At 48.9% G+C, this 57,671-nt stretch carries 39 protein-coding genes, 1 pseudogene and 1 CRISPR repeat array; of the genes and pseudogenes, 28 read left to right on the top strand and 12 right to left on the bottom strand.

The features are described 5' to 3' along the window. Window positions 1-107: 107 nt before the first annotated feature. Window positions 108-1,327: a CRISPR direct-repeat array (repeat unit 37 nt; unit sequence ATTACAGTATCCTCTTTCGGATCGATTCCTCTGCAAC). Between the two features lie 967 nt (window positions 1,328-2,294). Then, window positions 2,295-3,395 carry a DUF3626 domain-containing protein gene (locus EL628_RS10555; protein ID WP_126579910.1) on the top strand — a complete coding sequence of 367 codons (1,101 nt, stop codon included), beginning with the start codon at window positions 2,295-2,297 and terminating at the stop codon, window positions 3,393-3,395. Between the two features lie 19 nt (window positions 3,396-3,414). On the opposite strand, the gene EL628_RS10550 is transcribed toward EL628_RS10555, so the two are convergent. The 3 genes from EL628_RS10550 to EL628_RS10540 all read right to left on the bottom strand — a co-directional run bounded on the left by EL628_RS10550 (window position 3,415) and on the right by EL628_RS10540 (window position 6,290). Continuing rightward, window positions 3,415-4,938 carry a glycoside hydrolase family 43 protein gene (locus EL628_RS10550; protein ID WP_126579909.1) on the bottom strand — a complete coding sequence of 508 codons (1,524 nt, stop codon included), beginning with the start codon at window positions 4,936-4,938 and terminating at the stop codon, window positions 3,415-3,417. 245 nt (window positions 4,939-5,183) lie between these two features. After that, on the bottom strand, window positions 5,184-5,963 hold the full coding sequence (locus EL628_RS10545) for an alpha/beta fold hydrolase (RefSeq protein WP_126579908.1): 780 nt from the start codon (window positions 5,961-5,963) through the stop codon (window positions 5,184-5,186). A gap of 9 nt (window positions 5,964-5,972) precedes the next feature. Next, on the bottom strand, window positions 5,973-6,290 hold the full coding sequence (locus EL628_RS10540) for an antibiotic biosynthesis monooxygenase family protein (protein WP_126579907.1): 318 nt from the start codon (window positions 6,288-6,290) through the stop codon (window positions 5,973-5,975). A gap of 425 nt (window positions 6,291-6,715) precedes the next feature. Between EL628_RS10540 and EL628_RS10535 the strand changes: the two genes are divergently transcribed. Continuing rightward, the gene (locus tag EL628_RS10535; protein ID WP_126579906.1) at window positions 6,716-7,927 is read left to right on the top strand and encodes a glycoside hydrolase family 130 protein; all 1,212 of its coding nucleotides are present in this window, start codon (window positions 6,716-6,718) and stop codon (window positions 7,925-7,927) included. 342 nt (window positions 7,928-8,269) lie between these two features. On the opposite strand, the gene EL628_RS10530 is transcribed toward EL628_RS10535, so the two are convergent. Continuing rightward, entirely contained in the window at window positions 8,270-10,063 is a 1,794-nt protein-coding gene (locus EL628_RS10530; protein ID WP_161975403.1) for an ABC transporter ATP-binding protein, read from the bottom strand. Window positions 10,064-10,067: 4 nt separating this feature from the next. Continuing rightward, window positions 10,068-11,849, bottom strand: a complete 1,782-nt coding sequence (locus tag EL628_RS10525; RefSeq protein WP_126579904.1) for an ABC transporter ATP-binding protein — start codon at window positions 11,847-11,849, stop codon at window positions 10,068-10,070. Window positions 11,850-11,993: 144 nt separating this feature from the next. On the opposite strand from EL628_RS10525, the gene EL628_RS10520 reads away from it, so the two are divergent. The 4 genes from EL628_RS10520 to EL628_RS10505 all read left to right on the top strand — a co-directional run bounded on the left by EL628_RS10520 (window position 11,994) and on the right by EL628_RS10505 (window position 17,520). Next, complete coding sequence (locus EL628_RS10520) at window positions 11,994-13,109, top strand: ArsR/SmtB family transcription factor (RefSeq protein WP_126579903.1); 1,116 nt, start codon at window positions 11,994-11,996, stop codon at window positions 13,107-13,109. Between the two features lie 204 nt (window positions 13,110-13,313). Beyond that, window positions 13,314-13,763, top strand: coding sequence for a hypothetical protein (locus EL628_RS10515; protein WP_126579902.1), 450 nt, complete (start codon window positions 13,314-13,316; stop codon window positions 13,761-13,763). A 16-nt stretch (window positions 13,764-13,779) separates the two neighbouring features. Further along, window positions 13,780-15,948 carry a HEAT repeat domain-containing protein gene (locus tag EL628_RS10510; protein ID WP_126579901.1) on the top strand — a complete coding sequence of 723 codons (2,169 nt, stop codon included), beginning with the start codon at window positions 13,780-13,782 and terminating at the stop codon, window positions 15,946-15,948. Window positions 15,949-16,287: 339 nt separating this feature from the next. Then, window positions 16,288-17,520: an MDR family MFS transporter gene (locus EL628_RS10505; protein ID WP_126579900.1), complete on the top strand. Its 1,233-nt coding sequence runs from the start codon at window positions 16,288-16,290 to the stop codon at window positions 17,518-17,520. 119 nt (window positions 17,521-17,639) lie between these two features. Here EL628_RS10505 and EL628_RS10500 read toward each other — a convergent pair whose 3' ends face one another. Next, complete coding sequence (locus tag EL628_RS10500; RefSeq protein WP_126579899.1) at window positions 17,640-18,470, bottom strand: class I SAM-dependent methyltransferase; 831 nt, start codon at window positions 18,468-18,470, stop codon at window positions 17,640-17,642. A gap of 738 nt (window positions 18,471-19,208) precedes the next feature. Between EL628_RS10500 and EL628_RS10495 the strand changes: the two genes are divergently transcribed. The 4 genes from EL628_RS10495 (at window position 19,209) to EL628_RS10480 (ending at window position 30,031) form a co-directional block, all read left to right on the top strand. Further along, window positions 19,209-22,370, top strand: coding sequence for a hypothetical protein (locus EL628_RS10495; RefSeq protein ID WP_126579898.1), 3,162 nt, complete (start codon window positions 19,209-19,211; stop codon window positions 22,368-22,370). Window positions 22,371-22,513: 143 nt separating this feature from the next. After that, window positions 22,514-25,711: a sugar-binding protein gene (locus EL628_RS10490; RefSeq protein WP_126579897.1), complete on the top strand. Its 3,198-nt coding sequence runs from the start codon at window positions 22,514-22,516 to the stop codon at window positions 25,709-25,711. Window positions 25,712-26,056: 345 nt separating this feature from the next. Then, the gene (locus EL628_RS10485) at window positions 26,057-26,941 is read left to right on the top strand and encodes an alkaline phosphatase family protein (protein WP_126579896.1); all 885 of its coding nucleotides are present in this window, start codon (window positions 26,057-26,059) and stop codon (window positions 26,939-26,941) included. 348 nt (window positions 26,942-27,289) lie between these two features. Then, a complete protein-coding gene (locus tag EL628_RS10480) occupies window positions 27,290-30,031 on the top strand; it encodes a DUF4012 domain-containing protein (RefSeq protein WP_126579895.1) in 2,742 nt (913 codons plus the stop codon). Between the two features lie 116 nt (window positions 30,032-30,147). Here EL628_RS10480 and EL628_RS10475 read toward each other — a convergent pair whose 3' ends face one another. Continuing rightward, window positions 30,148-30,900, bottom strand: a complete 753-nt coding sequence (locus EL628_RS10475; RefSeq protein ID WP_126579894.1) for an HAD family hydrolase — start codon at window positions 30,898-30,900, stop codon at window positions 30,148-30,150. A 318-nt stretch (window positions 30,901-31,218) separates the two neighbouring features. On the opposite strand from EL628_RS10475, the gene purU reads away from it, so the two are divergent. The 3 genes from purU to EL628_RS10460 all read left to right on the top strand — a co-directional run bounded on the left by purU (window position 31,219) and on the right by EL628_RS10460 (window position 34,026). Then, the gene (gene purU, locus EL628_RS10470) at window positions 31,219-32,079 is read left to right on the top strand and encodes a formyltetrahydrofolate deformylase (protein ID WP_126579893.1); all 861 of its coding nucleotides are present in this window, start codon (window positions 31,219-31,221) and stop codon (window positions 32,077-32,079) included. Window positions 32,080-32,503: 424 nt separating this feature from the next. Further along, window positions 32,504-32,911: a hypothetical protein gene (locus tag EL628_RS10465; protein ID WP_126579892.1), complete on the top strand. Its 408-nt coding sequence runs from the start codon at window positions 32,504-32,506 to the stop codon at window positions 32,909-32,911. A gap of 386 nt (window positions 32,912-33,297) precedes the next feature. Beyond that, window positions 33,298-34,026 carry a PadR family transcriptional regulator gene (locus EL628_RS10460; RefSeq protein WP_218028897.1) on the top strand — a complete coding sequence of 243 codons (729 nt, stop codon included), beginning with the start codon at window positions 33,298-33,300 and terminating at the stop codon, window positions 34,024-34,026. 126 nt (window positions 34,027-34,152) lie between these two features. On the opposite strand, the gene EL628_RS10455 is transcribed toward EL628_RS10460, so the two are convergent. From EL628_RS10455 to EL628_RS10445, 3 genes are all read right to left on the bottom strand, one after another. Beyond that, window positions 34,153-34,470: a DUF3307 domain-containing protein gene (locus EL628_RS10455; RefSeq protein ID WP_126579891.1), complete on the bottom strand. Its 318-nt coding sequence runs from the start codon at window positions 34,468-34,470 to the stop codon at window positions 34,153-34,155. 111 nt (window positions 34,471-34,581) lie between these two features. Continuing rightward, window positions 34,582-36,318, bottom strand: coding sequence for an O-antigen ligase family protein (locus EL628_RS10450; protein WP_161975402.1), 1,737 nt, complete (start codon window positions 36,316-36,318; stop codon window positions 34,582-34,584). Between the two features lie 337 nt (window positions 36,319-36,655). Beyond that, window positions 36,656-37,366 carry a metal-dependent transcriptional regulator gene (locus EL628_RS10445; protein ID WP_126579889.1) on the bottom strand — a complete coding sequence of 237 codons (711 nt, stop codon included), beginning with the start codon at window positions 37,364-37,366 and terminating at the stop codon, window positions 36,656-36,658. 261 nt (window positions 37,367-37,627) lie between these two features. On the opposite strand from EL628_RS10445, the gene EL628_RS10440 reads away from it, so the two are divergent. The 11 genes from EL628_RS10440 (at window position 37,628) to aroF (ending at window position 49,551) form a co-directional block, all read left to right on the top strand. Beyond that, window positions 37,628-38,461 (top strand): LysM peptidoglycan-binding domain-containing protein, encoded by an 834-nt coding sequence (locus EL628_RS10440; RefSeq protein ID WP_126579888.1) that lies wholly within the window; start codon window positions 37,628-37,630, stop codon window positions 38,459-38,461. 484 nt (window positions 38,462-38,945) lie between these two features. Next, the gene (gene trpS / locus EL628_RS10435; protein ID WP_126579887.1) at window positions 38,946-39,992 is read left to right on the top strand and encodes a tryptophan--tRNA ligase; all 1,047 of its coding nucleotides are present in this window, start codon (window positions 38,946-38,948) and stop codon (window positions 39,990-39,992) included. Window positions 39,993-40,104: 112 nt separating this feature from the next. After that, entirely contained in the window at window positions 40,105-41,691 is a 1,587-nt protein-coding gene (gene trpE / locus EL628_RS10430) for an anthranilate synthase component I (RefSeq protein WP_126579886.1), read from the top strand. Window positions 41,692-41,693: 2 nt separating this feature from the next. Next, the gene (locus EL628_RS10425) at window positions 41,694-42,275 is read left to right on the top strand and encodes an anthranilate synthase component II (protein ID WP_126579885.1); all 582 of its coding nucleotides are present in this window, start codon (window positions 41,694-41,696) and stop codon (window positions 42,273-42,275) included. Between the two features lie 39 nt (window positions 42,276-42,314). Next, on the top strand, window positions 42,315-43,358 hold the full coding sequence (trpD, locus tag EL628_RS10420; RefSeq protein WP_126579884.1) for an anthranilate phosphoribosyltransferase: 1,044 nt from the start codon (window positions 42,315-42,317) through the stop codon (window positions 43,356-43,358). Window positions 43,359-43,405: 47 nt separating this feature from the next. Continuing rightward, the gene (trpCF, locus tag EL628_RS10415) at window positions 43,406-44,854 is read left to right on the top strand and encodes a bifunctional indole-3-glycerol-phosphate synthase TrpC/phosphoribosylanthranilate isomerase TrpF (protein WP_126579883.1); all 1,449 of its coding nucleotides are present in this window, start codon (window positions 43,406-43,408) and stop codon (window positions 44,852-44,854) included. Window positions 44,855-44,876: 22 nt separating this feature from the next. After that, window positions 44,877-46,127 carry a tryptophan synthase subunit beta gene (gene trpB, locus EL628_RS10410; protein ID WP_126579882.1) on the top strand — a complete coding sequence of 417 codons (1,251 nt, stop codon included), beginning with the start codon at window positions 44,877-44,879 and terminating at the stop codon, window positions 46,125-46,127. Window positions 46,128-46,224: 97 nt separating this feature from the next. Further along, complete coding sequence (locus EL628_RS10405; RefSeq protein WP_161975401.1) at window positions 46,225-46,941, top strand: B3/B4 domain-containing protein; 717 nt, start codon at window positions 46,225-46,227, stop codon at window positions 46,939-46,941. Between the two features lie 6 nt (window positions 46,942-46,947). Then, window positions 46,948-47,811 carry a tryptophan synthase subunit alpha gene (gene trpA / locus EL628_RS10400; protein WP_126579880.1) on the top strand — a complete coding sequence of 288 codons (864 nt, stop codon included), beginning with the start codon at window positions 46,948-46,950 and terminating at the stop codon, window positions 47,809-47,811. A 160-nt stretch (window positions 47,812-47,971) separates the two neighbouring features. After that, on the top strand, window positions 47,972-48,340 hold the full coding sequence (aroH, locus tag EL628_RS10395; RefSeq protein ID WP_126579879.1) for a chorismate mutase: 369 nt from the start codon (window positions 47,972-47,974) through the stop codon (window positions 48,338-48,340). Window positions 48,341-48,471: 131 nt separating this feature from the next. Continuing rightward, window positions 48,472-49,551, top strand: coding sequence for a 3-deoxy-7-phosphoheptulonate synthase (aroF, locus tag EL628_RS10390; protein ID WP_126579878.1), 1,080 nt, complete (start codon window positions 48,472-48,474; stop codon window positions 49,549-49,551). 64 nt (window positions 49,552-49,615) lie between these two features. Here aroF and EL628_RS10385 read toward each other — a convergent pair whose 3' ends face one another. Further along, window positions 49,616-50,113 (bottom strand): 6-pyruvoyl trahydropterin synthase family protein, encoded by a 498-nt coding sequence (locus EL628_RS10385; RefSeq protein ID WP_126579877.1) that lies wholly within the window; start codon window positions 50,111-50,113, stop codon window positions 49,616-49,618. Window positions 50,114-50,400: 287 nt separating this feature from the next. On the opposite strand from EL628_RS10385, the gene EL628_RS10380 reads away from it, so the two are divergent. Continuing rightward, window positions 50,401-50,721 (top strand): SCP2 sterol-binding domain-containing protein, encoded by a 321-nt coding sequence (locus EL628_RS10380; protein WP_218028896.1) that lies wholly within the window; start codon window positions 50,401-50,403, stop codon window positions 50,719-50,721. Window positions 50,722-50,917: 196 nt separating this feature from the next. Beyond that, a complete protein-coding gene (locus EL628_RS10375; RefSeq protein ID WP_126579875.1) occupies window positions 50,918-51,397 on the top strand; it encodes a helix-turn-helix domain-containing protein in 480 nt (159 codons plus the stop codon). Window positions 51,398-51,511: 114 nt separating this feature from the next. Here EL628_RS10375 and EL628_RS10370 read toward each other — a convergent pair whose 3' ends face one another. Further along, window positions 51,512-53,413 carry a hypothetical protein gene (locus tag EL628_RS10370; protein WP_126579874.1) on the bottom strand — a complete coding sequence of 634 codons (1,902 nt, stop codon included), beginning with the start codon at window positions 53,411-53,413 and terminating at the stop codon, window positions 51,512-51,514. 317 nt (window positions 53,414-53,730) lie between these two features. Here EL628_RS10370 and EL628_RS10365 point away from each other — a divergent pair, with 317 nt between their 5' ends. Further along, window positions 53,731-55,587 carry a glycoside hydrolase family 15 protein gene (locus EL628_RS10365; RefSeq protein ID WP_126579873.1) on the top strand — a complete coding sequence of 619 codons (1,857 nt, stop codon included), beginning with the start codon at window positions 53,731-53,733 and terminating at the stop codon, window positions 55,585-55,587. A 228-nt stretch (window positions 55,588-55,815) separates the two neighbouring features. Beyond that, window positions 55,816-57,246, top strand: a pseudogene (locus EL628_RS10360) (zinc ribbon domain-containing protein); the annotation flags it as partial. Between the last annotated feature and the right edge of the window lie 425 nt (window positions 57,247-57,671).

Here is a 57,671-nt window from a genome sequence, read left to right as displayed (position 1 = left end):
TGCACGTTGATGAACCCAAATACTCATTTCAAACTTATAGCATCCTCACTCGGATCGAATCACCTAGAACTAGATGCCACGTTGGCATATCACTCATCTGATCACGTCTTATAGTATCCTCGCTCGGATCGATTCCTCTGCAACGAAGTGGAAATGCGTATGATTTCGCAGAATGGCTTATATTACAGTATCCTCTTTCGGATCGATTCCTTTGCAACCTGGAGATGAGTTATCGCTTCTGTTTGCGAGTGGCACATTACAGCATCCTCTTTCGGATCGATTCCTCTGCAACACTCGTAATCGCGCAAAAGAACCATCTCAGCGGTCAGTATTACAGTATCCTCTTTCGGATCGATTCCTCTGCAACTCTGGCCGGCGAATGCGTGGTGTTACACCCGGACGAAGCATTACAGTATCCTCTTTCGGATCGACCCCTCTGCAACACCGCCGCACAGCTTTCGGTCCTGGTTCAAAGACGGAATTACAGTATCCTCTTTCGGATCGACCCCTCTGCAACTTCTCTACTGGCTTTATGTACGTATTCTGCACATATTATTACAGTTTCCTCATTCGGATCGATTCCTCTGCAACTCTTCTCATCAGACCGCAGGATGTTGACGCATCGCTGATTACAGTTTCCTCATTCGGATCGATTCCTCTGCAACTGCTCCAGCATATGCAGCAGATCAATGATGCCATTATTACAGTTTCCTCATTCGGATCGATTCCTCTGCAACTCATCATGAATGCTCCATCATTGATTCATACGGTAATTACAGTATCCTCTTTCGGATCGATTCCTCTGCAACACCGCAAGGCTCGCCTGAACGCCATTTACGACAAATTACAGTATCCTCTTTCGGATCGATTCCTCTGCAACCTGTTCCCTGCTCCCGTTGAGGTGGAAGATTCGCGTATTACAGTATCCTCTTTCGGATCGATTCCTCTGCAACAGGAAGCATGATTATGCCTCAATCCAGTGCCAACTATTATTACAGTATCCTCTTTCGGATCGATTCCTCTGCAACACCCTACAAGACGTGCTATTTCCGCTTGTCCGGGTTCGTATTACAGTATCCTCTTTCGGATCGATTCCTCTGCAACTAGGTTTATAAACCGTATGGTGTTGATGATCGACAAAATTACAGTATCCTCTTTCGGATCGATTCCTCTGCAACCACTATTGGTTTCCACCCGCTATCTGTGTTCCCCATGATTACAGTATCCTCACCCGGATCGATTCCTCTGCAACTTGTTCATTAGAGCCATATGCATCTACAAGCAATGCATATTACAGTATCCTCACCCGGATCGATTCCTCTGCAACCGCGGGCGTTTGGCAGAGGTGGGGTGGACATTTTTGACCTTTTTGGTCTGACAGGCCCTTTTTTTGGCCTCTCAGTGCGACGTTTTTCTGCACTTCGTCCTTCATAAGTATACCATAAACCCATCCATCCGAAAACCTCTTTTTGTAGCAAAACAAGGGGGGATTTTCAGATCTGTTCTCTTAGCTTCTACTCTTATTCATATTTTATGCAGCGTTGATTTATGCTAATCAGGATACCATTAGCCCCTTTTCTAACCAGCTCTAGAGAGGTTTTCGGAGGGTCAGTAATTCAGGGCGTTCAACAGGGGGATTGTCAATAACACCATCGACTCTATACTGCACTGCATGCCATCAAAAACAGTTAATTCTTTCTGGTGAAAATCTGATATTCATGTAGTATATTCCACAAAGGATTTTTTTCATATTTCCTATTATTCTCATTTTAATGCTTGGATTGTAAAGTAAGAGTATGAATAGGATCTCAGCCTTTTATCACAATGAGACGGTTAAGTACTTTAGCGTTTTCAGTGAAAAAAAATTGGGAAGGTACTTGCCTGAATCTTGTGATCTAAAAGATGTTTGCGGCTCATGCTGGTCATCATTTACAGGTGCTTGTTGAATGGACACCTGAGTTTCAAGCTACGGCTGAAGATGAAGAGACGATCCAAATTGGTAGAGATAATCCTGAACATAGTATGATATTAGTTTTGAGGAATATCTCAAAGATTCAGATCTTTATCCTTCATGAATATGAGATCCATGCCTTCAATAAGCAGGGCGAAATACTGGCTGTCTATACTGTGACGCAAGGACACCATTATGCATGCTTTGAGCCCTGGATGGACACTCACCAGCGCTCGTGGCCATTACTAGCCAACTCGCCGATGAGGGACAGAGTCTCGTCCAGGTCTATGAACTTGAATTTCAAAAAAGTAACACAAAAAAAACGGAAGAAGATGTAAAAACAATGGCTTTTCAGCTCACCAGCGCACAACAAAGGGCGCTTGATGCGGTGTATCAACAAGCAGAACATACACAAAGGAACGCAAGAGAACGGATTCAGAGCGTCCTCTCTTCATCAAAGAGTGCATGCACCATTGATGATCTTCTCAAAGCTATCGAACAGAGAGCGGACCTGACTATCAATTTTCATCCAGACCGTTTGTTGGCAGATGGTCGTTCTGTGATCACCGGACTGTATGAAGATGGTCTTTACCGTAGCCAGTTTGAAACCAATATCTCCAATGGCGGACTCACGGCATTTGCGGGTGGCGATCGCGATCTTTGGGAAGAAACGATGCTTGGGGGAGCCTACCAGCTGTCGGGAGTCACAATAACAGAACGTCCCAAGTATGGGGGACTGAATCTGCTGAACTACAGTGATGGTGCCTGCCCCCGGTTTGGCTCCTGTCATTTCCGCTTAAAAAAACTGATTTTGCAGCGTGCAACCTATGTCTTTGGTGATAGCTTCTTCAATCCACAGGACCGAGGTGTCATCCATGCCTTTGAGCCAGTTCTCGCGGGCCTGCTGGAGGAAATACACAAACATGGCAATGCGCTGGGGAGAAAAAATGTCGATGTGAGCACATTTCTCAACACCATACTTTCTGCTGGCAATACCACAACAGCACTCTTTCCGCGCTCGCAAGGACGAGCACTTGATGACTATATTGAGGCACAGATCCATGGCGACCTTCGTCTGGCCGAGGACGTCGATGCACTTGTTGCCGATCCTTCTTTTCAGCACACGATGACTGGAAAACTCCTGGAAGCAACCGCCAAAAAATATGGTTTGCATCTGGAATGGCATGAAGGTTGTGAGCTTCCCTTCGAAGAGGTGCCCGATGACTTCCGTGGGCCAGAAATGCCCCCTCTCGCCAGGCGCATCCAGAAAGAGTATGCCGGTGATCATGCGTATCTCAACGCGGCAACCATCGGGTCAGCAGCCGCTTCAGTGGTGACCACTCCAGAACGCTGGAATGACTGGGGAACGCCCGAAGAGACGCTCCAACATCTTAAGTATTTGTGGCATATTCTTGTCGTTTATGGAAAACAAAAAAGAAGGTGACAGGTGATGTCGGTGAAACTTACTCTAACCCTGGTTGGTAATCGAACCAATCGAAATAGGCTGGTGTCTGGCATTCCTGGCCGTTGCCGCTGGCATAGATAGCGAAATAAACGCCAGTGAAACCGCCTGCGACTTCCGTTGAAAGATAGCGCGTCTCGCCTCTGGCAAGGATTTGTTCTACCTGATCAACTGCTGTGAAGGTTAGCGTATAGAGATCGTGTGTCGCGTCGATGCCCAGTTGTATTGGTCCAGCCGGGAAGGCGACATTGGCGACAATTGCTGAAAGTGTGCCAATCGTGCGGCGGGCGATGATGCGTTGTTCTCCTTCCAGGCGTGTGACTGCGATCTCGTAATGATGCTGCGCGTCCATCCGCACAATCAGCCCGGCTTCTTCACCATCAATCTGTGGCTCAAAATCGAGCAAGGTTGTGATGCGACAGATAAAGTGTTCTTGACGACGTCCCAGCCAGGTTACTGCTCCCTTCCCTGCTATAGAGGACGAGGAGCCCCGAAGTTGCAACCAGCCTGGACGCTCACTTAGCGAGTAACGTGTCATGTCCGGGTTACGCAGGAAATTCCAGTAAGGTCGCAACTGGGGCTGATCGAAGTCATCGCGGGCTGGAAAAATGGGAACGAGCTGGGAAGGTAGGCAAGGGGCCTCCGTAACTAATTTGAGGCGACCACCTGTGATGATCGGCCAGCCATCGTTTGTCCAGGTGATGGGGGTGAGGAAGGTCTCACGTCCCAGGTGATGACAGGGTGGGTAGCCATTGGGTCGGACGGCCAGACAGACCATCCACCAGTTGCCTTGCTGATCTTCAACGAAGTCGCCATGACCGGTGATCTGGATGGCATCGTCCAGACTGCGATGGCTCAAAATAGGATTATGCGGGCAAGATTCGAACGGACCCCAGGGGCTGGTACTGCGCGCAATCGTGACCATATGGCCATACTCAGTCCCACCTTCAGCGATCAGGAGATAATAGAGACCATCTTTTTTAAAGAGATGAGGCCCTTCGGGGCCTTTGCCACCAGTCCCCTGCCAGATGATGCGCGGCTCCGTCAGGCACTGGCCTGTGGTGATATCAAGCTGGCATTGGAGGATACCTGTAGCTCCAAATCCGGCCTCGTTATGCGATCCCGTCATGTAAACAGTGCCGTCGTCATCAAAATAGAGCGATGGATCGATGCCGCGATGCTGGAACCAGATCGGGTCGGACCACTCGCCGTACGGATCTTGCGTTGTCACAAAGAAATTTCCCTGGCTACTCACATTTGTAGTGATCATATAAAAAGTACCCTGATGGTAACGAATCGTCGGTGCGAAGATGCCATTACATTTCCAGGCCTTGCGCAAATCAAGCTGGCTTGTGCGTGTCAGACAATGACCAATCTGCTCCCAGTGGATCAGATCGCGACTGTGGAAGAGAGGCACGCCAGGGAAATACTCAAAGGAACTGTTCACCAGAAAATAATCATCGCCAACCCGACAAATGCTGGGATCAGGATGGAAGCCGGGGATAATTGGATTATTATAGTGCATGGAGAGACTCCCAATAAAAATGAAAAGAGAAGAGAAAAGAAAGAATGTATTTCTGGCGAGTATAACAAGCAATCTATGGCAGTGTCAATCAGCGCGATGATCCAGTCTGGACGTTCCTACGAAAATGTCTTCTTCCAAAAAGAGAACAGACAGAGCCTTTCCCCAGGCAGAGCAATGGGGCGGCAGTCGGCTGCAGAAAGAGGAGAGACGCCAGGCAGTCACCTCCTGAGGTCCTCTCTTTCAAGTTAGTTAAGCAAGAACGTTTCCAGCACAGGAGCAAGAATCTCAGCCACGAGGTCGTGGGTTTGCCCCGGCAGGCGACGATGCTGCGCGTGGGGGAGAGCATCTGTGATAGCCTGGGCCGCGTCGCTGAGCATAGCCGGGCTTGCTTCCCCACTGATCAGCAGAGTTGGGACCGCGATGGAGCTCAGGCGAGAGGCCAGGAGATCCATTTTGCCCAGGATGATGGCGTCATAGACCAGCGATTGCGCGATGGCTTCGAGGGAGGGTCTGAAGGGCGCGTTGCGGAGCTGGGCCACGATTTCAGCTGGAATCCCCACCAAGTCCGTCTGGTAGAGTTCGACCGCCTCGCCTCGCAATCCTTGCGAGAGCAGTTCGCTGAGCCGGGTTGCAGCCGTCCGCGACCGCTCAGCCAGACCCTGCTCAAGCAGAAACGGGGGTTCGTAGAGCGCCAACTTTGTGATGGGTAAGCCCTGCTCAGCCGCCATCAGCGAGAGGACAGCGCCAGAGGAATAGCCAAAGACAGAGGCTGATCCCCCTGCCTCGTCGATGAGAGCGGCGATATCCTCGATTTCGCGCTCGATGGCGTAGGGAGCAGTATCGGAACTTTCGCCGCGTGCTCGGCGATCAACATTGAAGACGGTGAAATGCTTGGAAAGTCTCTCCGCCAGCGCTGAGCCAGTGAAGTGGTCGTTAAATGCGCCCAGCACCAGGATGATGGCTGGACCTTCGCCAGATTGGTCAAATGCGATCACTGTTCCGTCTTGTGAGCGAACGTTTTTCATAAAATGTACCTATTCCTCTGGCTCTAGTCTTTCCGAGAATTGAAAAAGCAGTTCGTGGGTACTCTGGGAAAAAGTAGCAATCAAGGTCTCAAAGTGTTGTTGCTCAGCAGACAGATGATCAGGGGGCTTGCTTGACTGCATCTTCTCCAGGCTCTCCCACAGACTCATAAGAGTATACTTTTGTGGTTCTGCGGCACTCTGAAAGATAAAAGCATCTTTAAAACCCGCCTGTACACTTGCACTGGGAAACATCTTCTCACGAATATAATCGAGCGCCTCCTGTTCATTGCCCGGCAGAAATTCTACAAAGGATAGTTTCGTATACATGCTAGAAAACCTTTCTTGTCCAGTACTCTCACCACATTTTTCTCTGGAATGAGTAATGCAATGCCTCACCCACTCAACTCTCCCTTATGCTACGGGAAGCAAAGGGACCAGACCTGTTAAAACCTGATATTCATGGCTGTATGGAAAGATAATATTCCTTACCATTCCTATGTATAGGATACAAGAAAAGCGGGAATGAGAGCAATGAAGCAACGAAAACAGAACAGGTTCCTCTTCACCACGCTCCTTCCCGATGCAAGAACCTCATTGGCCGCTAGAGAACCAAACCAGAACTGGAAAGCCCTGATAATCCAGTCTGTCTACGGTTGCCTGCTATCTTGACCGAGTTGGGTGATCATGCTAAGCTGTTGGCAATATCACATAAGAAACGCGGTTTTGCGCGTGGATAGAAAAGAGAAACAGAGATGTTCGAGCAACGCCTGCGCCAGCTCGTTACGGCGCACAAAACCCTGCTGGAGCGGCCTAACCAGATCGATCCCAACTGGTCCAATGGCCTCTTCGACCGGTACCGCTACCCGGCGCTCACAGCGGCGCATACCCCCCTCTTCTGGCGTTACGATCTCAACCCACAGACCAACCCATATCTGATCGAACGTTTGGGAATCAATGGGGCCTTCAATACTGGAGCTATTTTGCTCAATGGTCGGGTTCATCTGGTCGCTCGCGTCGAAGGATATGACCGCAAATCGTTCTTTGCCGTTGCAGAGAGTGCGAACGGAATCGATAATTTTCATTTCTGGGACTACCCGGTGCTGTTACCAGAGACGGATGACCCCGATACCAACGTGTATGATATGCGCCTCACGCAACACGAAGATGGCTGGATCTATGGCGTCTTCTGCACTGAACGGAAAGATCCCAACGCTCCCGCTGGCGATACATCCAGTGCAACCGCACAGGGTGGGATTGCACGTACACGTGATCTCAAGACATGGGAACGTCTGCCTGACCTGAAGACGCTGCGTTCACCCCAACAGCGTAACGTCGTGCTCCATCCCGAGTTTGTCAAAGGAAAATATGCTTTCTATACACGCCCGCAAGATGGTTTCATTGAGACCGGCGGTGGCGGCGGGATCGGCTTTGGCCTGGCTGACCGTATAGATGGTGCCGTTATCGACGAAGAAGTCATTGTCGATGCAAAAGTGTACCATACCATTAAAGAAGTAAAAAATGGCGATGGGCCTCCACCGATCAAGACCGCTCAGGGCTGGTTGCATATTGGGCATGGAGTACGCAATACCGCAGCAGGTTTGCGCTATGTGCTCTATGCATTTTTGACCGACCTCAAAGATCCGCACAAGGTCATCGCTGCCCCCGGTGGCTATTTCATTGCTCCAGAGGGTGAGGAACGCGTTGGAGATGTCTCTAACGTTGTCTTCTGCAACGGAGCGGTGGTGCGACCCGATGGTACGATCCTGATCTACTATGGCTCGTCTGATACGCGTATCCACGTGGCGGTAACGACGGTAGAGAAGATGCTGGACTATGTCTTCAATACGCCTCCCGATGCGCTACGCTCGGCAGCATCTGTACAGCAGCGAGCAGGACTGATCCAGCGCAACCTGGAATTGCTGGCAGGCACGAAGGACGCAGTGCTCAAAACCGCACGCATCTAATAGCTATCCAGCAATCAAGCTGAAAGCAGGGGATCTATCACTTGCAGTGATATTCCACCTGCTTTTTTGTTTCCTGTTTCAGGACAAAGCTTGTACCGATGAAAGAGTTCGATCTGCCAGCGGGCTCGAACAGCTTCACGACAGACAGCACTGACAGAGTAAAACCTGCTGTAAGCCGTTATGGTTTGATAATGTGAACCCATGCGAACTACTCTTGTGATGTGGTGGGAGCCCGGCAACAGTACTCTCACACATCAGGCAGTGGCAAGATTGGCTCTGGCCCTTTTTGAATCAGCGTGCTCGTGCAGCCATCTCCTGAGAACCAGGAGCCAGGCCTGAGCTTCATGCACGCTCCCATATCGATTGCATCTCTGCAGATGTTTGAAGCACTTCAGCCAGGGTCCCCTGAGCTTCTACTCTTCCATCATTAAGAACGACTATCCAATCCGCACGTTGAAGCGCTGCACGCCGATGTGAGACTGCGAGACAGGTGACGTGTGGCTTCTGTCGCAGGCGTTCCCAGATCTGTACTTCTGTTTCTATATCCAGTGCACTCGAGAGATCATCAATAACCAGCAGTTCCGGTTGGCGCACATACATGCGAGCCGCTGCTACACGATGTGCCTGACCTCCAGATAACTTGAGTCCACGCGGACCTACCAGGGTGTCCAGTCCTTGCTCCAGGTCAGCCACATCTCGTTTGAAGACAGCATCCACGATCGCATCTTCGATCTCAGGCCCCTCAGGTAATCCCAATAAAATGTTTTCTTTTACAGAGAGGCTAAATAACCGTGGTACTTGCGGCGTATAGGCAGCATGGGGAGGTAAAAACCACGTTTCAGGCGAATCAATCTGCCTGCCATTCCAGGATAGGGTTCCCGCACTCTTCGGCAATAAGCCAAGCAAAGAGCGAAGCAGTGTCGTCTTCCCCGAACCGATACGTCCGGTAACAACCGTCAGCGTTCCCCTCTTTAAGGTCAGATCGATAGCTTCAATTCCTCTTTGCGTGCCAGAATACCTGTATGTTAAGCCTTGTACTTCCAGTTTTTCTAATGTTTCCGGGCTTTGCAGCTGCGCTAGAGGCAGGGCCGGCAGTTCTCCATGCATTGGGAAAGGTCGGTGCTCGACAAGCTCCTCTGTTCTTGTATCTTGCATCACATGCAGAACACGTTTCAATGAGGCAATCATGCGCTGATAGCGTGTCATGCGTCCACCAATCTGATCAGCGAGGACGGTCAGACTGGTCAGATATGAGACGAACAAAGCAAAATCACCCACGCTAAAACTTCCCGTACGCATCATCTGGACAACTAACACAAGCATCAGTCCGATAGCAAGATTCGTGACATTCGCAGAAAATGCACTGACCAGTTGGCCCATAAGCTGATCCTGAACATTGGCACGCTGACGTGCATACCCCAGATGCTGAAATTTCTTGACAATAGCCTCTTCTGTCTGAGCAACCTTCACTGAAAGAATACCAGCGAAAACATCTCCCAGAAATCCTGTCACGGCACTGGTCGCAGCCTGATTCGCCGCATGAAAGCGCTCAATCCACTTTTGAACATATTTTAATGCAATAGAAACAAGAGCTAATGGAATGACGACATACAAAGTAACGGAAGGAGCAATAGTATACATAATAATCAGACCAATCAAGATAATCGTGATCTGACTGAGGCCGCCAGAGAGATCCAACAAACAGACGGCAACGGATGGTATATCATCGCGAAAACGGCTCAGTATATCACCACTTGAAAGCGTCTGTAGAACAGGACGTTGCAGGATAGTGGCAAAAAGATTCTGTCGCACTAAACCAGGTAATACCTGATTCGCCATCACCATGAAATAATTGCCCACTAATAGAACGAGTGTAATAACGACCTCTATCCCTAACCAGAGAGCAACAAATAACCATGGTTCTAACTGCCCTACCTTCGTCGATCCAGTGGCACTATCCAGGATCTGCTTCATAACCAGTCCAGGCACAAGCGTTGAAAGCTCAACCAGACTCATCGTGAACAGAATCAGAATACCCAGCCAGGGAATATAGCAGGCCACACGCCAGGAATACCAGAGCGGGGCTCGCTTCAGTTCAATCTTTTCAGGGGTGTCATAGATAGTTGTCTGCGACATACTATTACAAAGCCTCCACTGGTTCATCTAATCCTGTTTTTAGAAGTTGTGCAAAGCGTGAGTTCGGTGTCACAATCAATTCCTCTCTGAGGCCATATTCTTGACAGACCCCATCCTCCAGTACGAGAATGCTATCGGCACGCTCAAGCGTGCTTAAACGATGGGCGATGATAACAACCGTACGTCCTACTAACAGGTGATCGAGTGCCTGCTCGATCCGTCGTTCAGTAGTCGGATCAAGGCGAGAAGAGGCTTCATCCAACACAATAATGTCTGGATCTTTCAGAAAGACGCGCGCAAACGTGAGTAATTGAGATTCACCTGCTGAGAGCCCCATGTTTCCCGGCTCAATTGCGGTGTCAAGACCCTGCGGGAGTGTCTCTAACCACTGCTCCAATCCAAGCAACGCTATTGCCTGATGAATACGCTCATCGGAGATAGTTGTATCAAAGACTGTCAGATTTTCGCGCAATGTAGCATGAAATAGCGTCACCTCTTGAGTAATCATCGCAATACGTGAGCGAACTGCCTGAACAGAAACATCGCGCAGATTAACCCCTCCAATCAATACAGCCCCACTATCGGGATCATAAAAACGCTCGAGCAGGCGTGTTATGGTCGTCTTTCCACTTCCAGTACGGCCCACAATGCCGAGAATAGTCCCTGGTTTCACCTGAAAAGACAGATCTTTGAGCACTGGCATATCCAATCCATAAGAGAAGTTTACCTGCTCAAAAGCCAGTGAAAGCGTTCCTTCTGGCAGGGCCTGGCGAGGCCCATCAACAATCGAACCTGCTGTCCCTAACATTTGACGCACACGCCGCAGGCTTGCATTGGCCTGCTGAAAATCCTGTGCCTGAAAGGTAAATCCCATTAAAGGGCCCTGCAACATCGTCGAATAACGCACAATGATATAGATGGTTCCGATCGTGATTGCGCCGCTTTGAAAAAGCCAGATCCCCAGAGCGAGAGCAATAATGGTTCCCAACGTAAAAATCCAGTGCATGGCCTGGAAAAGAGAGGTTGACAGGAAGCCTGCCTGACTAGCAACACGCCACATCTTTCGTGTCTGCTCAATATGGCCACGCAACATATAGGCGACGGCATTTGAGGCGCGGATATCTTCTGTACCAGAGAAACGCTCTTCGAGAAAGCCATAAAGATCTGCACTGGCCTGACGCTGCATCTCCCAGACTGGACCCATTCTTTGCTGTAAATGCTTGAGCAGGAAGAGAGCGGAAACAGAGAACACAACCAGAAAACATCCCAGACGCCAATCGATTAAGATCAGGCTGATCAGCATGCCCAGGACAAGCAGACAATTGCCCACAATAGAAATGATAAAACGGGAAAGGAAATTGCCCATTGTTGAGATATCACCATCAATGCGCTCGATCAATTCACCAGGCAGATGTGTCTGGTAAAAAGAAAAATCCAGCCTCAGACAATGGCGCAAGACGCTGGTACGCAGTGTATTGGTGGTGCTCATTTGCAAACTACTGGCAATGCCAGTCTCACATACCAACACTGCTTGACGAAGTATAACAACACCAAAGAATGCACCTGCCAGAACCCAGAGAAATTGAAGTGAACCTCCGCTTTTAGCGGTATCAATAAACAGGCCCAGGACAAAAGGATTGGCAAGATCCAGAGCCATACCACTGAGTAACAATACCAGCAGAGATAGCAATAATCCCCAGTAAGGCAAAAGCATATATCTCAGTAATTGCACCGTCCCATAACTTTGCAGCTTTTCCAGGCCACTTTCCTCTTTTTTGCGTATCATTACGTTAAAAAATCTCCATTCCTTCAAAACTATTAAACATTCAAAACGACTCCAATACAAAAAAACTATAATTCTATGGTAAAATAGAGAGAGGAGAATTTCAATTTTTCAACTAAGAAGCTAATCAGTTGCAGGAGAAAAGCATTGACATTTCTGATTCACTTACAGAATATTTCAGTAGAGGAGATTGCATTCAGTTATTCTCCCATGGAGGAGCTGTTTCGCAGCCTTCATGTCTTGACGAATGCAAAATATCATCCATTACATATCTCATGGGTGCTCTCCAGACGTGAACACATAAGCACACATCTCAAAGCAGAGATTGAGGCTTTCGGTATGCTCTATGGGCCTCGCATGAAGGTGCTGTTTCAGGAGATCTGGTCTCTCAGCAAGAAGATCCAGAATTTTGAAGAGGAGATTGCCTTGCTCAAAAATATGCCAGCACTGAACTATGCTAATCAGATGCTTGCTCATATCGCTCCCTGGGAAAACGCATCTGGACAGGAGCAGGTGGTTACATATGATTATGAAAGCGTCCAGACAAGCTCTTTGCTTCAGCAAGAGATTCGTCGTTACATCCAGCAGGTCTATCCGGAGGCACAGACCGTCGTTGATGAACTTTTACATGATCCTCAAGCCAGTCAAGAGCACTTTATACGCTTCCTGACAGACTACTGGCTTCATTGTATGGCTACCCAGTGGGAGCAGCTCGAAGTTATTTTTGCTCATGATATTGAGCAACGCGGCAGACATATTTTTTCCCATGGCCTGTGCTCTACGCTGAATACACTATCACCCGAACTTCAAGTTCATCAGCAGAATGATACGATTATGATGCAGTACCCCTGGGGGAGAAAAGAATTCACTGCCACACGTCTGATCTTGACACCATCCTATTTTATCTGGCCACGTCTGTTGGTAGCACAGGATGAATATGGACTCAATCTGGTTTATTCTGTGCAGGAGTTGCAGGAACAGGGAAAATTGCCAGTAACGCCAGAGAAGCTTTTAAAACTTCTCAAGGCGGCCAGTGACAACACACGTATGCAAATTCTCCAACTGCTAAAAACACAGCCACGTTCAACGCGCGAACTGGCCGGGCTCATTGGTATGACGGAAGCAGGTATCTCGAAGCATCTCAAACAATTACAGGATGCAGATATAATCACTCCGGAGCGCGTAAGTTATTATGTTCTTTATCATATCAATGCTAAAACCTGTAGCGATCTCATTCACGGTTTAGAAGATCTTATCAAATAATCCTCATAATCGGACGAAGAGGAATGGAAAAAGCTCTCACCATTTTTTCAATACATGATATTCACATATGACAACAGGTTGTTAACTGGCTGTTTGATACGGCACACATCCTTCTACCTGCAATTGCCCCCCTCTTGACTCAATTTATGATATGATATCTCTTACTAAATACCTAAAAAAACACCTCAAGGAGCAGGGACGTTCATGGCAGACACTACCGATATCCTTATCAGTGCCGCCGATCGCGAATTTGGACAAGCCAGACAATCGGAGGATCAGCGCGCAACACTCACCGGCATTATTCTCGTTGTCGCCTCCGCCATCCAGGGGGGCCTCACACAGACAGGACTGGATAAGAGCGCCCTTCCTCTGACGATTATGCTCATTATCCTCGGCCTCTTCGGCATCCTGGCAAGCCTCAAACTCTATGAACGAGCCAGACGCCATACGCGAGCAGCCTTCCTCTTCCGCCAGCGACTCGAGGAGCTTTTCCCCGAGACGCAGCTCTCACAGGTCATTGAAAAGACGCGCCAACAACAACAAAAAGAGTTTCCTATCTTGCGCAATGTCCGCCTCTATATGCTCTGGATCGCACTCCATGGTCTAATTGCTGGACTGGGGATTATCTATACAATCATTTCATTTATACATTGAGGAGAGGGTAAAAGCATTGGAACCTGTAGTATCTCTCACACGCATCTTGCAGGATACCACTCTTGATAAGCAGGGACGTCTGGAGGCTGTCAGAGCTCTCCTTCAAGCACTGACCCCTTTATTTGACCAGCAAAATGGAGAAACAGAGTTAACTCATTTTTTCCATACACTTCCCAGGGCAGATTCACAGAACTTTATAGAGCTATTGATACTTTTTTCATTAGAAGATTCACACAAACCCCTTCGCTTACAACAGAGATGGCCACAGAAAGTGCTCTCCATGCTCTATGAATGGGTTCAACCTGAATGCCTTATCAATGCACTAAATAATACAAATCTTGACCGGCGCATGGCTATTTCTCTCTTGAAACTAATTCATGACGATGAATGTATTCAGTTAATGATCGATATAGCCCAGGATCCAGCGCAGAATAGAGAGATGCGAACCAAGGCTATCTGGGCGCTGGACGCTCTTGAAGTAAATTTACCATTAAAATATGCCATTGAGGCTACCCGCTGGCATATTTACGAAGGAACAGAAGGGGTCATCATTTGTACAGTTAGACGTCTTGCTCAGCAGGCCCCTATTGATCAATTGCTTCCCTTGTTGAGAGAAGAGGATAACAGGTTACAATCAGGTGCTGTTAAAGCTCTTATGAGCATTGCAAAATATATCCCTCTAGATACAGTGCTTCCTCTGCTGAAAGAGGATCGTCATTCTGTACGCAAAGCCGCTCTCCACATCCTGGCAGCAATGGGTGAAAGGACTCCTTTCGAGATCTTTACTCAACTATTACGCGATCCTCAACAGGACACAAAGATGCGCCAGGATGCTGTATACGCGCTCAATGAATCAACACAGCCCGAGGCCATCAACATCCTTCTGGAAGCTGCGATCAAAGAGAAAGATCCCCAGGTGAAAATAATGGCTCTCTGGGTCATCGCCAATGATGATACTGAAAAAAGCGTGCCCAGGCTTAAAGCATTCCTTAGATCGAGCCCTCCATTTCCTCTTGATTCTCTTATCGATCTATTAAATGATTCCGATCAGGATGTCATCAAACAGACAATTGTAGTTTTAGGTATATTGGGAAGTCTGGAGGTAGCTATTCCTATCGATCTCCTCGTTTCTTTCCTCAACAATGAAGATGAGTCGATTGCCAGGAAAGCCGCTCTGGCGCTCTGCAAATTAGGCAGCAGCGCACCTGTCGATAAGCTACTCGCCGCTTTGTACGCTGAGAAAGAGGAAACTGAGAGTGAGGGAACGGTTCACACCTATATTCTTGAGGCGTTAAGCACACTGGGAAAGCATATTCCGCTCGATGCACTCATCCCGGTATTATCTGCTGATAACCAGAATGAAGACAGAGATAGAGATTCTCAGGAGATAGATACCTCTACATTACAGAACCTGGCCAGGTCGCTTCCAGAACAGATCATCCAGCACTTCCATAACGATCGTCGCGCATCAATGCGTTGGATGGTTCTACAAGCAATTGAGAAAAGTAAGGCTCATGAATGGCTTCCTCTCGTCATTGAGACTCTAGCAGATACAGATAACACTAGCTTAGAATATACTAATAGTGGAAGATTCTCTCCTGACAGTATACATGATGCGGCTATCTCTGCACTTGGGGCACTCAACGCATACTCTCCTATTGAACCACTGCTTCAATTATTACCTACAAGCAAAGAGAAATTCAGCTTCACTCAAGACGATCGCATCTCTGTTCTCAAAGCTCTAAGACAGTTTGGGTCACGTGCTCCACTCACTGTTTTGTTGCCACTTCTGGGCTCTTCAGATGAGCATGTCTGTCGTCTGGCCTTCGAACACATTCAGGCAATATATCCGGACGCTTTAGCAGAACTGACGCCACAACTTAAAACTATTGCTCGTGGAGGACCAGTCCAGGGCCCCTTTGTCTCAAGAAGGCAGTATAAGATTGCCGAAACCGTTGCTTTGATGCAGCGAGCAGATCCCTCAACACTGGAAATGGTTATCGAGCTCCTTGATCATCCATTCTGGGAAGTTCGAGCCAGGGCAGCAAAGACGTTAGGAACAGTACAGCAACCTATCCCTGATTACGCCATCCAACGACTCTCTGCACTGTGCAATGATCCTGAATCTCAGAATGTACAGTTAACAGCTCTTACGGCCCTGAATGGGATTCTATCCTCTCAATAGAGAATGAAAGAAGAATAGGTGCATTAATCTATTCTTCTTTCATCCACTATCCATTTGTTTTACTTTATTTATAGATAATAGATCTATTGCAGGCCTTCCATTTCTACAGTATAGTAGATCCATTATATAACCATCGGGCTCTGCTCCTTGGCGATTGGGCTGATCATTTTTGGGAGATAGTCCTTCATCGCTTATGGTTCTGTCCTTTTGGCCATTGATTGATCTCTTCAGATTAAACTATTCTCTAAAAAGAGCATCTCTCTTCCGAAAATAAGGGGGAATGAACCCCTTTTATGAACATCTACTCTCTACTTGCCCGCTATCTGAAAGGATTCCCTTTTGCAATCATTCACACAACGGTTCTCTTCCACACTTGAACAGTATCGCTTCCCACGCTCGTTCTGGGTTCTTACTCTGGGCTCTTTTGTCAATCGACTGGGTAACTTTATTATTCCGTTCTTTTCTTTGTACTTAACGGCATATCGCCACCTCTCTATTGGTGAGACCACTCTGGTTATCTCTCTCATGGGGTTCGGTTCACTTGCAGCTGGTATCTGTGGCGGAGTGCTGGCCGATACTCTAGGGAGACGTACAACGATCTTGATTAGCACACTGGCGGCAACAGGGATGATGCTGGCACTCAGTTTTGCTACGACGATCTGGATTATTGTTCCGCTAGCTATTATCTATACATTCTTTAGCGATATGCAGCGGCCTGCCTCATCAGCTACTATTGCTGACGTCACGCCTTCGGATAAGCTGTCACAGGCGTACGGTCTGCGCTATTGGGCCAATAATATTGGCAATGCCATTGGCCCCGTTCTGGCCGGACTGCTCGCTCCAATCTCGTATCTTTTGCTCTTTATTGGTGATGCGTTCACAACTTTCTGTTTTGCGGTGCTTGTCTGGTTTGGCGTTCCCGAGACACATGTGTATCGAACACAGAAAAAAGAGGGTGAACAGCTTCAACGTTCTGGACAGGTAAGTCGTGCTCTCACTGATCCCTTGTTATGGATCTATGGTATCCTGGCCTTCTTCTTCGATGCGATCTATATTCAGGATATGACGGCGATGCCGCTGGATATGCAGGCTCATGGACTCCAACCTCTGGCGTATGGATCGGTCATGGCGATAAATGCAGCTCTAGTCGTGGCCATTAGCCTTCCGCTTACTGCGTTCTTCAGTCATCGTTCGCGCAATCTGACTCTGGCACTTGCTGCCCTGCTGCTGGGCACCGGTATGGGGCTCTTTAGCTGGTTGCATTCTTATCCAGGCTATCTGCTAGGAGTGATTATCTGGACACTCGGTGAGATCTTGAATCTGCCAATCTCTATGACTATTATTGCCGATATCTCACCCAAACATCTCCGTGGCACCTATCAAGGAGTCTTTCAGACGATACGAGCCTTCTCAATTGTCATTGCACCAGCATTGGGTGGCTTTGTACTCCAGAATCTGGGGGCAGCCTTCTTCTGGCAGTGTTGCTTGATCGTTGGTGTGCTGGTCGCGACAGGCTATGTTGTCCTGGAAAAAGCGCGTCAACAGCGTAAAAATGAAGATAGTATTTCTTAGGGCCTGTATATTATATCATTGCCTGCTACTGTTCAAAAATATTGTAAATTAAAAACTATTCATGCGATAAATTGCATCTAAAAATGTGATTTATCGCATGAAGATGTACGGCTCATCATTTATGATGGCCGTGGTGAATCATTCCTTCTTGTTCCACTCTCATGACCATCCTCAGGCTTGCCCCAGACAACTGTTCCTACGACCTGCATGACCAGTTGCCCATGCTGAAGATAAGGCTGGAGGATCTCACGGACACGCTGATCAAAGGCGCTTGCTCGCTCTTCTCCCATACGTTCACGAGCAAAGTTGCTGCGCGAATGAAGTCCCGCAATAAAATCTTCTAACGGCTGCTCAAAAGGAATAGGGGCCGTTTCCTGCCGCCCTATCTGCTGAAAATAGCCTCGTTCGCTGAGTTCATCCACAATCCGCGCTGGCTGATGCCCTTTTCGTAAGGCATATTCGTTCTGCACCAGACTCAGTTCGCCATCCCATGGCATAGGCCGAACTCTCCTTCCAACAATTGCCACAAAACCATGAGGAGTCAATAGACTCCGAAAGCGCGGGAATGCCTGCGACCACTCGGTCCAATGAATACTTGATCCTGCCGTAATCAGCGCGTACGGTGGTGACAACGGAACCTCTTCGATTTTGCCATAGATCCATCGTAAACGCGGATGATCTCCGTCAGAAAGCTGCTTCCCCTGATCAATCATCGTTTGCGAAAAATCTACTGCATCGACACGGTCTGCAAACGCGACACACTTACGCGCCAGGTCGCCTGCTCCTGCTCCAACATCAAGAAGCACCCGTGGCTCATCAAGAAGAAGTTGCCTCAGGATGGTAAACGTCTCGGCTGGATAGGGGGGCCGATGACGATACGCCTCCACTACCTGCTGATTTTTAAAGGTCTCAGCATAATAGGTGCTATAACTCTCTGGCTTTGGCTGCATTCTTTCTTTCCTTTTCTCGCTGATTGTTTCCTGTGAACCTCACCATTAAAACGCTTCTGGCCCCAAAGGAGGTTCAAGGTTCCCCAATTTTTCTCTTACCACAACTGGATTCTCTCAAAAGCCATCTCTCTACGCCAAAATTTTTATCAAGCAAGCATCTAAAAAAGGAAAAAGAACCATTATCTGATAGATATTGACAAAGAATAGTTCATCACCTATAATTGGACTAGGACAACACAAAGGGTTCTGTCAAACATCATCACCTGAAATGGAGCATACGCAATGACGCACTCATGCTTTCTTCCTACTTTTGTGCAAAAATACCATATTTTGCTCTACTCTTCCCACTTCTTTATACATTCTCTATTTTGCCTGATTCAATTATAAAAATCCATTCCGTTCACGTCTTTTTTTAGCACAGTCCACAGACTGCTACACGCTCTTTTAAACCCTTTACTAGCAATGCTGTATGTGTTTTTAACAATCGCCTGGTATGTCTGTTTGTCCGCATGACAGAATGCTCTATCGCGTGAATACCCTGCCCTGCTTTCTACACCATGGAGTTGTCTCACTAGTAGAAGCCATTGATCTGGCCTGCACATCTCTGCTGAAAACAGAGTTTTTATGCCGGGTGGTAAGTCCTTTTCATGCACGTCTACATAGGTGATGCAATAGAGAAACTCAACAACTCTGCTGTCGTTGAGATCGCACACATTAGCACGAGAAAGGAATCTTTGCATGTTACACAGTCGTAACACTTCCGTTGAGCAGCCCCTGGTTGCTCATTTGTTGAGGCAGAAGATTGTCAGATACTCAATCGTTCTTGCCTGGTGTTTCTCTCTAGCCGCTGGAGCAACGGGGGCCTTTTTTCTTCAACATGCGCCCTCTCCTGTACATGCGGCAACCCCTCCACCACTGGGACTGAATATTGATTTCAATGAACAGTCACTGGTGGATATGATTCAGAATGAGCCGCGTTTCCAGCAGGTCGATAACACGACAACGGCGCTGACTCAGGATACTAATGGCTGGCCCACAAGCGATTTTGAAGAGATTATTGACAATCGCTATAACTATGCCTGGGTTTCAGGAGCCGTTAATATTGACCCTCAGAAGGCTTCAACTGATATCAGCGGGACGTACAAACTCTCATTCACGGGTCAGGCTGTACTTACAAGCGCTGATGCTGGCGATCCTTCGCATGCCGGGACGACAGTGAGCAATCAGCAATACAATTCAGCCACTAATACGACCACCGCTGATGTGACACTTTCCAATCCCTCAGGTGGTATCGTAGTCGATCTGCAATTCACTCAGACGAAACGTAATCCAACCGATGCTCCTGGCACAGGTGTGACCAATGTCAAGATGATCCGCCCTGGCTATGCCTCAACACCCAATCAGGTCTTTACTAACGAGTGGTTGAGCACCCTGACCAATCATAATTGGACCGCCTTCCGCTTCATGGGTGCTCTGGGAACCAACGATTACGCCGATCCCGCTACAGATGGTCATCCCTATAGTGAGCTCTATCCCTATCGCTTGCAATGGAGCACTGATCGCCGCCTGCCGAATGCTGGCCCACTCTATGGTGCCGCTCATCCCGGCGTCCATGGCGTACCATGGGAATATGTGGTCTTGATTGCCCAGATTACGCACAAAGATATCTGGATCAATATCCCCGTCAATGCCTCCGATGACTATGTCAATCAGGTCGCCAATCTGCTGAAAAATGGCAACTCTTTCACAGGCAATCAGGGTATCCCTTCCAATGTCAATGTCTATGTCGAGTACAGCAATGAGATGTGGCACTATGGCTTCCATCAGGGGCCGTGGAATAATCAGGCTGCGCAGGATGAAGTAGCAGCTGGGGGCAGTAATCTCAACTACGACAATTGTAATAACAACAATGATTGCTGGCGGTTCCGCCGTATTGCCAAACGAACACTTGAGATTGGCAATCAGTTCAAAACGGCCTTCAGCGACAATGGTACACGCATCCGCCCGGTTATCAATAACGCATTCACTGATCATGATACTGATATGCTCACCTACGTGAATGCTAATTATGGTACAGTCAGCAATTCGATCTATGGTATCTCACAAACAGGCTATTATGGCAGCGCTGATAAGTCTTCAGTTGATGCGATTATCAATGGAGAGACTGCGGCGAGCGATGCGAATAAAGCTGGCTATGTGACAAGTCGTACGATCGCCAATCAGTTTGGCATCCATTCGCTGGTCTATGAGGGTGGTCAGGATGAAGAAGGCAATAAAACTCCGATTTCACCTGTGGACACAACCCTGGCCAATCAATTTGCGGCGGCACGCGATCCACGCATGCAGCAGGTTGAGGTCCACGATGTAGTGACAAACTGGTTTGGTTCTGGTGGTGAGCTCTATATGCAGTTTGCCCACGTTGGCCGCTTTAGTACCTATGGCATGTGGGGGCTCTCTGACGATGTGAATAATCAGACAACAGGCAAGTGGAAAGGTGTTGATCAGATTCTAGGCACTTCGGTGACACCTACGCCCACGCCAACTCCCAATCCAACTCAGACTCCAACTCCTACACCAACCCCCAATCCAGGTCTGCCCTCACCCTGGCAGACGCAGGATATCGGTTCAGTTGGTCAGACAGGCTCGGCCTCTTATACAAATGGAACCTTCACAGTTGTTGGTTCGGGCAGCGATATCTGGGGCGGCAACGATGGTTTCCGGTATGTCTATCAGCCTCTCAATGGCGATGGCACGATCATCGCAAAGGTCACTGGCGTTCAGAATACCGATGGCTGGGCCAAAGCCGGCGTGATGATTCGTGAGACGCTTACTGATTCCTCAACGCACGCCTTTATGGCTCTGACTTCTAGCAATGGAGCTGCCTTCCAACGGCGCACAACGACCAGTGGGAGCAGTAGCAACACCAATAATGGAACGACAACGGCTCCATACTGGGTCAAACTGGTGCGCAGTGGCACGACCTTTACGGGCTCGATCTCTAGCGATGGCAGTACCTGGACGCAGATCGGTTCGGATACTGTGACGATGGGGAGCAATGCCTACGTTGGTCTGGCAGTGACTGCTCATAACTCCAGTCTGCTCAATAGTTCAACCTTTACGAATGTGAGTGTGAGTACTGGCGGGACCGGCGGTGGCGGGTCCCTGCTGGCCTCCGATCCATTCAGTGGGAGCACTGGTGCACTTCATGGTCAGAATACGGGCACAGGCTGGTCTGGTGCCTGGGCTGAGCAGAATGGAAAAACAACGGTTCCTGGCTACAATGTAAGCTCAGGTTCGGCGCTCTCTTTCTCGACGCTCCAAACGTCGGGGAACTATGCAACCGGTGGTTTAAGCTATGAGTCTGCTGGTCGTAGCTTGAATGTGAGCGCAACTGGACCATTCAGCTCATACCTGACGAATGGTCAGATCGGTCAGTTGGGCTCAACATTATGGGTAAGTACTCTACTACGAAAAGATGCCAATGACGATCAGGAAAACTCCCTCACCTTCCACAACTCTAGCACCAATTGGTGCTCAGGCTGTGCCAGTTCATCTATCAGTGTTGGCTACTTTGGCTCGGCCTCTAATTCCGGTGGACTGCGCTACTGGGGAGTGAAACTGGGTGGCACTGTCTTCAAGAGTAATGTTCAGGTTCAAGTTGGACAGACAGCTCTACTGGTCATGCGCATTGATTTTAGTCCTAACACCAGCGCAAGCCTGTATGTCAATCCCAGTTCATTGGGCAATAGCGCTCCCAGCAGCGCCAATGCTCAAGCTACGTCGAATCTGGCTGTGACATTCCAGAGTCTGGCCTACTACGGCGGCGATGGCTCCAATCAGAGCTCATTAGATGAGATCCGTATTGGCACCAGCTATGCAGCCGTGACGCCTTCGAACTAACACTCAGTTAAGAAGAGAGAACATAGGCAGGAAGCTTATGTTCTCTCTTTTACAATGTAATCTATCTATTTTTAATGCTCGTTAGATGCACACTACGTCAGTTTTGTTCCCAATTTCTTTTTCAGGCAAAGGAGTAGGTACGTATGAAATGGACGCGTTTTGGCCTGCACCAGATGAGAAAAAGCTCGTCTCTAGCTGGTCGTGGAGCCATGCCACATGCACCATCTTATTTACGTGGTGCAATCACTGCACTTGTTCTCATGGGTGCAGTTTTTAGTACACTGGCTATAAGCAGTTCAAGTGCCCGAGCCGATGGTCCAACAGTGACGATCAATAAAAATATTCAATATCAACAGATGGACGGCTTTGGTGGCTTTGGTGCCAAGCTCCCCTGGTTTAGTGGCGGACCATTCTATGATGATTCTTTTGATCAGAATCTGGTGAATGACCTGGGTATTACTATTCTACGTGATGAAGTTCCTCCTCAATTTGAGGCGACTCCTGGCGTCTTTGATGCGACAAAAGTGGCTAGCAATTCTTGTGAAGGTCAAAGTGTTCCCCTCAGCGATCACTTTGGCTATCTTCAGGATCTTAAGTCCAAAGCCGATGCCGCTGGCCAACCCTTAAAGCTGATTGCTTCGGTCTGGAGTCCGCCCTTATGGATGAAATACGTCAACTGCGTTTTCGGCGGAGATGCAAACTGGAACCGCTTAATCGTAAGCGAGATCCCTTCGGCCTCTGTTCCAAATGATCGGAAGGCCGACTATGCCGCTTATCTGGTCAAGTATATTCAGACAATTAAACAGCAGACAGGCATCGATGTCTATGCACTGAGCATTCAGAATGAGCCTGCCTTTGGAGAGCCCTATAGTTCGGCAGTCTACAGTCCAGAGGTCTTGAAAAATGTGATCAAGGTCGTCGGTCAGGCCTTTCAACAGAATGGCATTACCACGAAGATCTTTATGCCTGAGGATGTGACTGACTTCAACCGCATCTCTGGCTTTGTCCAATGGGCCGAGAATGATCCCATTGCTCGTCAGTATGTCAGCATTATTGCCATCCATGGCTATGGACCAGATGGGGTTACCGGAGCGGGCAGCCAGTCTTTCTGGAGCAATGCTCATACGCTGGCAGCAACATACAATACACCGCTCTGGCAGACTGAGACGTCGGGCTATAGCAATGATTGGCCTGGCGCGATGAATCTGGCTGGCTCAATCTATACAGCATTGAAGTATGGACAGGTCAATGCATGGGTCTGGTGGTCTCTAAGTGAGGGGGGCGTCACAAACTTTAGTTTGATGAATAATGGAGTGCCTACATCCCTCTACTATGCCTCAAAGATGTATTATCGCTATGTCCGACCGGGGGCAGTGATGATCGATAGCTCATCAACTGATCCTGATGTCCTCGTCAATGCTTTCAATAATGTCCAGAGCAAGACGCTCTCGGCTGTGTTCATTAATCAAAACACGACGACGGCTAAAACGGTCAACTTGAACTTTACTGGAAGCAATATTCCGGCTCAGTTCTCAGTCTATCGCTCTTCCTCAACTGAAAATGCTATCTCCGTTGGAACAATCAATAATACCGATCAATTGACGTTGCCACCCAATAGCATTGTGACTATTACGGGAATAAGTGGAAGTCAGGACAGCTTACAAGCTCCAACTGTCTTAACTCAACCGCAGAGCACAAACGTTGTCGAGGGGAATTCGACCAGCCTGAGCGTTGCCGCAACTGGCACGCCTCCTTTAAGCTATCAATGGCTGCGCAATGGCAGTCCTATCAGTGGTGCAACTGGCTCAATCTATACGTTCTCTGCCGCTGGCTCCGATAATGGAGCGCAGTATAGCGTTCAGATTAGCAATGGACAGGGCTCAACAACAAGCACTTCAGCCACTCTTTCGGTTGGAGCTTTCACAGGTGGACAGAGTGCTACGACCAATTCACCTCCTACAATCGATGGCAATAGCAGCGATGCCATCTGGAGTACGGCTCCCAGTTATAATCTGAACAACACAACTGGTAGCCCCAGTGGTCTTTCGGCTAGCTATCAGAGTGCCTGGGATAACACAAATCTCTATTATCTGGTCAAGGTGAACGATCCAACCTATGCCAATGGGACGGATAATGTTGAGCTCTATCTGGATGGAAATAATTCGAAAGTTCCCAATGCCTATATTGAAGGGGACTGGCAATACATCTTGACCTGGGGCTCGACTACGGTTAGCCAGTATCAGGGCGGGGCCAACGGTAATACGACGGCTGGACACGATATCTCTGGTATCCAGTCTGCTCAAGTTGCCAATGGCAGTAGTGGTTATCAGGTTGAGGTCAAGATTCCCTGGTCAACGCTGGGGGTCACGCCTGCGACTGGAGCCAATATTGGCTTTGATATCGATGTGGCACAACAAAGCACTCCTGGTACGACTGCTGGCAAGGTCTTCTGGAATGCCATAACGGATGATGACTGGCACGATCCCAGCCGCTTTGGGGTGCTTAAATTAGGCACAGACTCAAATCCGACGCCGACGCCCACGCCCACGCCAACTCCCAATCCTACACCCACTCCGACTCCGACGCCAATTCCCACTGGTAGTCTGCTGGCCTCAGATTCTTTTACAGGCACAACTGGCGCCATGCATGCACAGAATACTGGGACTGGCTGGTCCAATGCCTGGAATGAACAGAACTCTGATACCTCTGTTCCTGGCTATACGGTCAGCTCCGGGTCAGCTCTCTCGTATGCCAACCTTCACACATCTGGAAATTATGCCAGTGGTGGTCTGGGGTACCAGACTGTGGGACGCGGCCTGGATGTCAGTGCGTCTGGACCATTTAGCTCCTATCTGAGCAATGGGCAGATTGGGCAAAGTGGGACGACTCTCTGGGTGAGCACTCTCTTACGCAAGGATGCGAATACTGATCAGGAAAATTCACTGACGTTCCATAATAGTGGCATTAATTGGTGCACTGGTTGCTCCAGTGCATCGGTCGGGCTTGGCTACTTTGGTTCAGCATCAAACACTGGCGGTTCACGCTACTGGAGCATTAAACTGGGCAATACTGTCTACCAGAGCTCGACTCAGGTGCAGGTTGGACAGACAGTCTTACTGGTTATGCGCATTGACTTTGGCTCAACCAATACTGTCAGCCTCTTTGTCAATCCCGGCTCGCTGGGTGGTAACGCTCCCAGTTCAGCCAGTGCTCAGGCTACCTCCAGCTCAACTCTGAGCTTCCAAAGCCTGGCCTACTATGGCGGTAATGACTCCAATCAGAGCTCATTTGATGAGATTCGTATTGGAACAACATACGCCTCTGTAACACCAACGAATTAACTTTTTGCCATCAGAGGACCGCCATTGTCTCTTGTACATTGGCGGTCCTCCCCTCCCTCTATAAGATCCAGCTATGGTACAAGACTGTCCATCCTAACAATTGGCAACTGGCCCCTCCCCCATCCAGCAGCTTCTGCGCTTCCACGTACAAAATGCAGAACAGCAAGCACAACAATTGATGATGTGCAATTTGAGTTTGTACAGATGAGACTACAGATCTTCAAACAATACTCTGCTTTCATTTCTTTTCATCACAGTATATACTGAGAGGGCTCTATGCTATAACACATCTATAAATAGAACAATACTTATGCAGAAGATGAGCATTCCGAAGGAGGAAGCGCGATGAAACGCAATGTAGCAACCAGGCTATTCTTCTTTCTTAGTATTGTGTTCATAGGTAGCTCAATTCCACTCCACTATCCCACGGCACAGGCGGCCCATCTACCGAGGCCACAACATGTCGTCATTGTGGTCGAGGAGAATCATAGCTTTCAGCAGATTATCGGCTCTTCCAGCGCTCCTTATATCAATGCCCTGGCAAAACAAGGAGCTTTATTTAGCCATTCTTCTGCAATCACCCATCCCAGTGAACCAAACTATCTGGCTCTTTTTTCAGGTTCAACACATCATCTCACGAGCGATGCCTGCCCGAGAAGTTACTATGGACTTAATCTAGGCTCGTCTCTGCTTGATGCTCATGATAGCTTCACAGGCTATTCAGAAAGTATGCCTGGCATCGGATTTACTGGCTGTCTCCATCCAAACTCGGATCACCCGCTCTACGCTCGTAAGCACAATCCCTGGGTTAATTTTCAGAATCTTTCCAGTACCTCTAACCAGACCTTTATGGAATTTCCAACCAATTATACAAATTATACAAATTATACACAATTGCCGACAGTGGCCTTTGTGATCCCCAATCAACAGAATGATATGCATTCAGGGAGCATCAAACAGGGTGATAGCTGGCTTCAAGCCAATCTAGATGGGTATGTTCAATGGGCTCACAAGCAGAATAGCCTGCTCATTGTCACCTGGGATGAGGATGATGGGTCGGCACAGAACCAGATTCCCACGTTCTTTGTCGGGCCTATGGTTAAAGCAGGGGTCTATGATGAGCCTATTAATCATTATACTGTCCTCCGTACGCTCGAGGAGATGTACAACCTCCCTCCTATCAACAAGAGCGCAGAAACTTCACCTATTACGGATATCTGGAAAAGGTAATGGTGCCTTAACCAGCATTTTAGTACTCTCCTTCAGCGTCTGGTGCGAAGTGGGCTCACCAGGCAGCATCCACCCGTTAGTGAGCAGGCTTTAACAGAGACGCGCGAATAAGAAGGCATTTTCTGTTTTTCAGCTTGAATAAGAGATGAAGCAGTGTTACGCTATACAGGCGTAGCCCTTTTATTGTTCAGTATGATAGAAATACATAGCTTGTTCTACCCATAAATACTATGGATGAGATGATTAGCTATAATGATACGATACAATGAATGGAGTCGAATAACATGCGTGAAAAAATAGATACTCTTCGACTTATGAAGAAATTTTACATTTTCTTGGAGGGCTTTAATGGTGGAGCCGCCTAATAATAGATTTTTTAAACGGCCTATCCCGACAAACCAGCCACAACAGAATAATCCTATCTCTCAGCAGGGAACGCAACGGGACGCAATTGCTCAGTCAGAGACTGCAAATATATCTTTCATACGACCATCTCAGCCGCTTAATGGACAGATAAATCCCCAGGCAAGCTTATCTGGTCTGCCTCAGGGACCTTCCAGCTCTCAATGGGGACAGCAACCTCCTCCTCCTCAAGGGCCTTCCAGCTCTCAATGGGGACAGCAACCTCCTCAAGGACCTTCCAGTTCTCAATGGGGACAGCAACCTGGACCTGGTTTCTCTCAACAGCAGCAACAACCCAATTATCAGCCATCACCTGGTGGACAATGGCCTCCTGCTGGACAACAGGGCTATCCTCAGCCTCCTCAAGGAGCACAGAGCTACCCACAATCTTCCCAAACACAATGGCCTCCTAACGGCCAACAAATGGTGCCTCAGCCACCATTCCCGCCAACCAATGGCAATGGTGCGCGGCCACTCTCGCCCTCCATGCCTGCTCCTATCCAGAAGAAAAAGGGACTGGCTGGCATGCGCCAACGGTATAGCCAGCTTTCAACCCGTCGCAAAGCGCTTTTAATTGTACTACTCATTGCCATCCTTCTGCCATCTTTTTCAATTATTATTGAAGGTATCAGCGGCCTCCTGCTCTATAATCATGTGCGCAGCGGGATCGCCCATCTCAAGGCTGCACAGAATGCCTTTAGTGGTGGCGAAAAAGATGATGCCAGCAAATACTTTGATCCTACTCGCTTAAAGCAGGCACAATCCGAGATCAATGCAGCACACGACGATTTTGTGAGTGTACGCGATGACCTGGACCAGGATGCAGGTATTGGTCTGGTGGGGCTCTTCCTGCCCAGCCAGATTAAAGCAGCTCGCGCCCTTGGACACATTGGAGTTGATGCAACTGAAGCAGGCCAGATCTTTATCAAGACAGCCATTAATCAGGGCCCAACCCTGCAACCTGCGCTTAAAAATCCCCTGGGGGGCGATGAGCTCGCACCTAAACCATACCTGACTCAGGCTGGCTTTAAGGAGATTATGAGCGATCTGGATGCGATTGCTCCTCTCGTCCATGATATGAATATACAGTCACAAGGGGTCTCTTTGAGCGGCCTCCCACTCAGTAGCGATCAACAGAAACAGCTTCAGTCGATCCTACCTATCTTACCAGTCCTGGATAATGCTCTGGGCCAGATACGCGGCATGAGCGACGAACTCAGCTGGATACTGGGCATTGATCAGCAACGGACCTTCTTAGTTGAGCCAATGGATCGGGCAGAGCTACGCGCAACCGGCGGTTTTACCGGGCAGTTTGGTGAACTGGCCTTGAGCGGCGGCCATATGAGCCCCCTCAAACTCAAAAATATTGGTCAGTTCGAAGAAGTGCATCCCAACGTTCCTATCGATCCTGTTTTCTATAAGGTATCCGGACAGACAGCCCCCGATCCATTTACCTGGTGGCCCATCGGTAATTTTGGACTACGCGATGCCAATGTATCAGCAGATTTCCCGACCTCGGCCAAAATTATGATGGATCGCTATACTTATGATTTTGATCGACCACTCGATGGGATCATTATCTTTACTCCAACCTTGATCAAACATGTCCTGCATGCAACTGGCCCCATTACGATTGATCAGTACAATGAGACCATTACTGAACAGAATCTGGAAGATCGCCTCCATTATTACCAGTTAAACAACGATGGTATTCGTAAAGCTGAGTTAATTGAACATGAAGAGAATACCGAGATCGCACGTAAGCTCTTCACACAACGTGTGACACAGACCCTTATGAAAACGGTCCAGAAACTTCCACCTGATAAGCTTGTTGCCCTTGGCAATGAGATGCTTGTTGCGATGAAAGAAAAAGATCTCCAGGCCTACTTTACCAATCCACAGGTCGAAGCTCTGCTGGGAAAATTTGGCTCAACCGCCAGTATGGATCGCTCTAACAATCATGATGGACTTTTTCTTGTTCAGACCAATCTCAGTGCAAATAAAGCCTCTCAATTTACCACGACCAGCATTCAAGATTCCATCACCCTGGATGATAAAGGAGGCGCCACACATAACGTCCAATTGACCCTTGACTATCAGAAAAAAGGCGATGTCTATGGGCCAGATACCTATCATGACTATATCCGTTTCTATACCCCTACGACAAGCAAACTCTTAGATGGAAATGGTTTCTCTGAACGCGGTCGGGCCTTCTGTGCAGGAGCCGGGGAAGGCTATAAAGTCTGCAAACCCGATGTCTTTGGCGATGGCTCGCTGGTCTGCCAACCGCCAATTAAACTTGGCTATGCTACTTCAACCATCAATGATCCTTATGTTTCCAATGATAATATTCATCCGGTTGAAGTCACTGGTCCGCCAACGAATAAGGTCAGTGATGAAGAAGGTCGCAATATGTATGCTGGCTGGGCGATCATTCCTGCTAATTGCACCTTGAAAATGACGCTCTCATGGTATGTCCCACCATCCGGCCAGCAGCCCTATACGTTTTTGATGCAGAATCAGGCCAGTATTACTGCACAGGTTGATCTCACTGTCAAACCTGCCGCTGGCACCTGTGGCGCCAGCAAGCCCGAAGATCTGCACTATAAGGGGACCACGAATGGACAGGATACCACCTTCGTTCTCAATCAACAGGGCTCGTCGTGCTCATTCCAATTGAAGAATTAACCTGAACAATCGCTTCAAAAGGGCGAGGCAATGGGGCTTTACCATTCCACATTGCCTCGCCTTTTTTTCGTACATTACAGAGCCCTATAGCAATTGAGATTGCACAATCTGCTCTGTTAAATCTCTACAGTTTGATCACGGATAACGCTCTTTAAAAGTGCTGGTAATGCGGCCAGGTCAGGAATCGTATAATCTGCCAGGCATCCTGCTACGGGCTGACGAGCAATCAATACAGTCTGCGCCCCTGATTGCGCCGCCCAATTAATCGCACGAGGCGTATCATCAATGATCAGTGCATCGCCTGAATGAATCCCTGAATGCTCGAAGAGCCGCTCATAATACATCGGGCTCTCTTTAAATGCATCGAAGTGATCCGGCCCATACAGACGTTGAAAGCAATGTGCAACCCCCATCCCTGTGAGATATCCCTCCAGATCCATTGATCCCTCTCCAGAGGCTGTATATAAGGTGTACCCATCCTCATATAATTGATGAATTGTCTCAACAACCCCCGGAAACGCTGATTTCACCTGTGGCGTAATCCAATTGACAGCTTGATGTGCCAGCTCAATACATTCCTCTACAGGAGGGTGCGAGATACCTACAAGAGCACACATCTCTGCCAACCAGTCAAATTGATAATCGCGATCAAAATGCATATAGCTGGTAGCTCGTTGAATACGCAAACGCCAATTCGCTGGATCAAGAAGATCCGTTATAACGCGTCGATTTGCCTCAGCCCAGGCCTCGATACTTCCCCCCAGGCGTGGAGCAAAAAAAGCTCCAACTAATGGTGGCCATTGAACTCCACGCTGCTGATTATCGTTCATAACCCCACCATCATCCAGAAAAAGGACATAACGCTCCATCTCTGTCTCCTGCGTATAGAAATAGATAATTTTTCACAACATACAGCTCTCTATTCTATACTAGAATTAAGAGATTGTCATCAAATCGCCTATTGCAGGCAGTATCTTCAATAGACGAGATAGCTTACAGCAGGCACCATCGCTCAACGATCCATTTGACAGTCCGGCAAAAGCACAGTAGCATACACAACTAATGGATTACTCTTACAGACTAAGCCTTGCGACATTGCCCTCAATGTCTTTGACAGCAATCTTCCTGCAATGGTTCACCTGAGCCAGTAGCGCAGGACGACCACATAGTGGAAAGGACCAAAGATCATGCCCACCGAGAAACAGACCATCACCCTCTTAATCTCCTGCCCTGATCAGCCGGGCATTGTGGCTGAAGTCTCACGCTTTATTTTTGCTCATCAGGGCAATATTCTTGAATCTGATCAGCATTCCACCAATCAGGAAGAATGCACATTCTTTATGCGCATTCGTTTTGGTGAAGAAGGCTTTACCCTCTCCCCTACTGAGCTCCACAGCAAATTCCAACCCATTGCCGACCGCTTTCAGATGCAGTGGCGCGTCTCCTATTCACGTGAACGCAAACGTGCTGGCATCCTGGTCTCAAAATATGATCACTGTCTGGTCGATCTGCTCTGGCGCTGGAAGATGGGAGAGCTGGCAATGGAGATTCCTTTTATCATTAGCAACCATACCAGGCTGGAAGGGCTGGCACAGATGTATGGTATCCCATTCTATTATTTTCCTGTTCAGCGCGAAAGTCGCATCGCCGATGAACAACGCATCGTCGATTTCATTGGTGATACCGTCGATTTTCTCATTCTTGCCCGCTATATGCAGATCTTAGAACCATTCTTTGTGAATACCTATCCTCAGCGCATCATTAATATCCATCATAGCTTCCTGCCCGCTTTCATTGGAGCCAGTCCCTATGCCCAGGCCTTTACGCGCGGCGTGAAACTGATCGGAGCTACCGCTCACTATGTCACCAATCAACTGGATGAAGGGCCGATTATCGCTCAGGATGTCATCCATTGTGACCACCGCGATAACGTTCAGGATCTCATTCGCAAAGGACGAGACGTGGAACGCCGCGTTCTGGCAGAAGCAGTACGGCTCCATACCACCGATCGCATTCTTGTCTATGAGAACAAGACCATTGTATTCTAGTATCGCTCAGACATTTATAGAATAAATAGGGTATTCTCCCCACAAGAGAAGCCATAATAATAATCACACCATGACCAATAAAAATAGCACTGATTATCTATTCAATCAGTGAAATCATCGTCCAATAAAAATCACAAATAATAGATTCACAGGCATTCCCCACGAGCGGTGAGTATGAGCACAAATGAATACATACTCACCTTTTTTATGATACACCCAAAAGTACCAAAACATGTCAAAGCACACCATATCTATCCTGACCTTCCCAGAAAAGATGAAAAAAGATTAATTTATGCTTAAAATCCTGCGTAGAAAGGGGTAAAACAGCCATAAAATTGTTGTATTAGTTACAAGTGATATGATACTATTAGGGAAGGTAGCGCAGACTACCACCAATCTCCAAACACCATTTAGAGGAGTTTTCATGAGCGACATGCTTCGGCTCACACCGAGATTTCGAAAAAGGGTCATTGAGCTTAGCTTTGAAGAAAAAGCTCAGTTGAACACCATGATCGATCTTCTCATTCCGTCGGACAAGGATTTTCCTGCCCCCTCCAGTCTGCACCTCACTGACGAGCTGTTGCGCCATCTCCAACCCAATGCCGAGCACAAAACAACGTTGCTGTTGAATGAAAAACGTCTTCGTACTGTCTTACATGAGTTGAATCTCCATGCAGGTGGTAGCTTCTGCCTGGCTGGTTCAGAAAAACAACAAGTCCTGATGCGCAATTTAGAGAAGCGCGAACCTGCCTTCTTTCAAGCATTATGGTCACTTGTCAGTCATAGCTACTACGCGCTCCTGGCAACAAGTTGGCATAGCCGCGTCTCTTGACGCCTCTACCTTTCTCGCTCAGCGCCTATTTGGTCTCTATGGCATCTCTCTATTCGTATAGAACGATGCATTGATGGAAAACAAGCAGCAGAACGAGCTATGATGCCCAGATGAAGCCTATCCCAGGTTGGATATTTTTCTATCACTGACCAAAACATGTTTAGAGCAGGTCTACTCTCCTTTCCCCCACATTGGAGAGTAGATCTGCTCTTTTTTTTATCCCTTCATCTGACGACCATGCCCCATCTTTCAAGGCCGTTTCTCCATGCTCTATCTTCAGGCAAATTTCTCTTGACAAGTTACCGATATATCGGTATACTTTCATTATGAGTTACCGATATATCGGTTCAATGAGAATACAACGAGACAAAGGAGAACTTCCGTCTATGTTTGATCAATTTCAGAAACGCTTCGCGTTCGAGTTTGCTGGCGAAGAGTGCAATACAAATCGTCATCGTCATCACCATCATCACAAAGAGGGCTGGTTCCGTGGACCTCGCTTTTTTGAGATGCGTCGTAAACATGGTGGCCCCTTTGGCCATGGGGGCCCATTTGGTCCACAAGGGCCGTTTGGCTTTGGAGGAGGCGAGGAAGGTCCTGGACATCGACGCTTCTTTGGCCGGGGCGATCTAAAATATGCCCTCCTTGAACTCCTTGCCGAGCGTTCTATGCATGGCTATGAGATGATGAAGGCCCTCGAGGAGCGCTCTAACGGCATCTATTCGCCCAGCGCTGGCTCCATCTATCCAACATTGCAGATGCTTGAAGATCGGGGTCTGGTGACCGTGAATCTCGCCGATGGCAAAAAAATCTATAGCATCACTGACAATGGACGTGCTTTTCTCAGCGAGCACAAAAAAGATGAGGAGAGCAGTTTTTATGGCCCTCCATGGGCACGCGAGTTTGGTCGTCAATGGAATGAACCCGAGGTTCAGGCCCTGCGCAGTGAAGCGATAGAGGTTGCACGCCTCTTTGCTATCGCCGGTCGCCAGGCATTCCAGGAACCCGGAAAACGCGCCCGCTTCCGTACGATCATTGAGACTACTCGTCAGGCGCTGACCTCTCTCATCTATGAAGAAAAGGCCGAGGCCCCTAAAACGGACTCTCCGCAGTAAGCTCCATGCCATTCCTTCCTCTCTCACGTGGTCAGGCCAATGGACAAAGGCCGAACCCGTTGCAGCGCTTACGCTGTACACCGGTTCGGCCTTTGTCTCTTCTTGATATCATGTGGACAACTCGTCTTACGTAAGATGAAATCCCACCAGACCAAAAATTACCAGGATATGCAAGAGCTGATCTAACCAGATCGGTCCAATGATCCTATAGCGAGCCTTCAATGTATCAATAATAAAATGCGTACTCAGAAGGATGCTGGTTGCGAGAAGTGAGGTGTGCGCAAAAATAATAAAAACCGCGGTATACGTTGCACAGTGATAAAAATTCACTTCCCAACTTTTCCCTTTTTCAGCACTCATCCAGCTGCTCTGGAATGCAAAATCACCAATAAAATGGCAGGCAAGCCAGATCATCAATGGTGGTAGCGCCAGTTGTATAGCCATCCTCTTTCTCCCTCTTACAAAAACTTTCTCGTGAGTGTATCGTTTTTATAAGAGTGAGGCTATGAGCTATCTCTCAGAGCTATGGTGAGCTTTTTCCGTTCTGCAGCTCACTCAGTTGCTGGCATTCGAGATCAGCACACGCCAGGGCATACCCGCTAAGAGACGGACCAACAGCAGCGACGCGACCAGGGTCCAGAAACAGAAGGAGAGATCTTGCTCGAGAAATGCACTATCTACCTGCCCCTGAACCAATCCCGCAACCATCGCACCACCTACTGCAATAGTTGCCCAACGGAGATACGACCTCTCGCTCGTCTCGGTCCGATTGAGATACCATAAGAGCCGCGCAAAAAGCCAGTAGAAGAGAATAAGTACGGCCACAAAAGCGCATAGACCAAACACTCCAATACTCACCCATACGTGCAGAAAAATATTGTGCGGATGCGAAAGGTTTGGTTCATCACTCAAGCCTGTAAAAGCACCTGTCTGAGGATCAATGATAATCCAATAGGCTGGTATTTTGGGATGCGTCGGGCCAGGCTGATAGAGCCCATTTACGATGGTAGCGGGATGATGCTCTTGCTGATATTTGGTATAGAGACACTCATTGGTCCAATCATTACTATAATGACAGAGCCAGTTGTCCATTCCATACCCTAACCAGGGACTGTCCTGAATCATGTGCCAGGCACTTTCCCAGAGATAGAGACGCTTGGCTGCAGTACTCTGATTCACTACCACATTGTTGATGGTATGCTGGCTCTCATGACCAGTCACGATGGATTGATAGATTCTGTCGTGATAGAGTGAGACCACTCCAATTCCAATGATGGCACAGGCTAACGAACCGAATAACAAGACTTTTCGGTTCCGAATAGAGAACGCCAGCACAAAGAGGCTGGCCACCGGAATCGCAACCAGAGCACCACCCCGCGAGTCACTCTGCAAGAGCACGAAGAGAAATGGGAGACAGAGAAGTCCAACGAGTAAGCGTGCACGCCAGGAAACGCTCCCCAGTATAAAGGCGATCCCAATTGGCAAAGTATAATCTATAAGTAATGCAATATTATTTGCGCTCCCATACACGGTTGTGATTCGCTGCAAATTTGAAGCATCAGGCCCTATAGAATTTTTAAAGAAAAAGTATTGTATGATACCCAGAATTACAATGAACAGTCCCGTTCCAAAGAGAGCGCTCAGGAGACGTAAGAGATCCTGCCGTGTGCGCAAACAAATAAGAACCAGGAGAAGGTAGAGCAATGGCCCTATTACCTCTTCACGCACTGCTCGCTCAGCATTGCTCGGTTGATATGCCTGCGAGATAGAAAGCAGAGCAAAGAGACAAAAGATGCCCGCAGCCCAGAGAAAAGGTCCAGACCGTTCGCGCATTATGCTCCATGAAACATGAAAACGCCACTTTTTCCGCTGAAGAAGCCACTGTATCGATGCAATCGCCAGGCAGAGCCAGAGGGTAATCTCAACCAGGCTAAAATTAGCATGCCCAACGACCGTCTTCTGCAATAAATAATAGGGCAATGTCAAAGGTAACAGCGCAACTGCAAAAGGAAGACGGTACCAACAAAGGCAGAGGAAAAGAATAAAAAAGGGCAAAGCAAAGAGAGGATGAAGAGAAGCCAGAAACCCCAGATGTGGCTTGTAGTTTCCATTCCCAATGAGATAATACAATGCCATCGAGATAATAAGCGCTCCCTCGATTAAGCGATCATGCCAGCGACTCTTCGTCCCCTGAAGCAGGAGGACCGTTGGTGATAATTGTGTTTGCTCATTCATATCCTGTGCACGTGATTGAGCATCAGAATGAGACAGTGAAATATGTTGGCTACTCATTTTCATTAAACCATTCCGCACAGCTGTGTGCCAATCTCTCTAATAGGGTAGAGCAAAGGACTCTATCTTGCACATAACCGTAAAATAATTTGTGAGAGGCAAAACAAGACGACTTTGAACGCTACATCGTCAGATTTCAGCAGTAGATAATCTTTTTTTTCCGAATGCACCTCTCCTGCTCTTAGCTCAGATCATATCATATACATGGTTTATTAGAGAGATAAAAGCCTGCTCTATACCTATAATATCCTAGTGGAGCATTTCAAAACTGAAGTGGGCAGAAGACTGTACGTAGAAAAGAGAGGAATCGAAAAGAAGGAGAGCGGGGCACTGAGGATCAAGCGATCCGCAGTGTAACCCATAATTTTCTTGCAACAGGCAGGCTAATAAAAACGTCCTGTCCAGCAACCTGCAAGCGGATGCATTCTTCAGCCGTTTGCGTCTCTTCACAGTTTTGTGCAAGCAACGTAAACTGGGTTCCCGGCGTTAAACCCTTCTGCTGAAGATAAAATATTAACGCCTCTTCATCTTCAACGACTTCGGAGATGCAGAAGATTGTTCCCGCTGTTCCGGTCGAGAGAGCCGATAATCTCACAGCATGATGATCCTGAAGGTAGGTGCGTGCATTAGGAACCAGCCCCGGAATAGGGTTTCCATGGGGACAGGTTGTGGGGGTCGCAAGATTAGCGATCACACGCGCTTCTACTGCGCCTGAGATAAAGTGTTCTAAACGACAGGCCTCTTCATGAACCTCGTGCCACTGCATTCCTAACATATCGACAAGAAAACGTTCCGTCAGCCGGTGACGTCTCAAGACTGCTTCGGCAGCTTGATAACCCGCCTCGGTCAATGCAACCTGCCGCTTCTGATTCATAGCAATGTACCCATCCCGCACCAGACGTTTTAGCATCTCTGTCACGGTTGGAGGCGCAACATTAAATCGTTCGGCAAGACGCGCTCCGATTACCACTTCGTTCTCCATGCTGAGGTTATAGATGGTCTCTAAATATTCTTCGACCGTCGCACTTAACATTTCGTCTGTTTTCATAAATGTTCCATCTTATCCACTCATATAGCTCTTCAGCACTCGTTTTACGTACTCTGATACAAGCCCTTACAATTCTTCTCAGTTTACCATTTTTTGGCTGTATGGTCTATCTCTCAACAAACGATGGCCACGGAAATGCTTCTCCAGGCTGATAAGCTCAAGCATTTATACACATGACCAAATGACCCTATTTAATAGAAAGATATAGTTAGAGCAGATGAGCATTGTCAATAAAAAAGAGAAGGAAGGGGTATAATTCAAATGGACTCTTTCAGATCAGGTGAGAGTGAACACTCCTATAAACAGGGATTACAAAAAGGGATACAGCTCCTCTATGCCCCTATTTTTAGGCAGTTCTCTCTTCTCCTGTGTATTGTATTTTTCGTGCTCGCGTCTCTCTTCGGTGCTGGCAAACAATCTGATGCCTATGCGGCCTATCCTGGCCAGGGCCGCACCTGTGTCTGGCATCGCGTGACCTATGGCGATACCCTTGGCAATCTCGCCTGGAGCTATCGTACCTCCGTCAACAATCTTGCCGGGGTGAATAACATTGCCAATGTCAACCTGATTTATGTCGGTCAACAGCTCTGTATTTCAATTCCTCAGGGCGCAGTGGCGACGATCGGGCGCAGTTTCGCGGTGAATTATGCGACAGTCCGCCCCAATGGTGCAGTGAGCTGGTATGCCTACGATGCACTGGGCTCTTCAACTCAGGGACAGATCCTGGTCCTTTTACGACAGGCGGCTGCTCGCTATAACCTGCCTGCTAATCTCTTACTGGCTATTGCCTGGCAAGAAAGTGGCTGGCGTCAGCATGTGATCTCCCACGATGGTGGCATTGGGGTGATGCAGATTATGCCTTATACTGCCATGGGTCTGAATCGACAGGCTGGGGTTACCTACAACCCCTATCAGCTCTGGGACAATATCGAATTAGGTGCCCTGTATTTACACGATCTCTGGGTTGGCTTCCATGGCAATCTCGTAAAGATTATTAGCGCCTATAACGAAGGTGGGGTGAATGTCATTCGGCGCGGCATCTTTAATTGGGGCTATGTGAATAATGTCCTGGGTCTGATGCAACGATATAGGTAGTTCGTTAATAAAGCGCAAATTTACCAGATGATTCTTATTTCCACCTTGACAAGATCCTCCGTTGCCTTTATACTCTGAACAGACACAATACACATATCGAAGCTACGAACAGGAAGAGTACATACCCTTACAGGGGCACAGAGAGCCGGCTATGGTGAAAACCGGTACCACTAAGCGTATGGAATGGACCTGCTAGCTAAAGAGCGAAAAGAATAAGCCTGCTGGCTCTCTTAGTAGTACTCTTTCGGAACGTCCCCCGTTACTGAGGACAGGATATCTCAACCTATCAAAAATGATAGTGTCTCGTATCCGGCAAGAGGGATTGTCTGCTCGTTTTTTTGTTGCAGAGAATCTAAAACAAGGTGGTACCACGAAAGCGCTTATTCACGCTTCTCGTCCTTGACCAGGGATGAGAGGCGTTTTTTTTATGCACACAATAGACGTACGCAATAGTGCGAATTTTCTTTGCAGGGGAGGTTGTCTCATGTCAACAAGCATTCATTCAGAGGTTGCGAATCAGGGGGTAAACGATGTACAGGGCTCAACCAAAAAACGCGTTTTCTCTGGCATTCAGCCAACTGGAAATGTTCATCTGGGAAATTATCTGGGGGCTATCCGCAACTGGGTCGGATCACAGGCAGAGTATGAGAATATCTTTTGTATCGTGGATCTGCATGCCATTACTCTGCCCATCGATCCAAAAGAACTTCATACGAACTCCCGCCGCCTCGCAGCCCTCTATCTGGCTTGTGGACTCGATGCACGCTATTGCAAGCTCTTTATTCAGTCTCATGTCCGCGAACACGCAGAGGCCAGCTGGATCATGAACTGCTTTACACCTATGGGCTGGTTGAACCGTATGACGCAGTTTAAAACCAAAGCTGGCAATAATATGGATACGGTCGATACTGGCCTCTATTGTTATCCTGTCCTGATGGCCTGCGATATTCTCCTCTATCAGACGCATTATGTCCCCGTTGGCGATGACCAGCGGCAACATCTTGAGCTCACACGCGATCTGGCTCAACGTTTTAACAGCACATACAATCAGGCTGTTTTTACTATTCCGGAGCCTCAAATTCGTACGGTAGGGGCTCGTATTATGTCGCTGGAAGATCCAACAAAAAAGATGAGCAAGAGCGATCCCAATCCAAACGCTTATATTAATCTGCTTGATGATCCGAAAACAATTAAAAAGAAGATTGGTCGGGCTACGACTGATTCTGAACGCCTGGTGAAATTTGATCCCGCTCGCCCTGGAATCACCTGCCTGTTAGAGATTTATCGCAGTCTGACAGGTCAGAGCCAGGAGACGATTGAGGCTGAATTCGCTGGTAAGGGCTATGGCGATTTTAAAGCAGTTCTTACTGATCAGATCGTCGAGACGCTACGCCCCATTCAGGCTCGCTATCACGAACTGATGAGTGATCTCCCTACGCTCGAGGGAATTCTTAAGCAGGGTGCCGATGATATTCGTCCGCTGGCTGCGTCAACGCTACAACACATGAAGGATGTGGTGGGGCTTGGATAACCAGACTGAGAGGAGCCCGATGCTCTCTTTATGCATAGAGAGCTGGCTCCTCCTGTCATCCATTGATTGAACATCTTACAACACATCTGGGCCAAGAGAAAGGGAGCACATTATGGATTATCCGATTCCATATTATCCAGAATATGAAGAGGTCTTACAATTGAGCAAGACAATACCACAAGATGGACGCCGACCTCTTCTTCCGCTCTATTCCGATATCCTGGCTGATATGGAGACTCCCGTCTCAGCCTATTGCAAAACAGCCCTCCGACCATACAGTTTTCTTCTCGAGAGCGTCTCTGGTGGTGAGCATGTGAAGCGCTATTCGTTTATTGGGCTGGACCCCTATCTGGTAATGACTCAGCGCGGTGAGACGATCACGCTCCAATATATGACCTACGAAGCCAATGGGGCGACGATTGTGCGAACGGAAGAGCTTACAGCACATGATCCACTTCATTTTATCGAAGCTGAGCTCGGACAATATCAGCTCCTGCCGTTGCCAGATGCAAAGCACGATTCTCTCCCTACCTTCCATGGTGGCGCAGTTGGCTATCTCTCCTATGATGCGGCCGCATCGTTTGAACGCCTGCCTGTCCTCCCACCCAATGAGCTCAATCTACCTCTCGCTGTCTTTAGCTTTACAGAGACGGTACTGGTCTTTGATCATGTCAAACACCATGTCAGGATTGTAACTCATCTGCATCTTGATGCTCCTGACCTGGCTGCCGAGTATCAACGTGGCATGGCGATCATCGCTGCGGTCCAACAACAGCTCGTTCAACCAACCAGGCTACCAGAAGAGCCAGAGCCACTGAGCGATCCAAAAGCCCTTCAAGTACGGTCGAATCGTACCAAAGCAGAATATGAAGGGATGGTTAGCCGGGCAATCGAATATATTAAGGCCGGGGATGTTTTCCAGGTTGTCCCTTCACAGCGCTTGAGCCGCCATGTCAATGCATCTCCATTTACGATCTACCGCTCTCTACGCGCAGTCAATCCTTCTCCCTACATGTTCTTTCTTGATCTCAAAGAGTTTCAGATCGTTGGAGCCTCTCCAGAGTTGCTTGTCCGCTATGAAGATGATGAAGTGACTATTCGGCCCATCGCTGGCACCCGACCTCGTGGGGCCGACAGACAGCAGGATGAGCTACTGGCTGAGGAACTTCAACACGATCCAAAAGAACGGGCCGAGCATGTGATGCTGCTTGATCTCGCACGCAATGATGTTGGGCGTGTCAGTGAAGTAGGGTCGATCAAGATCGCTGATTTTATGACTATTGAGCGCTATTCCCATGTGATGCATCTGGTCACAAATGTTGCCGGTAAGCTCCGTCAAGGTCTGACTCCCTTTGAGGCCCTTCGCGCTGGCTTTCCCGCAGGAACGGTTTCTGGCGCTCCGAAAATTCGCGCGATGGAGATTATCAGCGAACTTGAGGGCGAACAACGCGGCGTCTATGCTGGTGCTGTTGGCTATTTTAGCCATTCCGGGAATCAAGAGACAGCCATTGCCCTGCGCACAATGGTGGTCAAAGATGGACGAGCCTATATTCAGGCCGGGGCTGGAGTGGTGGCCGATTCAACACCAGAAGGTGAATATCAAGAATGCTTTAATAAAGCCAGAGCTTTACTACGAGCTCTGGATGATGCTGAAACAATTGCACAACGCAATCGCGAAGTACAGAAGGGGGGACGCTAAACATGTTGTTACTCCTCGATAACTACGATAGCTTTACCTATAATCTCTATCAATATCTCGCCGAATTGGGAGCAGAGGTTGTGGTAAAACGGAATGACCAGATTACGCTTGCGGAGATTGCCGATCTCCACCCTGAGCATATTGTGGTCTCTCCTGGACCCTGTACACCTAATGAGGCTGGTATCTCTTGTGACGTTATCTCAACCTTTGGCCCTTCTATCCCTATTCTAGGCGTCTGTCTCGGTCATCAATCAATTGGACAGGTCTATGGTGGACGGGTTATCCGAGCACCCGAACCAATCCATGGGAAGACCTCTCTGATGCACCATACCGATCAGGGGGTCTTTCAACAGCTTCCGCATCCCTTTGAAGCCATTCGCTATCATAGCTTAATCGTTGAACGCTCTAGCCTTCCAGATACGCTAGAGATCACAGCAGAGACAGAAGATGGTCTGATTATGGGGTTACGACACCGCCAGTATCCCGTCGAAGGCGTGCAGTTTCATCCAGAATCAATTATGACGTCTGTTGGCAAACAGCTTCTACACAATTTTCTGCACCAAAAGCACCAGAGTATCCATTAAAATGGAAGCACACTCTAGTCAAAAAGAGAGGATAGAGAGATGATTCGTGAGGCAATTGCTCATATCGCTTCTGGCGCCAGGCTCAGTACGACTGAAGCTGCTGAGGCAATGGAAGAGATTATGACTGGTAGTGCCACCCCTTCGCAGATAGGAGCGTTCTTAACGGCTCTTCGGCTTCGTCCCGGTGGTGAGACTGTCGACGAAATTACTGGTCTGGCTCAGGTTATGCGCGAAAAAGCTGTTCAAGTTCATCTGAATGCAGACTTTGCCACCAGAGCCCTCGATACCTGTGGCACTGGCGGCGATTCCGCAGGAACGTTTAATGTCTCAACTGCTGCCGGGATTGTGGCCGCCGCCGCTGGTGCTGTGGTGGCAAAGCATGGCAATCGGTCGGCTACAAGCAAATGCGGCAGTGCAGATGTGCTTGAAGCGCTTGACTATAAGATTGATCTGGGACCTGAACAGTTAGCACAGAGTATTGAGCAGACAAACTTTGGCTTTATGTTCGCTCCAGCCTATCATCCAGCCATGAAGTATGTTGGTCCCACACGCCGCGAGATTGGTATCCGAACCGTTTTTAATATCCTGGGACCATTAACGAATCCAGCTCATACCCCCTATCAGGTGCTGGGCGTTGCTGACATCTCTCATCTCCACAAAATGGGCGAGGTGCTGCTCCATATGGGAACTCGTCATGCATTAATTGTCCATGGTGCAGATGGACTCGATGAATGTTCGCTCAGCGCACCCACGCATATTTGTGAGATACGTCCAGGCCAGGAGCTCCGTGAATATACGATCACCCCTGAGGAGGTCGGGCTCACCCGTATCTCTGATGCTCGCAGCATTCAAGGGGGTGATCCTGCTCACAATGCAAGCATGCTACGAGAACTGCTCTCATCCTATGTGGCTGGGCCAGCCACGGAGATGATCTGCCTGAATGCCGGTGCGGCACTAACGGCATGCGAGATTACATCCTCAATCAAGGAAGGCATTCAAATGGCCAGCGCGACGCTCCGTGAAGGCAAAGCCCGACTGAAATTGGCAGAAATTATCGAATCATCACAGCTCTTGAGTAAATAGCAAGCTAGAGCAGGTCAGAGCAAGGTATAGCAAGGTAGGTACCCCATATGTTTTTAGAACGTATTGTCGCACAAACGCTGAAAGATCTGGAGCAGCGCAAACAGGAGATTCCATTGGAGGAGATGCGACGGCTGGCAATGGCACAGGCTCAGCCGCGCGATATGCTGGAGGCCTTTGAGCCCCGCTCACGGGTGAAGCTCATCGCCGAGGTGAAACGCGCCTCCCCTTCAAAAGGTCTGCTGGCTCCCAATCTCGATCCGGTCGAGACCGCCCAGATCTATGAAGCAAATGGAGCAGCGGTGATCTCCGTCTTGACTGAACCGCATTTCTTCCTGGGCTCGCCAACTTTTTTAACGGCCATTAAGGGGGCGGTTAGCGTCCCTGTCTTGCGCAAAGATTTTATTGTCGATGAATATCAGGTCTATGAGGCACGTTCCTGGGGAGCCGATGCGATTCTGCTGATCTGTGCGATCCTCGATGATGAGCAACTTCACCATCTACACGCGGTCGCCAATCAATTACGCATGCGCTGTCTGGTTGAGGTTCATAGCAAAGAGGAGGCCCAACGAGCGGTTGCCGCTGGGGCTGTCATTATCGGCGTGAATAGTCGGGATCTGGTTACCTTCCAGATGAACCCCTATCTCTTACGCGATATTCGCCAATTGCTCCCCAATGATTGCGTCGTCATCGCCGAAAGCGGTATTCATACTGCCGCCGATGCTCGTCGAATCGCCCGCTCCAATGTTCAAGGGATGCTCGTTGGTGAATCGCTGGTGGTCTCTAACGATATTCCCGGACAGATTCAGACGTTATTGTCTGGAGCAAATCAGAGTACGCAGGTGAAAATCTGCGGCCTTCGCACTCCTGATCATATCAATACAGCGGTAGAAGCAGGGACCGATATGCTCGGGTTTATCTTTCATGAACCCAGCCATCGCTATCTTCTTCCCAGTACGCTACCCGATCTTCTGGCTGCCAGCGCCAGGTATCAACAGCCCACCACGGGAGCCCCTGATCTAGTCGGCGTCTTTGTCAACAAAGAAGCAGCCTATATCAATGAAGTAGCAGAGCAGGCAGGTCTCCATTTTGTCCAGTTACATGGCAATGAATCGCCTGAGCTCTGTCAACAGATCAAACGCCCGGTGATTAAGGCCATTCAGTTTCAGAATCTCGAAGATCTCTCACTGGCTCAGGCCTATCAAGAGGTCTCCTGGCGTCTCTTACTTGATACCCCTGCATCGCAATGGGGCGGAACCGGTAAAACCCATGATTGGGATCTGGCACGCATTGCAGCCCAACACTTCCCCATTCTCCTGGCTGGAGGGCTCTCTCCTGAGAATGTTCTGGCCGCGATCGCACAGGTTCATCCATGGGGAGTTGATGTCAGCAGTGGTATTGAAACAAACAAACAGAAGGATTCACAAAAAATTCGCGCCTTTCTCGCGCAAGTACGGAGCTCTGAAGCCAGGCCGATTAGTCTCACTTCTCTCTCCTAGCTTAGAATAAAGGATAGTATTTATGCACACACAAAAACAGACGAGCAGACCAGATCAGGAAGCCTATCAGCATCAGCTCTATCCTGATCATCATGGGCACTTTGGAACCTTTGGTGGGCAATTTGTGCCCGAAAGCCTTATGCCTGTACTTACCGAACTGGAAGCCGCCTACGAAGAATCATTGACCAATGAGGCCTTTCAGAGCGAACTCCGCCACCAGTTGCATAGCTATGTTGGACGCCCTACCACTCTTCACTATGTTCCACGCTTCTCAGAGCTCGTTGCCCCGGGCGTCAAAGTCTATCTGAAACGCGAAGATCTGGCTCATACAGGAGCCCACAAGATCAATAATGCACTGGGACAGGGCATGCTGGCAAAGAAAATGGGCAAGAAGCGCATTATCGCAGAGACTGGAGCCGGTCAACATGGCGTGGCAACAGCAACCGTCTGCGCCAAACTGGGCCTGGACTGCATCATCTATATGGGCGAGGTAGATATCGAACGCCAGTCGCTCAATGTCTTCCGTATGAAACTGCTCGGCGCTGAAGTCCGCTCGGTCAAGAGTGGAACCCGCACACTGAAAGATGCCATCAATGAGGCTATTCGTGACTGGGTAACGAATGTTGAGACAACCTTCTATATCTTTGGCACTGCCGCTGGCCCCCATCCTTTCCCACGTATCGTTCGTGATTATCAATCAGTGATCGGGATTGAAGCTCGCAAACAGATCCTCGAGCAGGAGGGCCGATACCCCGATATGATCCTGGCCTGCGTCGGAGGAGGCAGCAACGCCATTGGCATGTTCTATCCCTTTGCAGATGTTCCAGATATTCAATTTATTGGAGTCGAGGCCGGTGGAACAGGGATGGAGACGGGAAAACATGCCTCAACGCTCGTAGCTGGCCGTCCTGGCGTCCTGCATGGCACCTATAGCTATCTCTTACAAAACGAGGATGGTCAGGTTGTAGATACCCATAGCATCTCGGCTGGACTCGATTATCCTGGTGTTGGTCCCGAACATAGCTACCTGAAAGAGACAGGCCGCGCTACCTATGCCTCAGCAACCGATGAGACGGCACTCCGTGGACTTCAGGCGCTGAGCCGCACCGAAGGGATTATTCCAGCCCTGGAATCCTCTCATGCTCTGGGGCATCTGCTCGAACTGGGAGAGCAGGGCAAGCTTCCTGAGGGTTCACTTATCGTTGTCAACCTGTCGGGCCGTGGCGACAAAGATATGATGACTGTGGCGAAAGCATTAAATGTCACACTTTAACGTGTACGTGCGCTAAAGCCACTTGCTTCTTTTTCTTTCATCTGTCGGTTGTTCTGTCCAATAAAAAATGTATTGCTTGCGCTCGTTAAGGAGTATTATGAGCACATTCCAGTATTCCCCGCAGATTGTGGAACGCTATCCACAGGTTGTAGGAGGCATTATTCTGGCAGAGAATCTTCGCAACGGCCCCACGCCAGAATCATTGCGGGAAAACTATCAACATGAACAAGAACGAGTCAAACAGCAGATTGGAACAACGCCTCTCAGCCAGCTTCCCACGCTGGCTGGCTGGCGCAGTACCTTTCGCTCATTCAATCTTGATCCCACCCAGTATCGTAGCGCGGCTGAGGCCCTTCTCCGCCGGCTGACAAAGAAAGGCGATATCCCCAGCATTAATATTTTGGTCGATATCGGCAATCTTGTGAGTATCCGCTACGCCTTACCTGTCGCGATTATCGATACCCACGCTCTTCAAGGAGCTGTCACGGTCCACTTTGCCACCGGCAATGAACGGTATACGAACCTGGGAGAGGAGAAAGAAGAGCATCCCGAACCAGGTGAAGTGGTCTTTACTGATGAGACCGGGCTAGGAATTGCACGACGTTGGTGCTGGAGACAAAGCGAGCAGAGCGCTGCACAGGCCGGGACCACGTCGGCCATCATCGCTATTGAGGCTCAACATCCCAACTCACGCCACACTATTCAAGCTGCGCTCATCGACCTTCAAGAGCTCCTGCACAAATACGCAGGTGGGACCTATACCGTTGGCATCATTGACGCAGAGCATCCCACCATCTCAACCGAAAGGGTATAAGCAACCATGAATACACGGAACGTACAAGAACAGGCGACCCCACTGGTTCCTGCACTTAAAATCACTCAGGCCTTCCAACGTGCGAAACATGAGGGGCGGGGCGTCCTCATCCCCTATTTTATGTGTGGCTATCCTTCAGCTTCACAGAGCGTTCAGGTAATCCTGGCCGCCGCTGAAGGAGGCGCTGATATCATCGAACTGGGCATGCCTTTTAGCGATCCATTGGCAGATGGAGCAACCATCCAACACGCCGGGCATATAGCACTGGAGCGCGGCATGACCCTGAAAGGGTGCATGGAGGTTGCGCGAGAAGTCTCATCTCAGACAGACGTGCCATTAATCTTGATGGGATATTATAACCCTGTGCTGGCTTATGGCCTTGAGCGCTTCTGTGCCGACGCCAATGCACATGGAGTCAGTGGCCTCATCATTCCCGATCTTCCCCCTGAGGAGGCTGACCGCCTTGAACAGGCAGCTTATCAATATGGTCTGGCGCTGATCTTCCTGATTCCGCCCACTGCACCCGATGAGCGCATCCAGCTCATTACCGAACGTGTAGCCGCTGGTCATGGTGGTTTTATCTACTGCATCTCACTTAGTGGCGTCACTGGCTCACGCTCAGAGATCTCAGCTCACCTTAGCAGCTTTCTTGCTCGTGTGCGAAAATACACGCAAGAGAAACAGATTCCAATGGCCGTCGGCTTTGGTCTCTCAACCCCCGAGCATATCGCCACTGTGACACAATATGCAGAAGGTGCGGTTGTTGGTAGTGCCCTGGTTAATCTTATCGATCAAAAGCCAGAAGCAGAACAACAGACAGCGATCAAAAACTACATCCAGAGCCTGAGCAAAGGTCTACCCAACCAATAAGAGGAGGATACGGAACTTCTATCTACAGGTTGAGGGAGACTAACGGATAGAACATACTGGCATAATTTTGTCCCTATCCCTTACAATAAAGGTATTCTGTTCTCTCTGCTTTTATAGTGAGATTGAACAGCTATTTCTGTCGGAAGGGATGAATAAAACTATGCTTTGTCGAGGAATTCGAGGTGCGACGACTGTAGAGCAGAATGATGAGCAGGAGATCCTCCTTGCCACGCAAGAACTTCTGGAACTACTTGTTGAGAAAAACGCTTTACAGGCTGAGGATATTGTCAGCGCCATTTTCACTCTGACAGATGATCTAGATGCAGCCTTTCCAGCTCTAGCCGCACGACATCTGGGATGGACAGATACTGCCCTGATCTGTGCACGCGAGATCCCAGTTCCAAACAGTCTTAAAAAATGTATCCGCGTGCTACTCCATGTCAATACTGAACGGAGGGCAGCCGAGATTCAACATGTCTACATTAAAGGGGCTGTGAACCTTCGCCCAACCTTTAAGGTTGATCTCTAGAGACTACCTTTCCCCCTAAGAAGGCAGTTCTCGGAAGAGATCCTCCAATAGATGAACAAAGCGTCATGTTTGTCCCGGATGATAAACATGATCAACCAGAAAGTATAGTCATCCAAAAGGAGTCAATTCACATGATTGTCATCATGAAAGCAGCAAGCAGTGATAGTGATATCGCACATGTTATGAAGATCCTGGAAAACCAGGGGCTGTCTGGTCATCTCTCTCGCGGTGTCGAACGCACTGTCATCGGCGTCCTGGGTGGCGTAACACCAAATGGAGCTCCTGGCAGCCTGGGCGGCCTCAATCCAACGTTAGGTGAGACGCTTGAAGCACTCCCTAATGTGGAGAGCGTGATCCGGGTCTCCAAACCATACAAGCTTGCAAGCCGTGAGTTTCATCCAGAAAATACGATCGTCGAAGTCTCTGCTGCCTGTGTAGAGGGAGGCGTCGTGCGTATTGGTGGCAAAGAAGTGGTGATGATGGCTGGACCCTGTACTGTCGAGTCCGAAAAGCAATTAATGACAACAGCCGAAGCCGTCCGAAAACAGGGAGCGGTTATTCTTCGTGGTGGTGCATTTAAGCCGTCGACATCTCCTTATGGCTTCCGTGGCCTGGGTGAAGAGGGATTAAAGCTGCTGGCAAAGGCTCGTGATGAATTTGGCATGGCCATTATTACTGAAGTGATGACACCTACTGATGTCGCTATGGTAAGCGAGTACGCAGACATCCTTCAGATTGGCACTCGCAATATGCAGAACTATATGCTCCTCGATGAGGTTGGCCGCTCTAATCGGCCCGCAGTGCTCAAACGTGGTATGTCATCAACGTTTGAAGAGTGGCTCCTGGCCGCTGAGTATATCCTCTCACAAGGGAATCGCAACGTTATTCTGTGTGAGCGCGGTATCCGTACCTTTGAGAAGACCACCCGCAATACGATGGATATCAGCGCCTTCCCGCTGACAAAGATCCTCTCGCACCTTCCGATTATCTCTGATCCCAGCCAGGGAACTGGACGGCGCGATCTCGTAGGCCCTATGTCCCTAGCCTCTGTCGCCGCCGGCGCTGACGCTCTTCTGATCGAGGTCCACCCCAATCCAGATGAAGCCCTCAAAGATGGTGCCCAATCCCTGACCATTGAACAGTTCAGCACTCTCATGCCTCAGTTACACGCCGTTGCCAATGCGGTGGGACGCACACTGATCACTGGCTAAACACCCTTCTCTACGACAGAGGGGAGCCGATTAGAGTGGTAATCGGCTCCCCTCTGTCGTAGATCTAACGCAGTTCCTTCTGATAATATGCCATCTGAGTTGGGGCCTCTTCTACGCCAACCATGAGGCTGATCAGATGTGAGATATCATGTTGAGCTAGCAGTTGCAAAAGCTCGCCATGAATATATTCAGCCAGAAGTTCTGCTGTGGAGTTCTCAATTGGCAGTTCCACAACATCTGTATAGGGGAAAAGATACCTCTTCTCACCAAAGCGAATCTCCCACTGATCAGATAATGCAATAAGTTCTAACTGTGGATTGCGCATCGGTAATAAAAAGTGGTGATCCAGCTTCTGACAGATCTCCCGAGCGTAGCGCTTCAGCAAAGTAAAATCAAATACTAGCCCATCTTGCCCTAGCTCCCCTTCAATCTCGACTAACACACCGTAATTATGCCCATGCAAGCGCTCACACTTCCCACCATAGGTGATAAAGTGAGCAGAGCTAAATTTAAGTGTTCCACCTTCAACCTTCACTTTGCGTCGAATCTGCTCGCCAGCCATGCCTCTATCCTCATTTCAATACATTCTCATTTTGGGATCTTTACACAGGATACCATCAGGTACCAGGAGAGACAAGAGAGCTCCCATTTTTCTCACGATGATCTGTTTCTCCTAATCCTGCGACCAGCCAGAAAAGGGCATCGTTGGGCTTTCCATGCCCCTCACCATGTCCTGAAACACCTGCAAGGCCAGCCACGTAGACCTTGTAGATATGTTATACTGTACATAACAACGAATCGGAAAGGGCTGGTCGCCCTTGTGATCCGAAACGAAGGAGAATGCCAAGCATGACAGTTGCTGAAACCTTTGAAGAATTACAGGCTCGCTTTAATACGGCAGCATCAGCAGGTTTAAATAAGATCATTCAGCTTGATGTTACAGGGCCCGAAGCTGGACAATGGGCGGTACATATCGCGAACCAGACCTGTACATTAATTCCAGGGGGCGTGGAAAACCCCGACCTCACACTGACTATCGCAGACAAAGATTGGGTTGCTGTCGCTACTGGTCAATTAGATGCCATGAATGCTTTCCTCACTGGCAAGATCAAGGCTACTGGTGATATGATGCTTGCAATGCGCATCCCTAATCTTTTCAACCTGAAATAACCCCCAGCCCCTTGTACAGGATATGAGCACAATCGGGGCACTCGGTGCTCTGGCTATGAACACCACGCCGACTGCTCGCTCCGAACACAATGCACCATTCTTGCACGCGATTGGGCCCTATGATATACTCGGGTTGACTAAGTAAGTCTTTGCCAGGCACTTTTAATATACGGCAGACCGTAGAAAGGCGTCCGACATGGTTCTTAGGAGTAGTGAGTTTCAGCGCAATCTCCAACATTTTAATGGTATGCTTACCACCCATGAAGCGGCCAAAATATTGGATCTGAGCTATTGGCACTTTATGCATCTTGTCGAAGCTGGACGCATCCCCGGTGTCCGCGTGGTCGATCGATGGCTATTCTCCCCCACCGATCTCGCCAATTATCGACGCAGTAAGTATGGTCCCCTCGAAGATCTGGCACAGACTGCACTCGAACATCCAGACGTCGGATTGACAGAGAAACAAGCAATTATATGCCGATATATCCTCGATAATGAACGTCCCTCTGAAATTGCTCGGAAACTTCAGCAATCTCGTCAAGCTGTCCACTCTCAGATCTCCCTCATTCGCGAAAAAGTTGCTCGCATTCAGAATGCGCCCTCTCCTACCGACTCCCTCCCTATGAGCAAGCGCACGCCTCGCAAGAAACGAGGGGCAGTCCCTTTATCGCAGTAGCCCTTCAAGTCTTCTATGCAGATAAAGGAAACAGCACAATAGCATCTGTGTTAAGGATAAGCATTTCGCGAGACAAGGGAGAGGTCACACCACCTCTCCCTTTTTAGCACACACTCAACAATGGAAGTTCCAGGCTCCATAAGAGATGGCTTCTGTAGACGTCAGAGTTCGGCTCACTGGAGTCAAAATGAGGATATCGACATTTCCCGGTTGAGAGGGGATACGTATAAGAGTATACTTTACCCCCAGAACATTTATGGCCTGCACTAATTTTGGCATGGGGTCAGTATGAGCAACCATGTCAATCACACTGGCACGATCTGCATGCTCAACTGCCAGCACATCCTGGGGCAAGCGATTCAATGCTCCAGCATTCACAATTCGTGGGTCCGTCACAATAATTGATCCTTTAGATTGAAAGATCAAAGTGTCTCCCAGTGCATGTGTTCCCCATAAGTAATGAATGTTGTGCTCCTGAAGATAGGCAATAATCTTTGAAGTATCATATGGAGCTCGATTACAGGTAAAAGATTGAAAGATATACTGTGGATCGCTTTGTACATAGGTCGTACCAATGAAGAAAACATACATCAGCAGGACCGCAGCCAGGCCACATTGTATCACCGCAAACCGGCTCAAGCGTCTTCCTGGTACGCGCCTGCTCCCCTCAGATCTCTTATCACGCTTACTGAAATATTCCACCACCAGCGCAACGATGCCGGCAAGGAAAAACGGCAACGCGAGCAGAACAGGGGCAGCATAACGACCAACACCATCACGTATACAAGGCTCAAACAGGCTATGGCCAACGACATTTGAGAAACAGAAACAGACAATGGTACACACAGCAAACAATAAGGGAAGACCCACAAGCCGGGGCAACACACGAAAGAGAGAGTGCTGCCAGATGAGAGAGGCGATCAGTCCACCCAGTACAAGGATGATACTTCCTATATTAAGAAGCTCCAGACTTTGGAAAGAAAAGACGCTCGAGTTCGTTAACGACTGCGTAGGCAACGTTCCACCGTAAAGATGAGGAACCAGACACTTTTCATACAGCCCAACCGTTCCATTGATAACAGCCAGACGATTGGGGTAACGATGCAACAGATGGACAGAGTTTCCTCCATCGCTACCAGGCGACAGAAGATACCAGATATTTGCCCACTGATGCAAGGCGCCCCAGTAGATACCAGGAGCAAATCCCAGCACCACACCCGGCACTACGCTCAATCCAAGCAGCATTCTTTTGCCATGAAAGGCGAATGATTCCTGCCTGCCATCTGCTGCTAAAGGGACCCACCCTAACGATTGAAGAAACTTCCAGAACAGAAGGGCATCAATCCAGATAAAGGCCGCCAGCACAGCAGAGACTATCAATGGATAGACCCAGAAACCAACGCCAATAATCACGCCAATCCCCAACCAGCGCATCAGAATCTCACGCTGCGATGCCGCCTCCCAGCGTTGAACCAGTTTCCAGCCACTGGTCAGCAGCAATAACATTAGAATATATATCTCAATGTGACCTCCCCAGGTGCGCATCTCAATGACAAGATTGTACAGTGGAGGCAAAGCAGCCAGGAGAGAGACCGTCGTCGAAAACCAGGTTCTAGCCACGTTCGAAAGGCGCGCCTGCCGGGCCATTAACTCTGCAAATCGCCAGCTTAACCAGACTAGCACCAGCGATAGCAGCAACGGTTCAATGCGAAGCGTCAGTGGAGAGGAACCAAACATAGCAAACACAAGAGAGATGAGATAGGGCTCTAAACTACCCATATACGGTTGCCCATAATAATAAATGGGAAACTCACCACGTAGAATATGTTGAGCCTGTACACCAACTAAAGACTCATCCATATCTACAAAACCATGGGTATAAAAGATGAGCCAGATGCGTACAAGCAAAGCAAAAATGAGACAGAACCAGAGCGGGGATCGGAGTGCCGACAGCCAGCCTCTCTTAGTATGAGCTCCTGTTCGTAAAGGGACTTCTACTACAGATGAAGTCATCATCTTTTAAGTATCTCCATGCGTGCATATCCCTCAACTATCACTACAATGTGAAATTTTGAGAGTGCAAACAAATATTTACAAAAAATACTCCTTTGTATCTAGCGCTTGACGCTCCAAAAAGGAGGAAATTGTTCCTTTTTGTCCACAGACATCGTGTCCTCTTTTATAACGTAGAACAGGTACATAAAGTCATCAATTTCCCGGCGCTTTCTTGTTCTCGTCCTCTTTGCGATGGATGGCCATGCATTCATATGTTTATATCTTTTCCGGGGTGAAGTTCGTATCACAAATAAAGCGTTTTATAGAGGAGCAAAAAGATGGTTCAGCAGATCCCACTTCAGGGTCGTGATGCGACGTATCAGCCGATTGAGGACTATGGGGTGATTGGTGATCTCCACACGGTCGCTCTGGTAGGAAAAAACGGTTCAATTGATTGGTGCTGTATTCCACGGTTTGATTCACCCAGCGTATTTGGAGCGCTTTTGGACGTCAAGAAAGGTGGACACTTTCGTATTTCCCCTATGGTCTCTCCAGCCCAACCAATGCGTCATACTCAGCTCTATCTGCCTGAAACCAATATTCTTATCACGCGCTTTCTCACGAATGATGGGGTTGGCGAAATTACCGATTTCATGCCGATCAAAAACACTCCCAACCATAAACTCCAGCATCATATTATTCGCGCCGTCCATGTCGTTCGCGGCTCACTTACCTTTACGATCGAATGTAAGCCTGCCTTTAACTATGCTCGTGACAGCCATAGTGTTCGTATCGCGGCCCATGGCGCCATTTTCAATAGTACAGACCTCCATCTGGGTCTGGCATCGACCATTCCTCTCACGGACGATGGAACCGGTGGCGTAGCCGCCACTTTTACGCTTCATACGGATCAGTGGGCCTACTTTATTCTAGAGAGTGCCCGCGATCACACTATAGAACCTGAACCCATCTATGCAGCCAACTATGAAAAGGTTTTTCATGAAACGATGCAGTATTGGCAGAATTGGCTCTCACAATGCCAATATCAGGGCCGCTGGCGCGAGAGGGTCCATCGTTCAGCGCTGGTCCTGAAGCTCCTCACTTATGCTCCGACCGGGGCCATCGTTGCTGCCCCCACGACCAGTCTTCCCGAAACAATTGGGGGAACGCGAAACTGGGATTATCGCTATACCTGGTTGCGCGATGCCTCTTTCACGCTCTATAGCCTGCTTATTCTCGGGTTTTATCAAGAGGCTGAGGCCTTTATGGGCTGGCTGGATGCACGCTGCCATGAACTGAAAGAGAATGGCTCGCTTCAGCCCATGTACACGATTGATGGCGGACACGATCTACAAGAGATTGAACTCTCTCACCTTGAGGGATATCGCCAGAGCCGCCCGGTCCGCATTGGCAATGGCGCCTACAAACAGAAGCAGCTGGATATCTATGGCGAGCTGATGGATTCTATCTATATCTTTGATCGCCATCAGGATATTTCCTATGATCTCTGGCAACAGATCCGCCGCTTGCTTTCCTGGCTAGGAAACCACTGGCAGGATGCGGACGAAGGGATCTGGGAGGTGCGGGGAGGACAGCAACAGTTTGTCCACTCACGCGTTATGAGCTGGGTGGCGTTTGATCGTGCCCTTCGTATTGCTCGCCACCGTGGCCTCCCCGCACCACTAGAAGAATGGGAAAAGATTAGCAGCCAGATCTATGAAGAGATTATGCAGAAAGGCTGGAATGAAAAGAAGCGCAGCTTTGTTCAATATTATGGAAGTGATGCAGTCGATGCCAGTTCGCTGCTCATGGTCCTGACAAAGTTTACTGGCCCGACTGATCCTCGTATGCTGGAGACTCTGGAGCGCATTCAGCGTGAACTGACCAGCGATTCTCATGTCTATCGGTATGATCCCAAACGGGCCGCAGATGATGGCCTGGGCTCCACCGAAGGAACATTTAGCCCATGCAGCTTCTGGTTTGCAGAGGCTTTAGCTCGCGCAGGCCGGCTACCTGAAGCCCGGCTCATCCTTGAAAAGATGTTGACGTATTCCAATCACGTTGGGCTCTATGCAGAAGAGATCGGTTCAACTGGCGAGGCCCTGGGAAATTTCCCTCAGGCCTTCACGCATCTCTCTCTCATTAGCACTTGCTATAATATGGATCGCGCCCTTAATGGCACATTACTCCGCTAATAGCAGTAGACGAAGTCCTGACATTTGCACATATTGGCCCTGACCGCGAAACCCGCCGCAAGCCGTTGTGGTTTCAACCCATGCGGTAAGGCGGGTTTATTCCGGCTTTAGCCTTGTTTGCTTTCTTTTTTGTTCAATCAATCAATTGACAAATGAGGATATATTTGATATGCTGAAGAAATAAAAGGGATAGAATGCTTTCTTTCTCTATCGAAAGGATTCTCAGACATGGCAAAGACGACGATCACGTTGAGGCAAACGCTCACCTGTCAGCCAAACCATCACGAATGGTTTGCAACCAATCAGGCGTTGTTTAACCGTGTCGTGTGCTTTTACTTTGACGTGATCAACGCCCATGAGAATCTGCTCCAGCTTTCAAACAAAGAAGCACTCACGGCCCTGGAAAAGCTCACCCACACCACCAAAGAGACTCCTGATCCCATCATGCCACTTCAAGCTCTTGCCCCTGACATCCCTGCACTGTTTCGCCGTGCTGCCATCAATGCTGCTCTGGGTTCTGCTCGCTCCTTCTTTTCGCATCTGTATCGCTGGAGAGCACAGAAAACCAAAGCGGAGGCTAGGGGCAAGAAGTACAAAGCCCGCCCGCCAGTCCCTCCACGCACCTGGAACAAATCGGTTCCGTTGTACGCTGGGATGTGGAAAGAGCGAACAGCAGAAACAACCATGGTTAAGATCTGGAACGGGACCTGCTGGAATTGGGTGAAGGTGAGAACACAAGGTCGTGATGTTGCCGAAGGATATGAATTGGGGAGCCCTTCACTCGTTTGCAAGGGTGCAACGTGGCGGCTCCATACGCCCCTCGAAAAAACCTTCAAAGGGCCAGCCAAAATTGCGGAACAAGTGACCGATCCCGACACGAAGCTCTGCTCGGTCGACTTGAATTTCGGTGAGAATCTCGCTGTGTGTGTGATCCAGACTGCCAAAGGCACGCCACTTGCCTCCACCTTCCTCAAAGGAGGCAAAGAACTGAACGGCTTTAGGAAGCAGCAGCTTGGCAAAATTGCACGCAACCGCAACAAAACGGGTTTGATCGCCGAAGGGGAGCAAGATAATGCCGCCCTGTGGTGTAAGATCCGTGATCGTGATGAAGATCTTGCCCATCAGATCAGTGTTCGCATTATCCAGTTTGCTCAGCAATGGGGCGCAACCATTCTGGTCTTTGAGCATCTCGGCAATTTGAAGCCCGAAAAGGGCAAATACAGTCGCCGGGGCAATAGCAAACGAGCCTTCTGGATGAAAGGGCGCATTTTTGCCTATAGCAAGTACAAAGCCTATAACGCAGGCATACTGACCAGTCGAGTCTCGCCTCGCAATACCAGTCGTGAGTGCGCCCGTTGCCATGCACCTGTGGCACGCTATCGCCAGGGACAACCCGCACAAGGCTACACGGTAGGAGCTCCGTTGGTGTCTTGCTCAGCTTGCAGTATGAAGGGCAACGCCGATAGGAACGCCGCGCTGGTCGTCGGTCAGCGTCTCATCACACGCCACCAGAAAAAGCCTTCCACTCCTCATGCTGGTCATGAGAGGGATGCGTAAGCATCAGGTGTGGTCTGCTGCCAGGACGCCAGAGGGGACGGGGAACCATCTATTCCTCTAACTGGGCACGCAACGGATCAGGGGTCAGGCACCACCCTGGGGATTCGCTCTGGATGGAAGAGCGCTCCCCGTCTATTCCGGATCAAGTACGGTCTTCACCGAGTTGCTTCTACGAGGCACCGACTCAGAAGACCGCGTACCTCGGAGTGGAAGAAGCCGCCGTCCCTTGAGGGCGTGCGGAGTGTCACAGGGCAATCGTTAGTACTTTGATAGGATGCCCTCCTATCAAATTTCGCTGAAATTGGGTACAATAGGAGGAGAGGAGTTGCCACTGCTGGCATACCACTTGAACTGCTCTCCCCTGCATTTTTGGTGACGCTACCACAAGTATCGTCGTTGGGAATACGTCAGCGACCGCTATCAGTCCCCTAAGAAGACTCGACAGATAGCGATTATTAGGATAAAATCTTACGGGAACAATTTTATGCAATCTGTAAGGAAGCAGTATTGCCACATAAAGCGGTCTC

This window comes from Tengunoibacter tsumagoiensis (assembly GCF_003967535.1).
GTDB classification, from domain to species: domain Bacteria; phylum Chloroflexota; class Ktedonobacteria; order Ktedonobacterales; family Ktedonobacteraceae; genus Tengunoibacter; species Tengunoibacter tsumagoiensis.
Note: the sequence above shows the minus strand (reverse complement) of the source record. Positions and strands in the feature narration are given on the sequence as shown.

Bases quoted from the DNA above. Each gene is read 5' to 3' on its own strand.
- EL628_RS10555 (WP_126579910.1), top strand. From the start codon at position 2,295: ATGGCTTTTCAGCTCACCAGCGCACAACAAAGGGCGCTTGATGCGGTG.
- EL628_RS10550 (WP_126579909.1), bottom strand. From the start codon at position 4,938: ATGCACTATAATAATCCAATTATCCCCGGCTTCCATCCTGATCCCAGC.
- EL628_RS10545 (WP_126579908.1), bottom strand. From the start codon at position 5,963: ATGAAAAACGTTCGCTCACAAGACGGAACAGTGATCGCATTTGACCAA.
- EL628_RS10540 (WP_126579907.1), bottom strand. From the start codon at position 6,290: ATGTATACGAAACTATCCTTTGTAGAATTTCTGCCGGGCAATGAACAG.
- EL628_RS10535 (WP_126579906.1), top strand. From the start codon at position 6,716: ATGTTCGAGCAACGCCTGCGCCAGCTCGTTACGGCGCACAAAACCCTG.
- EL628_RS10530 (WP_161975403.1), bottom strand. From the start codon at position 10,063: ATGTCGCAGACAACTATCTATGACACCCCTGAAAAGATTGAACTGAAG.
- EL628_RS10525 (WP_126579904.1), bottom strand. From the start codon at position 11,849: ATGATACGCAAAAAAGAGGAAAGTGGCCTGGAAAAGCTGCAAAGTTAT.
- EL628_RS10515 (WP_126579902.1), top strand. From the start codon at position 13,314: ATGGCAGACACTACCGATATCCTTATCAGTGCCGCCGATCGCGAATTT.
- EL628_RS10500 (WP_126579899.1), bottom strand. From the start codon at position 18,470: ATGCAGCCAAAGCCAGAGAGTTATAGCACCTATTATGCTGAGACCTTT.
- EL628_RS10495 (WP_126579898.1), top strand. From the start codon at position 19,209: ATGTTACACAGTCGTAACACTTCCGTTGAGCAGCCCCTGGTTGCTCAT.
- EL628_RS10490 (WP_126579897.1), top strand. From the start codon at position 22,514: ATGAAATGGACGCGTTTTGGCCTGCACCAGATGAGAAAAAGCTCGTCT.
- EL628_RS10485 (WP_126579896.1), top strand. From the start codon at position 26,057: ATGAAACGCAATGTAGCAACCAGGCTATTCTTCTTTCTTAGTATTGTG.
- EL628_RS10480 (WP_126579895.1), top strand. From the start codon at position 27,290: ATGGTGGAGCCGCCTAATAATAGATTTTTTAAACGGCCTATCCCGACA.
- EL628_RS10475 (WP_126579894.1), bottom strand. From the start codon at position 30,900: ATGGAGCGTTATGTCCTTTTTCTGGATGATGGTGGGGTTATGAACGAT.
- purU (WP_126579893.1), top strand. From the start codon at position 31,219: ATGCCCACCGAGAAACAGACCATCACCCTCTTAATCTCCTGCCCTGAT.
- EL628_RS10465 (WP_126579892.1), top strand. From the start codon at position 32,504: ATGAGCGACATGCTTCGGCTCACACCGAGATTTCGAAAAAGGGTCATT.
- EL628_RS10460 (WP_218028897.1), top strand. From the start codon at position 33,298: ATGTTTGATCAATTTCAGAAACGCTTCGCGTTCGAGTTTGCTGGCGAA.
- EL628_RS10455 (WP_126579891.1), bottom strand. From the start codon at position 34,470: ATGGCTATACAACTGGCGCTACCACCATTGATGATCTGGCTTGCCTGC.
- EL628_RS10450 (WP_161975402.1), bottom strand. From the start codon at position 36,318: ATGAGTAGCCAACATATTTCACTGTCTCATTCTGATGCTCAATCACGT.
- EL628_RS10445 (WP_126579889.1), bottom strand. From the start codon at position 37,366: ATGAAAACAGACGAAATGTTAAGTGCGACGGTCGAAGAATATTTAGAG.
- EL628_RS10440 (WP_126579888.1), top strand. From the start codon at position 37,628: ATGGACTCTTTCAGATCAGGTGAGAGTGAACACTCCTATAAACAGGGA.
- trpS (WP_126579887.1), top strand. From the start codon at position 38,946: ATGTCAACAAGCATTCATTCAGAGGTTGCGAATCAGGGGGTAAACGAT.
- trpE (WP_126579886.1), top strand. From the start codon at position 40,105: ATGGATTATCCGATTCCATATTATCCAGAATATGAAGAGGTCTTACAA.
- EL628_RS10425 (WP_126579885.1), top strand. From the start codon at position 41,694: ATGTTGTTACTCCTCGATAACTACGATAGCTTTACCTATAATCTCTAT.
- trpD (WP_126579884.1), top strand. From the start codon at position 42,315: ATGATTCGTGAGGCAATTGCTCATATCGCTTCTGGCGCCAGGCTCAGT.
- trpCF (WP_126579883.1), top strand. From the start codon at position 43,406: ATGTTTTTAGAACGTATTGTCGCACAAACGCTGAAAGATCTGGAGCAG.
- trpB (WP_126579882.1), top strand. From the start codon at position 44,877: ATGCACACACAAAAACAGACGAGCAGACCAGATCAGGAAGCCTATCAG.
- EL628_RS10405 (WP_161975401.1), top strand. From the start codon at position 46,225: ATGAGCACATTCCAGTATTCCCCGCAGATTGTGGAACGCTATCCACAG.
- trpA (WP_126579880.1), top strand. From the start codon at position 46,948: ATGAATACACGGAACGTACAAGAACAGGCGACCCCACTGGTTCCTGCA.
- aroH (WP_126579879.1), top strand. From the start codon at position 47,972: ATGCTTTGTCGAGGAATTCGAGGTGCGACGACTGTAGAGCAGAATGAT.
- aroF (WP_126579878.1), top strand. From the start codon at position 48,472: ATGATTGTCATCATGAAAGCAGCAAGCAGTGATAGTGATATCGCACAT.
- EL628_RS10385 (WP_126579877.1), bottom strand. From the start codon at position 50,113: ATGGCTGGCGAGCAGATTCGACGCAAAGTGAAGGTTGAAGGTGGAACA.
- EL628_RS10380 (WP_218028896.1), top strand. From the start codon at position 50,401: ATGACAGTTGCTGAAACCTTTGAAGAATTACAGGCTCGCTTTAATACG.
- EL628_RS10375 (WP_126579875.1), top strand. From the start codon at position 50,918: ATGGTTCTTAGGAGTAGTGAGTTTCAGCGCAATCTCCAACATTTTAAT.
- EL628_RS10370 (WP_126579874.1), bottom strand. From the start codon at position 53,413: ATGATGACTTCATCTGTAGTAGAAGTCCCTTTACGAACAGGAGCTCAT.
- EL628_RS10365 (WP_126579873.1), top strand. From the start codon at position 53,731: ATGGTTCAGCAGATCCCACTTCAGGGTCGTGATGCGACGTATCAGCCG.